Genomic DNA, 57,671 nt, shown 5'->3' on the forward strand with positions numbered 1-57,671 from the left:
TACGGCTTAGAAGGAGGGTGGGGAGATGGATGGGGAAATTCAAATTCAGAAGGCTTATGAGTCTATTCTCAGTAATGACTTTGAAGGAGCAATCGAATGGTTCGAGAAGGCCATTGCGGCTGAGCCGGATAATGCTTCTTATCATTACAAGCTATCGTTTACTTATGCCAGAAATTTCAGAATCAGTAAAGCCCTTCAGCATGCGGAGACTGCTTCAACTCTTGAACCTGAGAATGAGACTTATCTGTATCATTTGACGACGCTCAAAGCGAAAGCACTGGTAGCGGAGGCCGATAAGTACCTTCAGCAGACCGTTGAACAGTTTCAAACTGCCGTTGCCTTATTGAAGCAGGCGGCTGCGCTTGACCCGCTTAGTGTGGAAGCCCAGCTTGGGCTTGCAGCCGCATACGCCGGAATAGATGATTATTCGTCTGCTCTTGTGGCTGTAAAGGAAGCACTGCGGTTAAATCCGCAGCATGAGCTGGCCGCGGCGATGCTGGAACAGTACCGCAAGCGGCTGCGTTAATTTGGAAGAACATAGACTCTGCACAAGATAGAAAGGATTGGATAAATAATGGAACCAATTAAAGTAGCTGTAGCTGGCGCAAGCGGGAGAATGGGACGTGAAGTTGTTAAGATGGTACTTAGCGACCCGAAATTGAAGCTGGTAGCTGCCGTTGACCGGTCATCCGGACCGGTAGATGCCGGCACATTAGTCGGACAGGCGCCATGCGGAATTAAGATGTCCAATGATTTGGAAATGGCTCTGATCGAGTCCAAAGCCGATGTTCTCGTCGATTTTACAGCTCCGCAGAGTGCGGTAGCCAATACGTCATTAGCAATCCGCCATGGCGTCCGTCCGGTTATCGGAACCACAGGTTTCACCCCTCAGGAAATTAAAGATCTCGATTCGGAGTGTCAGGCTAAAAACATTGGCGGTCTGATCGCGCCTAATTTCTCGATCGGTGCCATTCTGATGATGAAATTCGCCGCTCAGGCAGCTAAATATTATCCTCACTTGGAAATTATCGAGTATCATGGTGATCAGAAACTGGATGCACCTTCAGGAACGTCAGTTAAGACCGCTGAAATGATTTCCGAGATCCGCGAGGAGATAAGACAGGGCAATCCCAATGAGGAAGAAAAACTCGAGGGAGCCAGAGGCGCCTATTATAACGGCTTCCGCATCCACAGTGTGCGCTTGCCGGGCGTTTTTGCCCAGCAGGAAGTAATTATGGGCGCTCACGGTGAATCTTTGAAGATCCGTCATGATTCCTACGAACGGTCGGCTTACATGCCTGGAGTGAATACGGCCATTCATAAAGTTATGACCTACAGCGGCATGGTATATGGTTTTGAGCATTTTATTGATTAACAACCATCTGTCTGCATGACATACATATAGACAGCCTCAAGGAGGCAGGGAAGGGAGAAGCGACAATGATGAATATTGCGCTAATCGCACACGACCGGAAAAAAGATGAAATGGTTAATTTCATAATTGCCTATGAATCGGCTTTTACTGGACACCAACTTTATGCAACGGGGACGACCGGACAGCGGATTATGGACAGTACGAGCTTGATCATTCACCGGTTTATGTCCGGTCCGCTCGGAGGAGATCAACAAATTGGTGCTCTCGTGGCACAAAATGAAATGGATCTGATCATCTTTCTCCGCGATCCTCTGATGGCTCAGCCTCATGAGCCGGATATCACCGCTCTTCTACGGCTTTGTGACGTGATGGGCATACCTCTTGCGACCAATGTGGCGACGGCTGAACTGCTGGTGCGGGCTTTGCAAAGGGGAGACTTTGCCTGGAGAGAGCTTGTCCACAAGTACAAGCCGGGGGAGGCTTAATGGAGACGGTCGATATTCTCGTATTTGGCGCCCATGCAGATGATGCTGAAATCGGGATGTCCGGTACGATTCTTAAACATACACGGGCCGGTATAACTGTCGGCTTGTGTGATCTTACACGTTCGGAGATGTCCTCGAACGGGACGGTTGAGAATAGATTCCTGGAAGCTGATGAAGCGGCCGATGTACTCGGAGTGTCTCTTCGGAGCAATCTGGGATTGCCTGACCGGGGGCTGTCCGCAACCAGTAAGGACCAGATAGATGCAGTAACCCAAGAAATTCGGCTCCGTAAGCCGCGTATCGTGTTCGCTCCTTATTGGGAAGATCGCCACCCGGATCATATCGCATGCTCGCGTATCGTACAGGAAGCGGTTTTTAATGCGAAATTGCGCAGATACCTTCCGGAGACCGAAGCGGTTCAGGTCGAAAGTCTTTATTTTTATTTTATAAACGATACAGCGGATCCGGATCTTGTGGTGGATATTTCGGACGTGTACGCAGGCAAAAGACGTGCGCTGAAAGCTTACAAATCTCAGTTCACAGCTCCTGAAATAGGCAAAGATATCGTCGCTACGCCTATCAATCAGAATTATTTGCAGCGGGTAGAAGCCAGGGATGCTCTGCTTGGCCAGAAACGAATGTACACCTATGCAGAAGGATTTATGTCTAAACTGCCTTACTCCGTCGATTACTTTCTGCCCAAGAAAGGAAATGAAATATGAAGGACAAGCTCAAAATAGGGATTACGTGCTACCCGACACTTGGGGGCTCCGGTGTTGTGGCGACAGAACTTGGCAAATTACTGGCTGAAAAAGGCCACGAAGTGCATTTCATTACGCACAGCATGCCGTTTAGACTGGGGACGTTCCACCGTAACATTTATTATCACGAGGTTGAAGTCAGTGATTATTACGTCTTCCGGTATCCCCCGTATGACTTATCTTTGGCCAGTAAGCTGGCTCAGGTGGCTCAAATGCAAGGTCTGGATCTGCTTCATGTGCATTATGCAATTCCCCATGCAGTCTGTGCGCTTCTCGCCAAGCAGATGGTGGGTTCTCAGCTTAAAGTCGTAACTACACTTCACGGTACCGACATAACAGTTCTGGCACAAGATCACTCCATAAGTGATCTGATCCGTTATGCGATCAATGAGAGTGACGCTGTGACGGCTGTTTCCAATGATCTGATTGAGGAGACCCGGGAAACACTCGATATTTCCAGAGAGATCGATCTTACATATAATTTTGTAGATAAGCGTGTTTATTATCCGCGAAGCGTAGAGACGCTCCGTAAAGAATTTGCGCGCGATGATGAGAAAATTTTGCTCCATATCTCAAATTTCCGTCCCGTTAAAAGAGTTCTGGATGTGGTCGATGTATTTGAGCGGGTTAGCAAGGATGTGCCAAGCCGGCTCTTATTTGTGGGAGAAGGCCCTGAGCTCTCCAAAGTCATCAGCCATGTGAAAGAGCTTGGACTGTCCGACCGGGTTACCTTTTGCGGCAAGCAGGATGATGTTGCGCAGCTGATTTCGTTAGGTGATGTGATGCTTCTCCCTTCTGAGAAGGAAAGCTTCGGTCTAGTGGCTTTGGAAGCGATGGCTTGCGGTGTGCCGACTGTCGGTTCCAGGGCCGGAGGGATTCCCGAGCTTGTTACACACGGAGAAACAGGATTTTTGACGGATATCGGGGATACGGAGCGTATGGCAGAGCATGTCAGAGAACTTTTGACCAATGATCGGCTCTATGAACAAATGTCCGCAGCGTGCCTGGACCGCGCCCGTACAACGTTCTGTAATGACCGGATCACGATGCAATATGAGGAAATCTATTACCGGGTTCTCGGAAGAGAGATTCCCGAATCCCACCGGATTGAGAAAGCGCAGTGTGAGATCGATTAGCGTCTCTTTCGGTTACGCAAGGGTGAACCATAATGGCAGATAACCTTCAGGAAATGATGAACGAAGGGCGAGAAGTGCTGACCGAGCTTCAAAAAGCGGGGCATCAGGCTTATTTTGTGGGCGGATTTGTAAGAGACTTAACGCTCGGACGTTCCATTAAAGATATAGATATTGCAACCTCAGCTCTTCCGGAAGAGGTGATTGCTTGTTTTCGGCGAACCGTGCCGACCGGGCTGCAGCATGGGACCGTAACGGTAATTACGGAAAAGCACACCTTTGAAGTCACGACATTCCGTAAGGAAGCGGAATATGAGGCCTTCCGGAGGCCTTCCGGAGTCGAGTATATCGAAGACCTGGAGGAAGATCTGAAGCGAAGGGACTTCACCATCAATGCGATGGCGATGAATGCGGACGGGACGCTGATTGATCCGTTCGGTGGTCGTCAAGATCTGGCGGGCAGCCTGCTCCGCTGCGTCGGAGAAGCGGCTGAACGGTTCGGTGAAGATGCTCTGCGCATGCTGCGGTGTATCCGGTTCGCCGCGGAATACGGCCTCCAGATCGAGGAGGCTACATGGTCAGCGCTGCTCGGGCAGATTCCGCTCCTGAAGCATATCGCGATGGAGCGGGTGCGTGCGGAGCTGCAGCGCATGATTGGCGGCGCGGACCCCTCACGCGCTGCACGGCTGCTGCTGGCGAGCGGCTGGTGGCGGTATGCCAAGACGCCGCTAGCGCTGCCTTACGCGGCCTGGGCGGATGAGACCGCGCAGGCCGCCGTTGCCCATCTGTCCACTCTTCAGGAGGAAGAGGACAGATGGGCGGTCCTGCTGCTGCTTATTGGCTCGCAGCAGCAGGAGATTGTCAGGGCGGAGCTGCGCGCTCTGACGTTCCCTGGCGAGGATATTACGCGCATCGCGCATATCCTCGCCGTACACGCGCTTCTGCTTCGCGGGGGTGATGCAGAAGCGGCAGGGCGGCCGGAGGATGCGGCCGCTGCAAAAGCGCGTGAGGCGCGCTTCAAGCGTGCCGTGCTGCGTCACGGTACGGAGGCCGCGCGGGGCTGGCTGCGCGCGGCGGGATTCCTGCACCTGGTTTGGGTGCAGCGGGAGGCCGCGCGCAATTCTCCAGGTTACGATACATCTGATAAGGGCGGGTTAACGGAGCCTGCCGCTGCTGCCGCTCTCTCCGGTGAAGAAATCGCTAATGCTGCGCAGGCGGCTATGCTGGGGGACCTCTTCTGCTTCATCCAAGAAGGCGCAGCGGAATATCTCTCAGGCGGTGAGCAGTGGATAGCGGATATGCCAGTATACGGAGTCAAAGATCTGGCTGTCGGCGGAAGCGAGCTTATGGAAGCCGCGGGGCGTAAAGCAGGCCCTTGGCTGGGAGAAGTATTGAATTCCCTTACGGAGCGGGTTGCGCTCGGCAAACTGAATAATAACAGGGAAGCGCTGCTGGAAGCGGCTTTTCCTGATGCATAGAATGTGAGTTGAAAAAACATGTCGGTACGCAAGCAAATTTTGGAGCTGTTTCGTCATAATCGAGGTTCTTACTTGTCGGGTGAAGATATCAGCCGTGAATTGGGGTGCAGCCGTACGGCGGTCTGGAAGCACATTGAAGGGCTCCGGCAGGAGGGGTATCGCTTCGATGCCGTCACGCGCAAGGGATACTGCCTAATCGAAGAGCCGGAGCGGATCGAGGAGAAAGCCATTGAAGAAGCGCTGAAGACTTCCTTTATGGGCAAGAACATCGTGCTTCTTGATGAAGTGGAGTCGACCATGAACGAAGCGCACAGACTGGTGGCTGAGGGAGCGAATGAAGGGACCTTGGTTATCGCAGAAGAACAGACCTCAGGCCGCGGCAGGATGGGGAAGAAGTGGCACTCTCCCAAAGGAAAGGGTATCTGGATGAGCCTGATTCTCAAACCCCGGGTTCCTGTTTATTTTGTCCCTCAGCTGACGCTTCTGACCGCGGTGGCTCTTTGCAGAGCAGTGCGGCGTGAAACCGGGATTGATATCGGCATTAAATGGCCCAATGATCTACTCGTGCGAGGCAAGAAAGTAAGCGGCATTCTGCTGGAGATGAGCGGGGAAGACGAACGTCTTAAATATGTGATTGTGGGGACCGGGATTACGGCTAATTTAACGGAAGAGGATATACCGGAAGAACTTGCCGCCGTTGCCACTTCTTTAGCCATTGAAGCAGGGACACCTGTCATGAGAGAAGCGTTGATCGCTTCTTTTTTGAATGAACTGGAAACTTTATATCAATTGTACATGGAGAATGGATTTGCCCCGATTCGCACGATGTGGGAAGCTATGAGCGTTACCCTTCACAGCCAAGTCCGCGTCAAGACTGCACAGGGTGTCATCGAAGGCAGAGCCGAATCGCTGGATGAAAGCGGAGCTCTAGTTGTACGGCAATTGGATGGAGAGAAGGTGCGGGTATACAGCGGCGACGTGGATATCCGTTAAAACCACCTATTCAAATGGAGTTGGATTTGGTATACTGTCACCGTAAGGCGGTATCTTTTAGAACTGCACTTGCGATGGTTAACACGTCACATAATTGCATAAAGTACGTTTGTGTTTTCTGATTCTGCTCTGAGCCTGAAGGACCGAGACAGAAGGATCACGATTGACGATTCTTTGACTATGCGCCCTTTCGGTTATTTTGCCGAAGGGGTTTTTGATGCGCAGAACCGGTTTAACTGGCTTGGACGGAATGGCACGGTTTTATTTTGTTCCACATACTACAGGAAAGCGTGGGATTTATATGGCGCAAGAGCGCAAACCGGTGACAACGGTCAAGCTGCAAAAAATGAAAGCAAGTAACGAACCGATTGCAATGGTTACCGCATACGACTTTTTATCCGCCCGTTTGGCGGACGAAGCAGGTGTGGATATGATTCTGGTCGGAGATTCGTTAGGAAACGTGATACAGGGACAGGAATCGACTCTGCCCGTCACACTCGATGAAATCATCTATCACACGAAAATGGTAACACGCGCGGTCAAATCGGCTTTTGTTATAGCGGATATGCCGTTTATGACTTACCATGGCAGTTTGGATCATACACTTCATAACGCAGGACGTATCATGCGCGAAGGACTGGCTAAGGGAATCAAGCTCGAAGGCGGAGCGGAACTCGCTCCAGCCGTCAAAGCTCTGACACTGGCTGGCGTCCCGGTCGTAGGGCATCTGGGTCTTACTCCCCAGTCTGTCCATGTCATCGGGGGGTACCGCGTACAAGGTAAAAATTCGGAACAGGCGGGGAAGCTGCTCAAAGACGCCAAAGCATTGCAGGAAGCGGGTGCAATTGCGGTTGTCCTTGAGTTAATTACAGAAGAACTCGCGGAATGGATCACGAAACAGTTGTCGATTCCTACGATTGGCATTGGCGCAGGCGCTTCCTGTGACGGACAAGTGCTAGTCTTCCATGATATGCTGGCCTATGATCCGGATGACCGCCGCAAAAAATTCGTTAAGGTATATGCTGAGGTAGGGCGGGCCATTCGCGATGGGTTCGGAGATTACGTAAGTGATGTGAAAAGCCGTAAATTCCCTTCGGAGTCGCACGGGTTCAAGGGCGATAATGAGGTTCTCCAATATTTGTATGGCTCTACATTGAAATAAAGGCAGACGCAAGGCCTAAAGGAGAGAATTACGTTGGAAGTTATTCAAAGCATCGCTCTGCTCAGGAGCAAGCTGGAAGAGAAGAAAGAAACTCTGGGTACGGGACTGAAAGCTCCCGTCGGTCTTGTACCGACGATGGGCTACCTTCATGAGGGACATGCGAGCTTGTTGAAGGCTGCCCGCGAGGCTTCAGAAATCGTGGTTTTAAGCATATTCGTTAATCCCTTGCAATTCGGGCCTAATGAAGATCTGGACCGTTACCCGCGGGACACGGAGCGCGATTTGAAGGTAGCGGAAGCGGCAGGTGTGGACTTTGTCTTTTTGCCGCAGGTGGAAGAAATGTACCCGGGTTCTCGCTCCAGCCGCACGAAAGTATCCGTTTCGGAGATAACTTCAGTGCTTTGCGGAGCTTCGCGGCCCTTGCATTTTGACGGCGTGACTACCGTGGTCGCCAAGCTGCTGAACATTGTGCAGCCGGACAAAGCTTTCTTCGGCCTGAAGGACGCTCAGCAGGTCGCTGTCATCAGCCAGATGGTGAGTGATTTGAATATGCCTGTAGAGATTGTAGCCTGCCCTATACTGCGTGAAGAGGACGGACTTGCCCTCAGCTCGCGCAATGTATTCTTATCTCCGGAGCAGCGTGAACAAGCACTTGTGCTCAGCCGCTCATTGAATCTTGCCGAAACTTGGATGATGGAACATCCTTCTTTTGCTGTAGAAGATCTCAGGAAACTGATCCAGGAATTTATTACAGCCCATTCCTCATTGGCTGAAATCGACTATGTCGAGGTGCTGACGTATCCGCAGCTGGACAAGATCGATACTGTCTTTTCAGGCGAAACCGTTACCCTAATTGCAGCTCTGGCCGTCAAATTCGGCTCGACTCGTTTGATTGATAACCTTATCTTATCCTTGGGGAAGTGATCTGTCATGTTCAGAACTATGATGAAAGCTAAATTGCACCGCGCTACCGTGACGGAAGCGAATTTAAATTATATCGGAAGTATTACGATTGATGAAGACCTGCTGGATGCTGTAGACATGCTCTCGAATGAGAAGGTCCAGATTGTGAACAACAATAACGGCGCCCGTCTGGAAACCTACATTATTCCGGGTCCGCGCGGCTCTGGCGTGATTTGTCTCAATGGAGCTGCCGCTCGTCTTGTACAGACGGGGGATACCGTCATTATTGTCTCTTATGCCATGATGACTGAAGAAGAAGCCCGCCGCCATAAACCCGCGGTAGCCATTATGGGTCCGAACAATAAGATTGCTGAGCTGTTAAAAGAGGAAATGCATTCAACCGTTCTGTAACGGCTGGTACCTTGCATGAAAAGCCCTTCGGCAACGCAGAATGAGTGTACGACAGCAAAGCCGAAGGTGGGATGCGCATTGTTCAAACACTTGTTCGCTACAATGAATGACGTTCTGGATGATATTCTCCGGCAGATGCCGAGTGCATCGGGCGCTTTGAGGGCTGAGCTCCAGCAAGAACTGCAGGCTCTCAAAGCGATAAGCGATGACTGCATCGAGCAGTGGTTATTGTTTGAGGAAAAGCTGGGACAGACGCTGGTATTTCCGGATGAACCGCAGCCGGAACCGGTTCAGGAGCATCCTGCTTCAGCTTGTGCACATGAACCCGTCCCGGTTGAAGGAAAATCCGCTCAGGAGTTTATCCGCGGTCAGGGCTATTACAAGCTGCTTATGTATGATCAGGCTATTCATGAGTTCGAGATGCTTGTCAACCGTGAGCCTGACTTTCTTCTTGCGCGGGCATATCTGGCCATGGGGTATTTGCGCAAAGGTAACACAGGTGAATCCGCCCGGCACTTTAGTCTGCTTGTGGACTTGACCGAGAATGCTCAGATGAAGGCTTTGTCTTACAATGCTATGGGCTGCATCCAGTTTCAGAACCGCAATTTGGAACAGGCGCTGGAATATTTTAAGAAAGCTTATCACGCCGATCCGGATTGTCTTGAGCTTTTATCCGCTTCAGATGAATAGGAGTCATAAGGATGTAAAGAATCGTTTTCCCTGCGGCTCTTCGTTTGTGGTATGATAAGAGAGAAGCTGGGAAAGGGAGAAGGCTTGAACTTATGAAATTTGCTGTTTTGGATTTTGAAACGACAGGAACCGGTCCTGCGGACGAACTGATTCAAGTAGGGCTGGTTATTATAGATGATATGGAAGTGACCGACAGGTATACTTCCCTGGTAAATCCAGGGGTTAGTATACCTTCTTCGATTACAGAACTAACAGGCATTACCGACGAAATGGTAGAGCATGCGCCGAAGCTGGATGAGATTATGGGTGAAATGTACCCGCTCTTATTCGATTGTGTGCTGGTCGCTCATCATGCTGCCTTCGATTTGGGTTTTCTTCAGCGTGCACTTCGCAAAACAGGCTATCCTGACTTCAGCGGACGTGTGCTGGACACGATCGATATGCTCCGGATTATGTACCCCTCTCTGCCGACTTATCAGCTTGGGATGGTTGCAGGAGCTTTCGGAATCGTTCATGAGCGTCCTCACCAGGCGGACAGCGATGCCGATGTAACAGCAGAAATTTGGATCCGGAGTGTAAACCGGTTATTTTCGCTGCCGCTCCTAACGGTACAAAGGCTGGCGCATCTGCTTCCGGCGGAGAATAGTGACCTGGGCTGGTTTCTTTCTGAAACCGCACGTTACAAAGAGCACCAGACGCCGCTGGACCAAGACGCCCACCAATACTTCCGGCAGTTTGCATTGAACGTGGAGGATTGGGGGGACGAGCCACCTGTCCGTGATGAGAGCGACGTTCTGGAGCTAAATCCGGATTTCGACGAAGTGTATGAAGAAGTCAAATCCGCTCTGCAGAAGAAATTTGAGCATTTCGAAAGCCGCGAAGCCCAGGAAATGATGATTCACGAAATTGAATCGGCCTTTGAAGAAGACAGGCATTTAATGATTGAGGCCGGTACCGGTACAGGTAAATCGCTGGGTTATTTAATTCCATCGCTGTACTACGGAATTAAAAATGACGAGAAAGTGGTTGTCAGCACTCATACCATTAATTTACAGGAGCAGCTCCGGGAACGGGACGTTCCGCTGCTGCACGATATTTTTCCAATCGGCTTTCGTGCTTCTGTCTTGAAAGGCCGCAGTCATTATCTGTGCTTACGCAAGTTTGAGAACCGCATTAATACGCTGGATTTTGATCCGGGTAAAGAAGACGCCATTACTGCCGCTCAGATGGTGGTATGGCTCAGCGAGACGAAGACAGGCGATGAGGAAGAGCTGCACTTCGGCAACAAGGGTGCTGCCTTCTGGCATACGGTTTCCAGTGATGCCGAATCGTGCCAGAACCGGCAGTGCCCGTGGTTCAAGAAATGCTTTTATCATCGTGCACGGCATGAAGCGAACAATTCTGACGTCGTGATAACGAATCACTCGTTGCTGTTTACGGACATGAAGGCGGAGAACCGGGTTCTACCCGCATACAAGAGGCTGGTGCTCGATGAGGCTCACCATTTTGAAGAGGTCGCCAGCAAGCATCTCGGTAAAGATCTGCATCACCTTGGGCTGACGAACTGGCTTCTGTTCTTATTCAAAGATAGCAAAAACGGACAGCTTCCCATGCTCCGCACCAAGCTGCAGCGGTATAACGATGATTACCGGGCAGCCACCTGGATGAGCGGGATTGATCATCTGTATCCGAAGCTCATCACGATTAAGGAAGAATGGGACTTCTTATGTGAGAAGTTGTATGAACTTTTGCAGACGAATGCGGAGCCGGGACAAATCGACCCCGGGCAGCTCGTCATGCGGCTCAAGAAAGATTCACTTCCTTCGAACTGGAAGGACCTGATGGCCCTGGAAGATAATTTGTATCTTCATTTGCAAGAGGTTCACAAATCGATCGATTCGATGGTCCAGGATATGAAGGAAGTTCAGGAGGAATACGATCTCCAGAGCTTTGTCACGGATCTCAGCGGCGTCGGCAAAGAACTTCAGAATATTAAAGAAACCTTACGTTTCTTTATGAAACAGTCGGACGACCAGTTCGTGTACTGGATAGAAGCGGGAACTTACAGCAAGAGCCGCTCCATCAGTCTCATCAGCGTACCCATGGATGTAAGCCCGCTGATCCGGGAACATTTTTTCGAGAATAAAGACAGTGTCATCATGACCTCCGCGACCTTATCGGTTAATAAGTCATTCCAGTATTCGCTGGATCAGTTTGGCCTGAAGCAGCCTGCCGAGCCGAATGAAGAGTCAGGCAAGGCAAAGCTGCGCACCGTTCTGCTTCCTTCGCCGTTTCAGTACCGTCAGCAGGCCCTTGTCTGTATACCGAGAGGGTTTCCTGTTATCAAGGGTCGAAGCGGCGAGGAGGAGTTCCTGCAAGCTCTGACAGATTCCTTGACGGAAGTCGCGATAGCGACCAAAGGCCGGATGCTGATTCTGTTTACGTCCAACCGTATGCTGAAGCAGGCCCATGCCGTCCTCAAGAGCAATTTGAAGCCTCATGGCATCCACGTGCTCGGACAAGGGGTGGACAGCGGCAACCGGAGCAAGCTGACCCGTTTGTTTCAGGACCACGGAGCTTGCGTATTGCTAGGTACGAATTCGTTCTGGGAGGGTGTGGATATCCCGGGAGACGCTTTAACCTGCCTGGCTATTGTCCGGCTGCCTTTCCAGCCGCCGAACCATCCGCTTGTTGAAGCGAAGAGCGAGAATTTGAAGAGACAGAATCAGAACCCGTTTATGAAGCTGTCGGTACCGCAGGCAGTCATTCGCTTTAAACAGGGATTCGGACGCCTTGTCCGCCGCTCATCCGATAAAGGAATTGTTCTTATTTACGATACCCGTGTCATCGAAACACAATACGGCAAACACTTCCTCTATTCACTACCGGGACCCAAAATCGAGCATATGCCGGTTGAGGCTATAGTACCGCGAATTCAGGAATGGATGGGAGAGAACACGGTTGAAGTCAATTAAAATATCCGAGGCAGTCGTTAAGCGGCTGCCGATTTATCTGCGGTTTCTAAATGAACTGGCTATGAAGAACGTACTCACTGTTTCTTCACAAGATTTGGGACAGAAATTGAACCTGAACCCTGCACAGATCCGTAAAGATCTGGCCTATTTCGGAGAGTTCGGCAAAAAAGGAATCGGGTATGATGTCAATTATTTAATTGAGAAAATTCGTCAGATTCTTAAGCTGGACAGGCAGCTTCCGGTTGCCCTTGTCGGAGCTGGTAATCTGGGCAGGGCGCTGTGCAATTATAATATTTATCTTCGCGACCAGATGAAAATCGTAGCTATCTTTGATGTTTCTGCCGACAAAATAGGTCAGACGATCAACAATATGAATGTCCAGCCTATGGAACATTTGGCAGAGACTATCCGCGCGATGAAGATCCGCATCGGGATTATTACCGTACCGGCAGCGGAAGCTCAGAATGTAGCCAATGAATTTGTGAAAGCGGGAATCGAAGCCATCTTGAACTTTGCTCCTTCCATTCTGAAAGTCCCTCAAGAAATTCGTGTCCATCATGCAGACTTTACAGCAGAACTTCAGAGCCTCGCATATTACTTGGCAGACGATTTAGAAGTGCAGGAAGATCATTAGCTGATTTCATACAAAAACCGCCGTACAGCCCTCTCCAAGGCTGTACGGCGGTTTTTTACGGACTAGTTGTTTATTAAAGGAAGAACTTAAACATCACGGTATAGATCAGATAGGATAAGACGACACTGATCGGAATCGTAATGACCCAAGTAATCAGCATCTTCGTAACGGTACCCCATTTCACTTCATGAAAACGCAGCACCGATCCTGTTCCGATAATGGAAGATGAAATAACATGAGTTGTTGAAAGCGGCATCCCCATTAAAGTCGAAGACTGGATCACGATAGAAGAGGTCAGATCCGAAGCAAATCCGTTAATCGGCTCGATTTTGGTCAAGTTTCTGCTGACGGTTTTGATAATTTTATAACCGCCGATAGAGGTTCCAAGTCCCATTGCGGTAGCCGCGGCGATCTTAACCCATAAAGGAACGTCCGTGCCTGTATGTACATCTGCTGCTACCAGACCGAACACGATAATTCCCATTGCTTTCTGGGCATCGTTGCCTCCGTGAGAGAAAGACAGGAGTGCAGCCGATATGATCTGGAAAAATTTAAAGACTCGGTTTAGCTTGGAACGCGATTTATTGCCTGTCCAGATGACAATATACTTGATTAGAAGCATGATCAGGAACCCGGCAATAAAGGCTGCAATGGGCGACAAAATCAGAATAAGGACGATTTTGCCGATTCCTCCCCACTTCAAAGCTTCGATACCAGCACCCGCCATAACAGCTCCAATCAATGAACCGATCAGCGTATGGGAGGAAGAGGAAGGGATTGCGTAATACCAGGTAAGCAGATTCCAGAATATCGCAGACAATAAGGCCGCTATAACCATATACTCCCCGTGAGGAAGGTTGTTCGGCTCAGCAATTCCGCTGCCGATGGTTTTGGCTACGCCGGTTGAAAGCACTGCACCGACAAAGTTAAGGATAGCCGCCATAATGATAGCTGTCCTCGGGCTTAGTGCACGGGTAGAAATGGACGTTGCCACCGCATTGGCCGTGTCGTGAAAGCCGTTAATAAAGTCGAACGCAAGTGCAAGAAATACAATTGCAATCAATGTAATGATTACTGAAGTAGTCATGAAAAAAATCCTCCTAAGCGTTTACGAGGGCCGGGCTTACGAGTAGCGTAGCACGACGCTTTCCAAAATGTTGGCGACGTCTTCACAAGCATCGGTGGTTTCTTCAAGACGTTCATAAAGTTCTTTCAGCTTGAAATCTTCATAAGGATCGCTCTTTTTCAAGAAAATTTCCCGGATTCCTTCACGCATTAGACGGTCCGCTTCATTCTCAAGCGAATTTATTTCAAGCGTATGCTGCGGGATCTGCATGTACTTTTTCTTGGAAAGCAATTTAAAGGCATCGAGCATATGCTGGCAGCTGGATACAATGACCGCGGAGAATTCCTGCATAACTTTATCGGTTTGTCCGATATTGAGGTAATCAAAACGTGCGGCAGTCGCTTCGATTCCATCGAGAACATCATCGAGCTTGGATGCAAGCTCCATAATATCTTCACGATCGATCGGAGTGATGAACACTTTATTCAGTTCTTTAAAGATTTCATGGGTGATTTGATCACCTTTGCTTTCAATTTCTTTGATCGTCTGAAAAAAGTCTGCCGGAATCTTGTCTCCCATCATCGCGTTTCTGAACATCTGGGATGCATGGAGTGTATTTTCTGCCGCTCGGATGAGCAGGTTTAAAAAATCGACCTCTCCTTTTCTACTGCTAAAAAGCGATGCCATTACGGTTCCTCCTATAAATTCAAATGTAAAGATTCCGTGAAGTTAAGTATAATGTGTGTAGAAAATTGTAGCTTAAACTCACAAACTTAAAAATATCATAATATTTCCCCAGAAATCAATGACTGAGTAGTCGAATTTTCGAACCTGAGGCCCTGCTTGATTTTAGATAGGCGAAGTTGTACATTGAAATCATATGAATAACTGCCGATTTCGGCAGTTTAAACGGAAATGAGGATACTTTGTGAAAAAAACAATAATTATTAACGGCACTTTCGTTACCGGAAGAACCGAAGAGAATGTGTTGGAAGGCTGTATGGTAATCGAAGGAAATAGCCTTACATATATAGGAAAGGAAATTCCAGAACCTCTCGAGAATTATGACGAAATTATCCGGGGCGACCGTAAATTATACATGCCGGGCTTGGTAAACACTCACGGTCATGCAGCGATGACGCTGCTGCGCGGATATGGAGACGACCTCGCCCTCCAGGTGTGGCTGGAAGAGAAGATGTGGCCGATGGAAGAGAAATTCGGACCTGCCGGGGTGCGCAGCGGAACACTTCTCGCCATCCTTGAAATGATAAAAGGCGGCACAACGACATTTGTCGACATGTATGATCATATGAATGAAGTCGCACAGGCGGTATCCGATTCCGGGATGAGAGCCCGCCTTACCCGTGGAGTCATCGGCCTGTGTCCCGAAGATGTTCAGGAGTTCAAGCTGAAGGAAGCGATCGCATTCGCCAAAGACTGGAACGGAGCAGCGGATGGCAGAATTACAACCATGATGGCACCACACGCACCTTACACATGTCCGCCGGACTATATCGAGCGTTTCGTACAGGCTGCCCACGATCTGGACCTGCCTATTCATACGCACATGTCCGAAACGAAGAGAGAAGTAGAGGCCAATGTGGAGCAGTACGGGCTCAGACCCGTGCAGCATTTGGAGAAGCTCGGTGTCTTTACGCGCCCTACGCTGGTTGCGCACGGCGTTCACCTGACGGATGAAGAAATCGCAATCCTGGCCAAATACAATGTCGGGGTGTCCCATAACCCGGGCAGTAATTTGAAGCTGGCGAGCGGTGTAGCAAGAGTTCCGGATATGCTTCGGGCCGGGATTCAGGTATCGCTGGGTACAGACGGTGCCGCAAGCAATAACAACTTGGATATGTTTGAAGAAATGCGTCTGGCGGCCCTTATTCATAAAGGGGTCTCCGGTGATCCCCTGGCCGTTCCGGCTGCCGAGGCTTTCCGCATGGGAACTTCAATGGGAGCGCGCTCGATCTGGCTTGACGATATCGGAACACTCGAAGCCGGGATGAAAGCTGATTTTATCGCACTGGATCTGGATCAGCCGCATTTGCTCCCTCGTACAGACTATGTTTCCCATATTGTATACTCCGCATCCGCTCATGATGTTGTAGACGTATATGTGGACGGACAATGCATTGTCCGCGGCCGGGAATGTTTGACACTGGATGAGGAGAAGATCAAGCGCGAGTTTGAAGACACCTTCACCCAACTGACGAAAGGCTGACCCTGATGCAGAATGGAAAGGAAGGGATGAAGTGCTGAGGAAAGGGATATGGATCGGCTTGTTTGTTCTTCTGACGACAGGCTTTCTGGTGAACCGGTTTTATGTCAGTGTCCAGACAGATTATTGGCAGTCGAACACCAAAGCCGTACAGACCGCACTGGCCAGTACGAGTCTGGGTCAAGCGGAGAGAGTAGAGGCTTTTCACGGTTCACGTTCTTACCAGATTATTTATGGAAAAGACAAACAAGGCAGCAGCATGGTCGTATGGGTTCCTATCAAGGAAGACAAGTCGGAGCCGGCCGCACAAGAGATTCATGTGGAAATGACCGATGGAGCCGTGACGGAAGAGGCGATTAGAAGCGCCCTGCTCCAAAAGAACCCGAAGCTTGATATTATGCGTGTTAACGCAGGAGAATATAAAAGCGAATACGTATGGGAAGTTTTCTATAAAGACGAAAATGACCGGCATTACTATGATTATTACAATTTCAGAACCGGCAGTTATATTGACACTTTCAAGCTCAGCCTCCAATAGGTTGAGCTTTTGTCAATTCGTTAATTTGTCAACAATTCCAGCTCTTTTTTTGCTCATTGAATCGGGGATATGATATACTTATCGTATAGCATTTGCTAAATACTAGTGATATAGAAAGGGGGGGCGTAAGCTTGCGCAAAATACGTCTCTTGCCCATCCTGTTAAGTGTCGTTGTCTCTGCCTTCTTTCTTTTTGGCGGCTGGTTCGCTTATCAGACTTATGCGATTGGCAAGCCGTTAGGTAACGTTGTCAAAGAAACACCGGGGGTGGAAAAATCCCAGGTCACATATAATGATCAAGAAGTCACGATCCGTTTATCACTCAAACCAGACGTAAGTTTAAGAGAAGTCTACAATCACATTACAAAAGAAGGCGAAACAACGATCGGAAGCCGTGAGGTCAAACTTTCGGTAAACACTGCGGAATCACCGGAACTTGAGAAATGGTGGGCCAACGCACTATTCGATGTGGCACAAGCAATGGAAACCCGTCATTATGCCGAGATACCGGCAGCGCTTGAGAAACAAGCCAACGGAAAAGGTTTGCAGGTTAAAACCGAAATGGATGACAAGAACGTCTATGTTCATCTGAAAAAAGACGATCATGATAAATATATAATTCTTCCGAGAAATCCCGAAAAAGTTGGGGTGTTTAAATGATTAAATATATCAAAGAAATTTTGATTGGCGCGGTACCTGTCTTCTTTATCTTTCTGGCCTTTATTGGAATTAATGTCGTTCCGCTCTTATTCGCAGCCGCTCTCGTTACTGCAGTATTCTTCATGATGAAAAGCAAAGGCGGATCCGGCATCGGAATCGGTGCAGGCTCGGGTACCCGAAACCGAAGCCGCCAGCCAGCCTATTTGAGCTTCGATCAGATTGGCGGTCAGGAACGCGCGAAGAAAGAACTGGTGGAAGCGCTGGATTTTCTCGTGAAGCAGGAAGAAACGAAGAAACTAGGCATCCGTCCTTTGAAGGGGATTCTGCTTACCGGGCCTCCGGGAACAGGTAAAACACTTATGGCTAAAGCCGCTGCCCATCATACAAATTCGATTTTTATCGCAGCTTCGGGCAGTGAGTTTGTTGAAATGTACGTCGGAGTCGGTGCTTCCCGCATCCGAACGCTTTTTCAGGAAGCGCGGACCAAAGCCCAGAAGGAAAACAAACAGAATGCGGTTATTTTCATTGATGAAATTGATGTAATCGGCGGCAAGCGCGATGGCGGACAGCAGCGCGAGTATGACCAGACCTTGAATCAGCTGTTGACCGAAATGGATGGACTTCATACAAATACGACACCGCGCATTCTGATAATGGCAGCAACGAACCGGAAGGAAATGCTGGATTCGGCACTTCTGCGCCCGGGCCGGTTTGACCGCCATATCGATGTAGAACTGCCTGATAAGAAAGGCCGCTTGTCGATTCTGAAGATTCATGCCGACAACAAGCCGATGGACGAAGGTGTTGATCTGGTTAAAATTGCAGAGCAAACATTCGGATTCTCGGGTGCGCAGCTCGAAAGCGTCCTCAATGAAGCAGCTATCTATGCGCTTCGCGGTCAGCAGGACAAAGTACTGCAGAAGGATCTGCTTGCCGCTATTGACAAGGTTATGATGGGAGAGCAGACGGACCGGGAGTCGACGCAGGAAGAGAAAATCAGAGTGGCTTACCATGAATTGGGCCATGCTATTATTGCCGAACTGGTACGGCCGGAATCGGTTGCTCAAGTATCTTTACGTCCGCGGGGTAAGGCGCTCGGATACGTTCGCCATAATCCTCCGCAGGATCAATATTTGTACTCCCGCGAGGCGATTGAAGATCAGATTATGATCGCGCTGGCTGGAGCAGCGGCCGAAGAAATCATTTACGGCGGACGCAGCACGGGGTCCAGCAATGATTTTGAGAAATCGATTGATATGGTTCGCACGATGATAACTTCAGGACTGACATCACTGGGTATCGTTGACCTTAAGATGATTCCGCAGCAGGTACTGATGGATGAGAATAACAAGATTCTCGATGGTCTCATGGAACGTACAAAGGAACAATTGATCAAACACCGGATTGTTTTCGAACAATCATTGGATATTCTTCTGAAGGAAGAAGTGATCTCGGGCCAGCAATTCCGGGAACTCCTCGAAGGAAGCAAAAGACATCTAGAGCCCGTGCTTGCCTGATAAATGTAATGGTCTCCCGCATAACCTGCTGTCGCTAGTCTTAAGCGATGGCAGGTTTTTCATTTCATATGATTTAATCCCGAAGATGTTCTGTAAGGGGTTTCATTTAAAAGTTTAAAGGATAAACGATACTAAAGAGAGCAGATAAAATAATGTCTAAAAAAAGAGAAAATTGTCGAATTTGTTCTTGCCTAACTACAGCTTTCACGAGTATAATATAAAACTTGCCAGCCGCATTTTATAAGCAGATTATGTCCATATGTAGAAATGCATTTGAACGTTTTGTGTATACTACTGTAATGACCTTATAAACAATGTAAGATGAACGTAGAAAGAGAATATGTAAGACACCCCTAGAATAACTGGAGAAGAGGAGATTAGGGATGCATTATAAAAAAATTGGCGTAATTGGCGGCGGAACGATGGGCCAGGGGATAGCGGAAATGCTGGCTGGAAAAGGCTTGGAAGTCGTTCTTATTGAACATACCATAGAAAAAATGGAAAACTCCTGGGCGATGATTGAGCTGAGCCTGGACAAGCAAATGGAAAAATGGGCGATTACAGCTTCGGAGAAGAAACTGATTCTTTCCCGTATACATAAAACGATTGACCTCAAAGAGTCGGCATCATGCGACATGGTCATCGAAACGATTTCGGAAGATCTGGAACTTAAGAAAAGATTATTCCGCAAACTTGACGAAATTTGTCCGAAAGAGTTGATTCTGGCTTCTAATACGTCAACCCTCAGTTTAACTGAGCTGGGATCTGCGACTAAGAATCCGGAACGGGTGATTGGACTTCATTTCATCCATCCGGTAGCAAAGATAGATTTGGCGGAAATTATCCGGGGCCTCAAAACATCGGAAGACACGTATAAGCTGACACGTAATTTTGTTGAAGACGTTATTCAGAAAACATCTATCAAAGTGTACGAGTCCCCCGGATTCGTTACTTCCCGGCTCATATGTTTGTTAATTAACGAAGCGGTTCATACTTTGGCAGAGAGGGTTGCATCAGCTGAAGATATTGATCTTGCTATGCGAAAAGGTTATGAATTCCATTACGGACCGCTGGAAATGGCGGACCGCTTCGGATTGGATTCGGTATTGGCCGCACTGGACCGCATGTTCAGGGAATTCGGCGATCTCAAATACCGCCCTTCGTTCCTATTGAAGCAGATGGTTCATGCCGGACATCTTGGAGTGAAAACAGGGGAAGGCTTTTTCCGCTATGATAAGGACGGTGACCGAATGTGAATGTACTCGTAATCAATGCAGGAAGTTCTTCTGTTAAATATCAGTTGTACAATATGAATGATGAATCGGTCCTGGCTAAAGGCCGTGTAGAACGAATTGGCCTGGATTCCGCCATACTGACCCACGAACCGGAAGGTAAAAGCGAAGTCCGGGAAGTGAGCGAAATTCTGGAGCACACGACTGCGATTAAAAAAGTGCTCGATATGCTTGTTCATAAAGAATTCGGAGTTCTTCACTCGATTAAAGAAATTGATGCTGTAGGACACCGTGTCGTACACGGGGGCGAATTCTTTTCGACCTCTGTACTTGTTACGGAAGAAGTGAAGAAGAAAATTAAACATTTGTTTGATTTAGCGCCGCTTCATAATCCGGCTCACATGCTCGGCATTAATGCCGTAGAGGCTAATATGGGCGATGTGCCGCAAGTTGTTGTGTTCGATACGGCCTTCCATCAGTCTATGCCTCCTGAAGCGTATATGTATGCCATCCCGAAGATCTGGTACAGCAAGCACAAAGTGCGCCGTTATGGGTTTCACGGGACTTCTCATCAGTATGTGAGCGAGAGGGCTTCGAGGTTCTTGAATAAGCCGCTCGACAACTTGAAGATCGTGTCGGCTCACGTCGGCAACGGTGCAAGCTGTGCGGCGATTCTCAACGGCAAATCGATTGATACGAGCATGGGACTCACTCCGCTGGAAGGCATGATGATGGGGACTAGAAGCGGGGACCTTGATCCGGCAGTGGTTACTTTTGCCATGGGAAAAGAAGATTTGACGCTTAATGAAGTCAACTCTATGCTGAACAAGCACAGCGGACTGCAGGCCATTTCGGGTCTTAGCAGCGATATGCGTGAAATCACGGAAGCGATGCAAGAAGGGGATAAGAACGCAAAACTTGCGTTCGATATGTACGCCTATCGGGTTCGCAAATATATCGGTGCCTATGCCGCTGCTTTGAACGGGATTAATATACTTGTCTTTACTGCCGGTGTCGGTGAAAACTCGGTCGTCTTGCGTAAGGCTGTATGTGAAGGGCTGACCTACCTTGGAGTTGAGCTCGATGACCACCGCAATGAAACAGGCCGCGGCATCGAAAAACGGATATCATCGGACTCCTCAGCCGTGGACGTGCTTGTTATCCCGACGAATGAGGAATGGATGATCGCCCGTGATACGTATGAACTGGTGATGATGTAGAAGGAATTCTTTTCGGGTCCCAAATATAGTACAATAGGAATGGAACCAAACGGCCATTGAGCCGTTTTTCCATGTCAGCCTTAGGAGGTAGACGACAGATGAGTGATATCAAAACAACAAGTACCATCCATGAAGTGAAGAATCACGTGGGACAATCCGTGACGATCGGCTGCTGGCTGAATAACAAGCGCAAAAGCGGCAAAATACAGTTCCTGCAGCTGCGGGACGGTACGGGTTTCATACAGGCGGTTGTAGTAAAGAGCGAAGTGCCTGAAGAAGTATGGGAAGCGGCTACGAAGCTGACCCAGGAAAGCTCCATGTATATAACAGGTTCTGTTCGTGAGGAGCCCCGCAGCAAGAGCGGATTCGAGCTTACCGTCGAGCATGTTGAAATCATTCAGATTACACAGGATTATCCGATCACACCCAAAGAGCATGGTGTGGATTTCTTGATGGATCACCGGCATCTCTGGCTTCGTGCACCGCGTCAGCGTGCAGTTCTGGTGATTCGTGCCGAGATTATCCGTGCGATCCAGCAATTTTTCGATGACCGCGGATTCCAGCTTGTGGATCCGCCAATTCTGACGCCATCCTCTTGTGAAGGCACTACGAATTTATTCCATACGAAATATTTCGATGAAGACGCATATCTGACTCAAAGCGGTCAACTGTATATGGAAGCGGCGGCTATGGCTCTGGGCAAAGTGTACTCTTTCGGTCCGACCTTCCGTGCAGAGAAGTCCAAGACACGCCGTCACTTGATTGAATTCTGGATGATTGAGCCGGAAATGGCTTTTGTGGATCACGAGGAAAGCCTGCGTGTTCAGGAACAATTCATTTCTCATGTGGTCCAAACGGTTCTTAGCAAATGCCGCGCCGAGCTGGAGACACTGGGCAGGGATATATCGAAACTCGAGCAGATCCAAGCTCCATTCCCGCGTATTACTTACGATGAAGCGGTTGAATTCCTGCAAGCAGCAGGACATGAATTCCCGTGGGGTGAAGACTTCGGTGCTCCGCACGAGACCGCGATTGCGGAGAAGTATGACAAACCCGTCTTTATTACGCATTATCCAACCGGGATAAAAGCTTTCTATATGAAGCCCGACCCTAATCGTCCGGAAGTGGTATTATGCGCAGACATGATCGCTCCGGAAGGCTACGGCGAGATTATCGGCGGCAGCCAGCGGATTGATGATCCGCAGCTGATGGAAGAGCGCTTCAAAGAGCATGAACTTTCCTCGGAAGCGTACCAGTGGTACATGGATTTACGCAAATACGGTACGGTTCCTCACTCCGGATTCGGACTAGGCCTGGAGCGTACCGTTGCCTGGATCTGCGGGCTGGAGCATGTACGTGAAACGATTCCTTTCCCGCGTCTGCTCTACAGACTGTATCCATAACCATAGCGCATTGTTAGGCCTGCTAAGAGAAGTATAGGCTTAGTCAGTATCTTTGCAGAGTATAGAATTTGACTGCCCAGCATGAATAGAGGTGGATGGATTTTTGAAACCGAATGATACCGAACGCAATCGGATGCAGCGGGCTATTCTTGCCGGAATGACCTCAGGTACGGTAGCGGTTCCCCATCTGCTCCTGAAATATTATCGCCGCCTGAAGCTGAGTGAGATTGAAGGAATGCTGCTGATTCATCTGATTGCCTTCCAAGGCAATGACAAGAAGGACTTTCCTACGCACGATGAAATTCTGGCACGCATGTCAGCTCCGGAGGATCAGGTTATCCAGGCGATTCAGAAGCTGGTTAACGATGGAGTACTCGGAATCGATGAGCATATCGACTCCCACACCGGTATTCAATCGGAGCGCTACAACCTCGGACAAATGTTCGAGAAGATAGCCGCTTTCTATGCCGAGGACCTGATTCAGGAAGCGGCTGAGCGAGCCGAGCTTCAAAGACTTGAATCTGATAAGAACGGTGAAAAAAATGTGTATATGATTTTTGAAGCCGAATTCGCCCGTCCGCTGACACCGATGGAATTGGAGACAATTACCAGTTGGCTCGATCGGGACGAGTACAAGGAAGAACTTGTCCTTGCCGCGCTCAAAGAAGCGGTGTTTGCCGGAAAAGTCCATTTCCGCTACATTGACCGCATCCTGCTGGAATGGAGCCGTAACCGGATTTTTACCGTCGAGCAGGCCAAAGAATTTACGCAGAAATTCAGAGGCTCGAGATAGAAAAGTTCCAGACGGCAACTGCCGAGTTGTGTCGCCAGTACCTATACCTATACAAAACAGACTGCCCTCCTATAATAAAAAGGGCAGTCTGTTTTGTATATCAGCAGCGAAGCTGCCATTATTTCGTGAGGAGATGCCAGCGGTAAACATACTCGAACAGAAACTCAAATGCTTCGAGGTGGCGTTTGGCCTCGAATACGTTGGCGCCCCAGGCGTAGATGCCGTGATTACGGAGGACGATACCGGGAATACGCGCAGCGATTGCACCCGGCACGAGCTCGGCGATCCGGGGGATGTCGGCATAATTGGGAAGCACGGGGATTTCAATACGGGCATTTTCTTCCCAGATATTCAATGCTTTAATTAGTTCTACACCTTGTACCGGTATAGAGCCTTTGTCGCCGTACAGCTCCGAGACGAGGTTGTTAAACATCGTATGTACGTGCAGGATTGCTCCGGCGCCTGTATGCTTGTAAATCTCACAGTGAATAAGGGTTTCGGCCGAAGGTTTCAGCTTAGTCGCTTCGACAGCGGTTCCTTTCTCATTCACGAGCAAGAAATCCTCTGGAGAGCGGACCGACTTATCTTTGCCGCTTGCGGTCACGGCAAAAGTAAATTGTTCCGGAGTAAACTCGCCTACACGGACGGACAGATTACCGCTGGTACCCGGGAACCAGCCTCGGGCGGCAAGGTTCGCTTTAATATCGCTAAGCTCTGTGTATGCCTGTTGTTTTTGCTCCAATGTAAGTTCAGTACTCATGCCTGGGTCGTCGCCTCCAAGTCGCGTATAATATCGTGAAAGGTTTCAAAAGGATGATAAGGCCTGTCGAGCTCTTGGCACAAATCAATAAGCTGGGCGCGTGCATAAACTGTTTCCACAAGTTTGGCTCCTTGGAAATCGGTGATACTATCTCCGATTAGGATACGCTCGTACTGGTCTTCCGGGTAGGAGCGGATAATGGTTGTCTTGCACATCCCGCAATCGGCCACACACACATCGTCACATACGTGGGGCCATAAGATCTCGATAGTCTCACCGTCAAAAGAGCTTGCGTTGCAGAAAATATCGTCTTGCGGAATATCAAACGGCTGGAGCAGCGGATAAACGAAGAAATCAATCCCTCCGCTCGTAACCAGGAGTTTGATGTTTTTTTGTTTGCAATAGGTTACAAATTCATCAAATCCGTCACGGATAGCCGCGTTAGAAATGGCAAAATGGACGACTTCTTCTTTAAGGGAAGAAGGGAGCAGGTGGAACATCTCGCCCACAGCTTGCCGGACGGATATCGCTCTTTCTTGCAAGAGACGATTAACGATCTCCTCCCAGCCGGGAGGATTGAAATGTTTCATAATGGCGACGATATTGTCGTTCTTGGTAATCGTGCCGTCGAAATCGCAAAAGATAATTTTTTGTTTCAAGATTTAACCCCCCAAGCTTCTATAGCTGCTTTTAATTCTGGATGGTGCTTGGCTGCCTCCTCCAGGGTCTCGTTGCGGAGCGTCGCGTCAATGGCTTGACGGAAGGCTTGTCCGCCGGCGATCGTTCCCATCGGGTGGCCGTGAATCCCTCCGCCGGCGTTCACGATAACATCGGTGCCGAAGTCTCGCAGGATTAGCGGTACAAGGCCTGGATGAATTCCCGCAGACGGTACGGGGAAGGAAGCCCTGAGAGCCGTGCTGCCGCCATGGGAGTTCTTCTTCTCAGTGCTCACCGAAGTGGAAGCCTGTAGTGTGTTAGGCGCGTGTTCTGCAGCTTCTACGGGGCTGTACAGATAATCCTTAGAGATGTCTGGGGTAAGCAGGGCATGCTTAATCGCCAGATTCTCCTCCCGCGGCATGACTACAGAACCATAAGGGGATGGGAATAGTACGAGATCGGCGCCTGCTACGCGCATTAATTTGCCAAGCAGCAGGGAAGCGGAGATGCCGTACTCGTGTGAAGGATACAGCGCCCCTGCCATGGCCGGATGTGCCATGATCGGAACCGTAATGTCCGGATCTGCGCTCAATTCACTCAGCGTATCGAAGCCGTAGGCCAGCACATTGAATAATAGAGCATTAGCTCCCGCTTCAATCGCTTTTTTAGCCTGATCGGCGAGTTTGGAGGTAGAACCCGTCAGGTTCGTCGCATAAAGCAGCTTCTGCCCTGTACGTTCACTTGCCCGGGCTGCTTCTTCCAAGCATACTTTTACACGTTTCTCGATGGGAGTAAGCGGGTTCTCGAACAGAATTTCATCGTCTTTGACTAAATCGACGCCGCCGGCCGCCTGTCCATAAAATTGTTCCCGGATCCCGTCCAGGTCTTGTCCGATGACCGATTTAAAGATACTCATCAGAAGCGGGCGGTCATAGACGCCGAGTAATTCGCGGACTCCTCGCATTCCGAACTTCGGACCGGCAAACGCGGCCAAGAATTCTGCGGAGAATGAAAGATCCGTAAGCTTAATTTTGCCGTCCATAGACAGCTTGCCGAACACGGTGACGAGCAGGGCAGGCAGGTCCCGGCTGAAGTTAAGATCCGGGTAGGCGATTTGGATATCCGCACAGCGTCCCGAATCAGGAGTCAGCTCACCGGGCACGTATACCGTTACCGATACGACATGACCCAGATGCTGCTTCATTTGAGCCTTGCGGGCTTCCGGCAGTTCTGTCCAGCTTCCAACCGTAAGTCCGACTGCAATGCCTTGTGCTTTTTTATTGAAATCCGCTTGTTCATCATAACAGCGGTATGTAGCCAAGCAATAAGATGCCATTTGGTTTCACCTGCTTATTCTTAATTTCCGGTAGCGGCAGTAATCTTGGAACCTATCTATTTGAGATGAGGGGCAATCTCGGCTCCCATTTCTCTGGCCCGCTTTGCCGCACTGGATACTGCTCCGGCAACCGCTTCTTCAAACTTGTATTTCTCCAGAGTCTGCAGGGCCGCCAACGTGGAACCGTTAGGGGATGTGATTTTACGCCGTAGCTCAGCCGGTTCTTCCCCGGTCAGCTCCATCATGCGCACTGCTCCGAGTACGGTCTGCAGGGTTAGGCGGCGAGATTCTTCCGCACTCAGCCCGCCCTTCACACCTGCTTGAATGAGCGACTCCATAAAAGAATACACGTAAGCCGGCCCGCTGCCGGAAATGCCGGTAACGATCTCAATATGATCTTCTTCGACGACGGAGACAATTCCTACCGCTTCGAACAGATTAATCGCAACAGCTTGCTGCTCCTCGGTGACAGTGGAGGAAAAGCTGATTCCCGTTGCGCCCAAACCGATCGTAGAGGAGGTGTTAGGCATGGTACGGACAATCGGAACCATTTTTTCAAGCAGCAGTTCCATTTTATGAATCGTTAAGCCTGCTATAACAGAGACGATCAGCTGCCGCTCTGTAAGAAGCGGCTTCAAATCGGCGAAGGAGGATTCAACGTCCTTGGGTTTCATGCAAAGAACAACGATATCAGCGTTACGGATGCGTTCTTGCTTCGTTCGAGCATCGCTGCTCGTTTCCACCTTGTACAGCTCTTCCAGTTCTGAAAGACGCTGCGCATTTTGACGATTTGATACGAAGATTTGCTCAGGTTTAGTAATTCCGCGCTGAATGAGTCCTCTGAAAATGGCTTCTGCCATGGAGCCGGCACCGACAAATGCGATGCGCTGGTTGAACGTGCGGTTGCTCATATGCTTCTTCTCCTATCCCGTGCGAGTTATTCGCGAATTTGGCCGTCTCCGTATATCCGATACTTAGTCGATGTGAGAGCGGGCAAGCCCATCGGTCCGCGTGCGTGAAGCTTCTGGGTGCTGATTCCGATCTCGGCGCCGAATCCGAATTCGAATCCGTCTGTAAAACGCGTAGAGGCATTGTGATAGACAGCTGCAGCGTCTACTTCGTGCAGAAACCGCTGGGCATGGCTTTCATTCTCGGTCACAATACATTCCGAATGCATGGTGCCGTGTGAACGGATGTGCGCAAGGGCATCATCCAGATGGCATACGATTTTTACGTTGAGGATGTAATCATTGTATTCGGTATCCCAAGCTTCCTCGGAAGCGATTTTGACAGCGGGGACAAGCTTGCGTGTATCCGGACAGCCATAGAGCTGAACGCCCAGCGCAGTCAGCTTATCTGCCAGCGCAGCCAGATGCATCTCTGCAAAATGACTGTGAACCAACAAGGTTTCCATCGAATTACATACGGAAGGGCGCTGGACTTTGGCATTGATCGCTATCTTCTCCGCCATGTCCGGCTTTGCGCTTTCATCAACGAAGGTATGGCATATTCCGGCGCCTGTCTCAATTACGGGAACGGAGGCATTCTGGACAACTGTCTGAATGAGGGAAGAACCTCCGCGCGGGATCAGTACATCCAGAAGTCCGTTAAGCTTCAGCATTTCATCCACGGAGGAACGGTCCGGATTTGAAATGAGCTGAACAGCCATAGGAGGCAGATCGGTACCGGCCAGTGCAGCTTGAAGTACTTCGACGATCCGCTCATTGGAACTTAAAGCGGAGGAACCGCCTCGCAGCACGACGGCGTTGCCGGTTTTGAGGCAAAGTCCGGCCGCATCCACCGTTACGTTAGGGCGGGCTTCGTAGATAATCCCGATCACGCCGAGCGGAACGCGTATCTTCTCGACACGCAGTCCGTTAGGGCGGACGAACGACTCAAGCGTATCTCCGATGGGATCCGTAAGCTCTGCAATCTGCCGCAGTCCTTCCGCCATGCCCGCGATGCGCTCTGAATTAAGAGCAAGACGATCGAGCAGGGAGGAGGAGGTGCCGGATTCCTGCCCGCGCCTCAAGTCCTCGGCGTTCGCTTCTATAATGGATTCCTGCTCGGCAAATAATGCTTCTGCCATGCGCAGCAGGGCTGTATTCTTCTGTCCGGTTGTTAAGCTTGCGAGTTTGGCCGACGCTTCTTTGGCCAAAAGGGCTTTTTCTCTAACTTCACTCATGGATGTTCACTCCTTATCGAATGTTGGTCTTGTCATACAGGGTATCCGGCTAAAGAGCGCCGGAAGCCGGATAGCTCTGGAGAGTGATCCACTCGTCCCGGTGGATCACCTCAATGCGGGCAACTTCCACACGGCGCTGGACTTCCTCCGTGCTCAGTCCCATAACCGCCTGCAGCTGCCAGGCGGCATAGTTGACAATACCGCGGCCGATACCAGTGCCTTGCGAGCAATAAACTTCGATTACATCACCGGGATGAAAGTCCCCTTCCACAGCAGTCACGCCTGCCGGCAGCAGGCTTTTGCCGCCTTCGAGAAGGGCCGACTGGGCCCCTTTGTCCACGATTACCTTGCCCTGCGGGACGGAGTGGAATCCGACCCACTGTTTCTTGATAGACAGGGTATGCATAGAAGCGGCGAAGTAGGTGCCCCTCCCGCTCTCCGAAGCAGCCAGGCGGATATCTCCAGCCTCCGTGGCCCGGCCTACGAAAACAGGGATCCCACCCCTCATGGCGATGCGGGCTGCTTCGATTTTGGAGCGCATTCCGCCGGTGCCGACCGAACTTCCGGCGCCTCCGGCGATGCGGTACAGCTCATCGCTGATCTCATCGACCCGGTCGATCCTTCTCGCATCCTTGTTCTTGCGCGGATCGTCCGTGTAGAGCCCATCCATATCGGTAATGATGATGAGCTGGCCCGCCTTAAGAAGATTAGCCACAAGCGCTGAAAGCGTATCGTTATCACCGAATTTTAATTCATCGACAGAGACGGTGTCGTTTTCATTGATGATGGGGATAACCTTGCGCCGGAGTAACTCCTCCATCGTTGCGGTAGCGTTGCCTACGCGTCTTCGGCTTGTAAAATCATAACGCGTCAGCAGGATTTGAGCCGCTCCGATTCCGTGACCGCTGAGAGCTTCCTGGTAAGCCTGCATGAGCAGAGCCTGCCCGACCGACGCGGCGGCCTGCTTCTCGTGAAGCAGCTTAGGACGTGTTTTGTAGCCCAGGGAAGAGAAACCGGCGGCAACAGCACCGGACGTTACGAGCACTACCTCGTATCCCTGCTGCTGCAGAGCGGATAATTCGGCGGCGAAGTAGGCGATCTTCTCCTTGTTCAAGCCGCCGGCTTCCGAGGTGAGGGAGCTGCTGCCTATTTTTACAACAATGCGCTGCATGAATGTCACTTCCTTAAGAAACAGTGCCCGTATAGGGAGATTGAATGAAATTAGGAAGGAGGGAGGTATGCAAAAAAAGGCCTCCGTCCTCGTAAGGACGAAAGCCTGGGCTTCCGCGGTACCACCTTAATTGATGTGCATAGGAAATAACCCCATCCGGGCAGGCGTCAGATCCTTGAATTCCTCTCTGCAGCAAAAGCCGGCGTACCGGCGGGGCCGCTATAGAAGAGAATTGACAGGCAGGCCGCTGGCGGATGCACATCCATCTCGTTCCCTTGATAACAGAAGGGGGCTGTTCAGCTCATCGCTGACCGTTCCGGGGCGGGTTCGGGAAGGCTGCTGCAAAAGCTCTTTCAGCCGGGGAGCTTTTCTCTGGGGCATAGCGGACATTCCTTACTGTTCCCATCATTACGTTCCATATCTTCTTATTAGAATAGCATGCTGGCTTTAGTTTTGTAAAGCGCAGAGGCCCCGTGTCAAGGAGCCTCAGAAATCTCTCATTATTCGAATAAATGCAAGGTTCCGATCCGCTGTACAGCCTCCACAAGGCGATCTTCAGGGGTGAGGAGTCCGAGCCTGACGTAGCCTTCTCCGTGTTTGCCGAAACCGATGCCCGGTGCTACGACGACCTTGGCCTCCCGGAGCAGAAGATCGGAAAATTCGGCGGAGCTGTATTTCTTGGGCACCGGCAGCCAGGCGAAAAAAGAGGCTTGGGATGGAGCAGCTTCCCAGCCGATCTGATCCAGTGCTCCGAACAGGGCATTGCGGCGGCTCTCATACATCGAGCAGAGCTCGTGTACGCAATCCTGAGGACCGGTAAGCGCGGCGGCGGCAGCCGCTTGGATTCCTCCGAACAGGGAGACATACATATGATCCTGCATGAGATTGATGATGCGGATCACTTCCGGGTTGCCGAGGGCAAAACCTACGCGCCAGCCTGCCATATTGTAGGTCTTGGAGAGCGTATAGAATTCTACGCCGACTTCTTTGGCTCCAGGCCGCTGAAGGAAACTGACGGGCTTGCTGCCATCAAAACCGATGGCCCCGTAAGCGAAGTCGCTTGCGACGACAATGCCATTCTTAGCGGCGAATTCGATCGTATCGTCATAGAATGAGGCGGGTGCTGCCGCGGCCGTAGGGTTGTTCGGGTAGTTGATGAACATAAGCTTCGCCCTCCGGACGTCTTCCTCTGACAGGGAGCCGTAATCCGGGAGGAAGGCGTGGTCTTCACGCAGCGGCATGAAGGCCATCTCTGCTCCCGCGAGCGCTACTCCTGACCAGTAGTCGGGGTAGCCAGGATCCGGCACGAGGCAAACATCGCCTGGATTCAGTAAGCACTGGCTGATTTCGACGAGGCCGGTCTTACCGCCGAAGAGAATGGCGACTTCCGTCTCGGGATCGAGATGGACGCCGTAATCTTCCCGGTAGCGGGCAGCGATGGCTTCTTTGAGGAAGGAATAGCCGCTGAAGGGCGGATATTTGTGATACAAAGGATTCTCCGCCGATTCCTGAAGCGATTTTACGATATGGGGCGGTGTGGGGCGATCGGGATTGCCTTGACCGAGATTGATCACATCATAGCCGAGCGATATTTGTTCATTCGCTTTACGAACCAGGCCCGCAAAAAATTGTGCGGGCAGGCCGGACATCCGCTCCGCTGGTTGAATTTGAAAGCCGGTGTTAGTAGATCCGGCATGTGCGATGGGGCTGCTCGCAGCCTCGTCCGCAGATTGTTTGTTGTGGTTCATGTTTCATAGCCTCCATCATGCTGTTTCCGTCAGTGTTTCCCAAGAATATCCCTACTTTATCATGATTCCAATTGGTTGTATACCACTCGGAATGGACAGATATAAGAGCAGAAAAGTGGTTAAGAGGTCCTGACGAAAGCGCGTATTTAGAAGGTTGCTGCCATCTGTGTCTGTGTGCCCTCGTCCAATAAATTTTTTCCGTTATCGCGGCCTGAGTTGCCTGCCAGCAAGGTACCCGAGCTTTTAGCTCCCTTGATACGTATGGCCGTCTCGTTACATCCTACCAGAATATTGCCCGAGAGGACGTTTTCGCGTGAATTGGCTTCACCTCTTGATTCGATGCAAATCCCGTCAAGCGTGCAGTTTCGGATCGAATTGCTTGAAGAAATCGTGCGTAGAGCATTCTGCAGCACCACTGCGCTGCCCGTTGATTGCCGTACATAATTTCCGGTGATTGTATTGTCTGCCGGGAAGAGCTTGCCGCTTTCTTCTTCTCCCTCAAGCGCGATTCCGATTCCATTCACATGCTCAATACTGTTCTGTGTAAGGTGATTATGAAGAACATTGCGTGTAAGTCTAATAGCGGTGCAGCCGGTTTTGGAAGCATTCTCATTTGTAATGTGGTTGGCTGTAATGCGATTGTGCGAGCCCGGTTTCTTGGCATCATCGGATTGGATCACGAAAGCGCTGCCGTCAAAGTACGAGACCCGGTTTCCCTCTATTAAAGACGCTGAGCAGCCTTCTCCCAGCCAAGCCGCGGCTATAGATACACTTCTGAATGTATTGTTGCGGATCAGATGACCTTCGCCTCCTGCACAATAGACGGCTGTGCCGTAGTGGGGTTTACCGGGCATATTGCCCAGAATAATATCAAATTCGTTATTTTCAATTATACAGCGGGTACAAGATCGCAGTAGAATCGGACTATAAACGGTATGAAAGCGGCAGTTGTAGATGCGGACACTGCTGGCCTGAAGCAGCGAAACTGCACTGTCTTCATTGAAGGCTTTGGACCCGGCAGAACCGCCTTGGATCGAGAGATGGCCGATTTTAATACTGGTGGCGGGAGGCAGCGCGTTAAATACGCAGCCCGTGGCCCCGATTAAATGCGTGAGCGTGGTGCCCGCCCCGATCAAATGTACTCCGCTTTGGAGTTGGACAGGTTTGGTGAGCAAATATGTACCAGCCGGAATAAAAACAAAGCCGCCCGTTCTGGCAGCTGCGGTGACGGCCTGCTGTATGCCGGTCCAGTCTTGATCTCCATAGCCACCTTGTCCGAGTGCGCCATATTCTTTTACATCGTGAATAATGGTATCTGCCCCGCGGGCCTTAACGGCTGCCGGAAGCGACCCGGCTACGAGAACGGCACCGGCTGCGCCTAATGAAGCAAGCAGTTTTCTGCGGCTCCAGGTAGGAGGCGGTTGAGAAGTTGAAGTCATCTTTTGATCTCCTCTCGGATATGAATCGATAGAATAAGATACTTAATTCGCCTTATTCCATGTTTTTCCTTCCGGATGGAAATTGTAAACTAATCATTGATCTTAAGAGGATGATGCTCTATCATAAAGGCAAACTATCACCGCAATCGGAAAGGGTGAGCTGAGTGGAAACCTTACATACGAATGAACAGAAGATTAAACTGGCTCTGCTGCAGATGGATATAGCAATTGGAGAACCGGCCACAAATGTACGGAAAGTAGAAGAGATGCTTAGTCAAGCCATCCAGGCCGAGAAGAAACCGGATGTTATCGTTCTGCCGGAAATGTGGAACACCGGGTATGCGCTTGATCGTATCCATGAACTTGCTGATCCGGAAGGGAAGCAGACGGCGGAGTTATTAAGTGGGTTTGCCCGTAAACATGGGGTGCAGATTGTGGGCGGATCGATAGCGGAGAGAATCGGCGATAAGGTTAAAAACACCATTTACGGTTATGACCGGAATGGGGTTAATCATCTGACCTATTCTAAAATTCATCTGTTTCGCTTAATGGACGAGCATCTGGCCTTAACGGCAGGGGAAAGCAGGGGAATGTTCGAAATCGACGGTATTCCGGCCGGCGCCATCATTTGTTATGATATACGGTTTCCGGAATTGACACGCCGCCTTGCCTTAGACGGGGCGCAAATGCTATTCGTACCGGCGGAATGGCCGCATCCGCGCTTACATCACTGGCGTACTCTGCTCATGGCGCGTGCCATTGAGAACCAGATGATTGTAGTTGCCTGCAACCGTGTCGGAGAAAGTAAAGGCACTTCATTCTTTGGTCATTCCATGGTAATTGATCCTTGGGGGAATGTACTTGCCGAAGGCGGGGAAAAAGAAGAAATTCTTTATGCGGAAGTCGATCTCGGAGAAGTAGCGCAGGTACGGCGTACGATTCCTGTTTTTGAAGACCGCAGGCCCAAGTTATATGATCAATAAACGATGATACGAAAATAACTCAAAAGCCACAGTCCTTCTTTTAGTAAAGAAGAGCTGTGGCTTTTGAGTTATTATCAAAGCTGATGAACTATCTATTTATCCGTGAATTGTTAAACCGACGACCTGCGTCCCGTTATCAAAGTAATGACGAACAGGATTAGGAATAGGAAGAAGAGAACTTTCGCAATTCCTGCAGCCGCACTTACAATTCCGAAGAACCCGAAGATTCCGGCAACAATGGCAATAAGCAGAAATATCATAGCCCATTTTAACATAAGTATTCCTCCTTCCGTTATAAATGTATTCAAGTTCTATTTATTATCGAGTCTTTCATGCTCTGCCGCTATGAAAGTGTGCTCGTTATCGTGTTAGAAGAGCTTAATAAAACTTAAGTGAACGGTATAGATTGCCGATATTTAAATAAGTTAAGGAAATGTGGTAGACTTAGAACAAGTTGCTGTTCTGATTGTCACGGCCGCTCATGTAAATGCCCGTTGGGGGAAGAGTGGTTTCTTCATCCAGGGGTCCTTTATTATGATTATAGTTATCTCCGTCGCGATCCGTATAGGCGATTACGAGGATCTTTCCTTTGTCGAGCTCTTTTTCGTAGGTATTGGCTTCGGATTCACTCAGTCCGAGAGATTCGATCTTGGCACGCAGCTCGTCCCCTTTAGAACGGAACAGATTAGCTACTGCATTCATGAAACCTTCTTCAGAAACACCGATTTCATTGGTATTGGTCATTTCCGCGACACCCTCGGTACGATCCGAATCATGTGTCAGTACATAAATTTCATCCAGATTATATCCTTCTGCCTGTAAGTTTTTCACTTCCCGCAGAGCTTGTTCTTCGTTACTTGCTAATCTCACTTTGGTTTCCATTATGTTTCTCCTCCTTATTGGAATCAGCCGCTTTTTTAATTTGGTTGGTTAAGGTTGCGGCCAATTGCTTGTGTTTTAGTATGTCTTGCTGACTGGCATGACTATTATTAACCGGGTACCCCATACCTGAAACAAAACAATTGACAAATTAAAAGATTTGTGAATTATAAAAAATTACCTGATTCAAAGTTAAGTTTTGAGGGTTACTTTACTTGAGGATATTTTATATAATAGGTAAGTATTCGATAGACTTTACCCCATTTCTATTAAGTAAAAGCTCCCTAAGTAGGAATATACGGTACCCGATACGCGCCTAATCATTCCACATAAAAGGAGAAGAATTCACTGATGAGCATCATGATTGTTGATGATAATCCGGTCAATCTTATTGTGATCGAGAAAATATTGAAGAGCGCGGGCTATTCCGATATGCACCGCGCTTCTTCTGCAATGGAACTGTTCGATATGCTCTGTATCGAGAACCCCAGCACGTCTGATTTGCAGATAGATCTGATCTTGATGGATCTGATGATGCCTGAAATCGATGGAATCGAAGCCTGCCGGAAGCTGCAGCTGATTGAGGAACTGAAAGACATTCCTATTATTATCATTACAGCGATGGGGGACTCCATTAAACTTGCTGAGGCGCTCGAAGCCGGGGCTATTGATTATGTGACTAAGCCGATTAACAAAATTGAGCTGGTTGCCAGAATCAAGTCCGCGCTCAGGCTTAAGTATGAGAAAGACTGGCATAGAGAGAATGACAACCGCATCCGATCTGAACTGCAGCTTGCTAAAAATGTGCAGAGCAGTGTGCTGAGTCTCCCTGTCGTAACGGATAAAATCAAAATTGAAGCCTATTACAACCCTTCTTATGAATTGGCGGGTGATCTTTACAACTGGTATTCAATTGATGAAGACCGGTACGGTGTTATGCTGCTCGATATTATGGGACATGGAATTTCCTCGTCCCTTGTCTGTATGTTCATTTCTTCTGTACTCCGCGACACCATTACGAAGTATGCGACGCCAGAGCTTGTCATTGCCGAGCTGAACCGTTACATGAACCGGCTGCATAACGATCAGAATCATTTGAATTATTATTTTACAGCCATCTATTTATTAATCGACACGAAGAACAAGACCATTGATTATGTCAATGCAGGTCACCCGCCGGGATTTTTAATGGAAAAGAACGGCGAAGCGGTCCCGTTAAAGCAAGGTACGTGTGCGGTCGGTTTTTTTGAAACGATGGATATTAATCCGGGCCGTCTGACTTATCAGGACAGCACACGTATTCTTTTATATACGGATGGGTTATTGGAAGAGATTGAAGAAGACCCGACCGTCATGCCTGAGAGCTTGATAGAAGAAGTTAGAGCTAATGGGGATAAAGGGCTGAATGCAGTCGTGAACGGTGTGCTGAACGAAGACACACAAAGCAGCCACGCCGACGATATCTGTCTGCTGTGGATAGACATACACTAAAGTGCCTTGTCGGGGCGAGATGCTGAGTAGAGAAAACCAGGCTCATCTCGCCTCTTCATTCTATAGAGAAGACCAAAGGGGAGAAGAGAAGCGAATATGAAAATATCAACGAAACTAATGACTGGCTTCGGTCTCCTGCTTGTTCTCATGTTCGTGCTGGCAGGCATAGGTATGTCGCGCCTCAGTGCGGTCAATGAGAGCATGGACGAGATGTTTGTGAAGCGCTATGAGAAAGTCCGTCTTGCGTACAGTGCGAGATCCGATGTAAACACAATTGCCAAGTACATGGCTAATCTTCTGCTTAATCCGGATCCGAATATGCCGGCGGCCAAGGACAATGTGGATAAGTCTTTGCTCTATTTGGAAGAATTGAATCAAGGAATAGATCAACTACTTACCAATACAAAAACAGACGCAGAAAAGCAGCTTGCATACACAACCTCCCAGAGCGGGGAGAAATTTGCTAATTATGTTAATCAGGCTTTGGAATTATACAAACAAGGAAATGTTGAAGCGGCTAATAAGCTGCGTAATGCTACCGGAGTACTCTATCAGGATCAGGTTATAGCGAATCTCGACCAGATAACGGATTATCACAATGATAGTGTAGTAAGCGGGGTTAACGAATTCCGAGGCTCCAACAGCCAGACATTGATGGTCACTGCTCTTATCACGATAGCTGCCCTCGTTATCGGTCTAGCTATCATGTATTGGATTATCCGCAGTTTGTCCAAAGGACTCAACTTGCTGACACGGATGATTCAAGGCTTTGCCAACGGCAAATTCGATCCCGGATACCGCATTGAAGTCACAACGACAGATGAATTCGGCAAGGTAGCGGATGTATTCAATGGAATGGCGGATGGATTGGAAACACTGATGGGCAATGAGAGAGCGCTCAGTAAAATCAATGAAGAGCAGGCCTGGCTGAAGTCCAATGTTGCCAATATGAGCGTACTCCTTCAGGATCAGACCAATATGCACGAACTGACCAAAAGCTTCATTACCCAAAGCGCACGGATGATCGGCGCCTCTTACGGCAGTGTTTACTTGCTTGAGAGAGAAGGCATGCGTTCCAGTCTTGTGCTTGCCGCTTCTTATGCTTTTGATGGAGATACGGATACCAATCCTGCCGAAGAGTTTGCACTCGGTCAAGGCCTGGTAGGGCAGGTTGCCTCAGACGGCCAGCGCATTCTAATAGAAGAAGATGTGGACCAGCAAGTTATGATCCGCTCTTCTTTCGGACAATTGGATGCTAAATATTTGATTGTAGAGCCCGTCGAGTCTGATGATGATGAAATTTGTGCCGTTGTAGAGTTTGCAGGTCTCAAGAAACTCAGCGAAGGACAAATAAACTTGCTGGAACAGTTGAGCGAGAATCTGGCTGTATCCGTATCCCGGATTCGTTCGCGTGAACGGGTTGAGGAACTTCTGCGGATGTCACAAGCTCTGACAGAGGAGCTTCAAAGCCAGTCCGAGGAACTTATCTCTCAGCAGGAGGAGCTTCGCACGTCTAACGAAAAGCTGGAAGAACAGACCAAAGCGCTCAAAGCTTCAGAAGAGCTGCTTCAGTCCCAGCAGGAGGAGCTCGAACAGAACAATTCCGAATTGCTGCGTAAGACCAAACAGCTCGAAATTCAGGTTCAGGAAACCGAGCTTGCGAACCGTCAGATTGAAGAAGCGAAGGAAGCCATCGAGAAGCAGGCATTTGAGCTGGCTATGGCATCCCGCTACAAATCTGAATTCCTGGCCAATATGTCGCATGAATTGCGGACTCCTTTGAACAGTATGCTTATTCTTTCCCAAATGCTTGCGGAGAATAAGGAAGGAAATCTGAAGAGCAAGCAGGTGGAATATGCCGATACGATTCATTCCTCCGGTTCAGATTTACTCAAGCTGATTAACGACGTCCTTGATTTATCCAAGGTGGAAGCCGGGAAAATCGATATCCAGACGGAGTACGTGCTTCTTCCGGAGGTTATGGAAACGATCGAAAGATCATTCGATCAAATTGCCCGCAAGAAGGGGCTTGGCTTCGAAGTGAAACTGGACAGCCAAGTTCCGAGAATGCTATACACGGATAACATGAGATTGGAACAAATTCTCCGTAATTTGTTGTCCAATGCGTTCAAGTTTACTTCTCAGGGCAGCGTGCTTCTGCATGTGTATCCTGTAGATGAAGGCGAGTCACAAATTGCCTTCTCGGTAAAAGATACCGGCATCGGTATACCGGAAGAAAAACAGCTGCTGATCTTCGAGGCTTTCCAGCAGGCCGACGGCACAACCAGCCGCCAGTTTGGCGGAACAGGCTTGGGCTTATCCATCAGCAGACAGCTCGCTTCTCTGCTCGGGGGCAATATTGAAATCTGCAGCCGCGAAGGCGAAGGCAGCACGTTTACTCTCTTTATTCCGAATCGTCAGGTTTCGGAACGTCTCGGTGGCACGCGGGAAGCCGCAGCCGCAGGTCAAGACCATCAGGAAGCTCACCGCAGTGAGGGTGAAGGCCAATGGACTTCACCGGTGCAGCCTTTATCCATCCCGATGCCGAAACCGCCGAAGCCAGCTTCTAAGTCTTCTCAGCGTGAAGTAGAGGATGATCGGGGTACGATAGAAGACAGCGACAAAGTTCTGCTGATCGTCGAGGACGATGTTCACTTTGTCCAGGTACTTGTAGATATGGCCCGCAGCCGAGGATTCAAAGTGCTCGTCGCCATGCAGGGAGATATCGGTCTGCAGATGGCAAGAGAGTATAAGCCGGACGGTATACTGCTGGATATCCAGCTGCCGATTGTAGACGGCTGGTCCATACTTGTGCAGCTTAAGAATAATGCGGATACCCGTCATATTCCGGTACATGTGATGTCCGTGGTAGATGAGGTTCATCAAGGCTTATCGATGGGGGCTATCGCTTATATGCGCAAGCCGTCCAGCAAAGACCTGCTTGAGCAAGCATTCAGTGATTTGGAAGGGTTTATTGATCAGAGTCTGCGAAAACTGCTTCTGGTGGAGGACGATCCTGTCGAGATTAATAATCTCATTGAATTGATCCGTCACGATGATGTTATCATTGACGTTGTGTCCAGTGCGGATGGAGCCATGGAGAAGCTGCAGGAGCAGCACTTTGACTGTATGGTGCTTGACGTGGGACTTGCAGATAAGACGGCGTTTGACCTGCTGGATCAAATTAAGGGCGACGAGAATCTTCGCCGTTTGCCGATTGTGATGTATACTCAGAAGGAATATGATAAGAAAGATGAAATGCGGCTCAAAAAATATGCCGAATCGATTATTATCAAGAATGTAAAATCGCCTGAACGCCTTCTGGATGAGACAGCTCTCTTCCTGCATCGGGTGGAAGACGGGCTCCCTGAGGAGAAGAAGCAGATTCTGCAGCGTCTTCACAGCAGTGAAGCTGTGTTCTCAGGAAAGAAAGTGCTTCTGGTTGATGACGACATTCGCAACGTATTCGCCCTGTCCAACCTGCTTGAAGGATACAACATGAAAGTCCTATTTGCAGAAACGGGACGGCAGGCTTTGTCCATCCTGGACAGAGAGCCGGATATCGATCTTGTGCTGATGGATATTATGATGCCGGAGATGGACGGATACGAAGCTATGCGCGAAATCCGCAATATGCCGCACTTTGATCATTTGCCGATTATTGCACTGACAGCCAAAGCTATGCGGGACGACCGCGAGAAGTGTATTGCCGCGGGAGCATCGGATTATATTACGAAACCAATAAATAATGATCAATTGATGTCTCTAATTCGCGTTTGGTTGTTTAAATAAGAGTAGGAACAAATGCGAAACCTCTGAATAGGACAGATGACAAAGTTCAGCAAGATCTTTTCGGAGGAGAGGGAGAGAAACAATGGATTCCTTTACGAACCTGGATCAACTGCCCGTACTTTCAGGACTTCAAGCTGAACATGAACGTATTGAGATTAATCTGCTGCTTGAAGGTATTTTTCGAATATATGGTTATGATTTTCGCAATTATTCTTATCCGTCTATCCGCAGAAGGATCTGGCACCGTATCTTGGCGGAGAAGCTGACTACGGTGTCCGGCCTCCAGGAGAGAGTGCTGCATGATCGCGAATGCCTCGATAGGCTGCTGTCGGATCTCGTTATCCATGTTACGGAGATGTTTCGTGATCCCGAGGTTTTCACTTCCTTCCGGCAGGATGTGGTCCCGATGCTCCGGAAGTACCCGGCTATACGCATTTGGCATGCGGGCTGTGCAACCGGTGAGGAAGTATACTCTATGGCGATTCTTCTGCATGAAGAAGGGTTGTATGACCGCACGCGAATATATGCGACGGATATTAATGAAGAGGTGCTCAAGAAAGCGGAGAAAGGGATCTATCCGCTCCGTAATATGAAGGACTATACGAGGAACTATTTGCAGGCTGGAGGCAAGGAAGCCTTCTCGAAGTACTACGCGGCCTCGAAGGATTCAGTAACGTTTCATCCTTTTTTACGGGACAACATTGTATTTGCCCAGCATAATCTGGTCACGGATCGGTCATTCAACGAATTTCATGTGATCTTATGTAGAAATGTGCTCATCTACTTTAACACTCAACTGCAAAACCAAGTGCATAGTCTGATTTACGGAAGCTTGAGTCTATCTGGTTTTCTGGTTCTGGGCGATAAAGAAACGATCACTTTCACCAAGCATGCGTCCGCGTACGAAGCCGTCAGTACAGCCAACAAGATTTACCGTAAGGTGCAGTGACGCTGCATAGGATGAGGAGACGACTTGGAGGAAGGGGTTTCTTAAATTGAATTTGGACGAACCGATTAAAATTCTGATGGTGGATGATCAGCCAGAGAATCTGCTTGCTCTAGAAGCGGTTCTTGCGGAAGAGAATTACCATCTGGTCAAAGCAGGCTCCGGTGAGGAAGCTCTCCGGTGTCTGCTGCATGATGATTTCGCGGTAATCGTACTCGATGTCCAAATGCCGGGAATGGACGGCTTCGAAACCGCCAAATGGATCAAATCGCGGGAGAAATCCAAGGATATTCCGATCATTTTCATCACGGCGGCCTCCCATGAAAAGGAGCACGTGTTTACGGCTTATTCGGTAGGCGCGATCGATTACATCGTTAAACCTTTTGTTCCACATACACTCAAAGCAAAGATTGAGGGCTTCGTTAACTTGTTCCTGGTCCAGAAGAAGCTGCAGCATCAGTCTCAGCTGCTTAACATGCGTACCCAGGAACTGCTGAATGCCAAAGAAGCGGCCGAGTCAGCTAACCGGGCGAAATCCGAATTCCTGGCTTTAATGAGCCATGAGATCCGTACCCCGATGAATGGCGTTATGGCCATGACGGATCTTCTGCTGGAAACCGAACTTAATGAAGAGCAGCGGGAATATGCGGACACGATCAGCCGGAGCGGAGCTGCGCTTCTTCACATCATCAATCAGATTCTGGACTTCACCAAGCTGGAATCTTCCAAAATGGAAATGAGCGTAGAGCCGTTTGACCTTGCGGTGTGCATGGAAGAGACGATGGATCTGTTCTATGGAGAATGCCGGAAGAAAGATTTAAATTTGAAAAGGATTATTGAACCGGGAGTGCCGGAACATCTCATAGGAGATGAGATGAAGCTCCGTCAAGTTCTCATAAACTTAATCGGGAATGCGGTTAAATTTACAGAGGATGGCGATATCACCGTTCACGTATCCAGGATTGACAATAATTCACTGGAGGGTTCCAAGCTCTTGCTTCAATTCAGTGTCAGGGATACAGGTATAGGGATACCGGTGGAGAAAAGAAACCGGTTATTCCAGCCTTTTACACAGGTGGATTCGTCCATGACCAGAAAATACGGAGGTACTGGCCTGGGTTTGGTAATCTGCCAAAATCTGGTTGAGTTAATGTCAGGTTCTATAGAGGTTTATTCGGAAGAAGGCCAAGGGACCGAATTCATTTTCACCATTCAGGTGGAGGAATTACTCGCTTCTTAACCTATCGTTTCGCATCAAGCTTTGTAACCGTAGCAATACGGCTGCAAAGCTTTTTTTATTGAGAAATAGGGGCGGAAGATAAAGGCTCCGGTTCCAGTATCCTTGATGCAGCGGGGCAGGTTGCAATTTCAAACTTTCGGGGATTCTACAAACACATGGGCTCCTGAATTTTTTGTGCATGATATACGAAATTTTACAATGAATTTAGGCACAAGATGATTACAATTCGGCGGCACGGGGTATTTAATGTTTAGACAAGTTTTCATGAATCGTATGATTAACAATTAGTGAAATAATTGCTATAGAGAAATGAGAAATGACAACTATGAAAGGGACAGGTGAAATGAAGATGAGAAAAGAAAGTGTAGCCCTATTATTAGCAGGAGGCGAAGGACGCCGGTTGGGAGCTCTTACCCATAATACGGCCAAGCCCGCTGTACATTTTGCAGGAAAATACCGGATGATCGATTATGCGCTGAGTAATTGCCGTAATTCTGGAATTGATACGATCGGAGTCGTTACCCAATACAAACCGGAGTCTCTTCATCAGCACATCGGAAATGGAACAGCATGGTTGAATGAACCTGACAAAGGCAGCATTGAATTGCTTTGTTCCGATCAGGAACATGTTGTAGGGAACGAATATACAGGTACTGCGAATGCCGTATATCAGAACCGTCATTTTATTGAGAAACACGATCCTGAATTTGTCGTCGTTTTATCGGGTGATCATATTTATCAAATGGATTACAGCGAGATGATCCGTCAGCATAAAGAACGCGGTTCTGAAGCTACAATCGCGGTTAAACCGGTAGGCTGGGATGAAGCAAGCCGTTTTGGCATTATGAATGCGGATGAACAAGGCCGCGTGGTGGAATTTGAGGAAAAACCGGCTCGCCCCAAAAGTAATTTGGCTTCCATGGGGATTTACGTGTTTAACTGGGATTTCTTGAAGAAAGTGCTTGAGCGGGATGATGCAGCTGAAATCTCTTCCCATGATTTTGGTAAAGACGTCATTCCTATGATGGTGGAAGAAGGTGCCTTCGTTCATACCTTCTCCTATGAAGGATATTGGAAAGATGTTGGTACAATTGATAGTTTGTGGCAGGCTCAAATGGATCTGCTGCATGAGTCCCCGCTTCAAAGTGAAATTGACTGGCCGATGTATACGGCACAGATTGCGAATGTTCAGCCGCATATCGACCGTACAGCCCGGGTAGACAGTTCCCTGATCAGTGAGAATTGTGCGGTATATGGCAGTGTTAACCACTCTGTCGTTTCTCACGGTGTTTACATCGGTAAAGGCAGCGTATTGACGGATTGCGTCATTATGCCGAATGTCAGAATCGGCAATAACGTTAAGCTGCATAAAGCTATTATCGGCGAAGGCAGTGTTCTATGCGATGGAGTAACGGTCGGTAAGTTTGATGCAGAGACCATTAGTGTAGTCGGAGATCATGAAGTTATGTACAAGGTCAACGAAAAGCTTCCTAAAATTTACATGCCTCGTCTTGAGCGCATCGGATAAGGAGGAAAGAAAAATGCAATCTATTATTGTAGTCGACAATGAGAAGGAAATCCGCGATGTGATCCGGCAGCTTCAGGCTGCAGGCTGCGAGCCTCACTGTATTCATGTTCTTTCAGATGAAAAAGTGGATACCGAGCAGATGCTCATGCCGCGTTATACAAGCCGGATCGGATTCTCTGCGGAGCAAATGGGTTATACCATGGCGACTATTTTCCGCGGCAAGGGAGCGGCAATCCGCTCCAAACTTATCTCATTGGGGCTGGCCGGTACGGCAATCGGTTATTATGCCGATGAAATTGCACGGCACCGTATCGTTGTAGTGGCTTCACCGAATACGGATACGTATGCTTTTAATCCGTTGTATGCAGACGAGCCTGCGGCAGCGGCTTCATGGATGTCTCCTTAATCCGCTAAAGGCTAATGAGTGAGATAGATAAGAATCAGTTTGATGATCAACAATTAACGACCAGTCAATCCGAAACCACAACGTCTTAGGAGGGAACCCGGATGAACAGGAAATCACTAACAATTGGTCTGTTAGGAGGCATACTGCTCTTTAGTGGAGCACAAGGGCTAGAGCAGCCAGCTTCCGCGGATACCAGTGTTCCAAAGACTACCGAGCACAATATTGCGCCAGCGCCGATTAATTCGGCTGTCCGGACAGTGAATTCAGCCGGCTCAGGGAGTGAGAATGGGCAGTTAGTTGTTGGATCAAATGATGATTCTGTCTTTGCTCATACAGCCATGAAACCTGATTTAAAGCAGATTAATGGTATATCTTTAACCGATGATTTGAATACAGTTCTTAAGCTTAAGGGACAACCGGAGCGGCAAAGTACAGATGAATTTTTGGGTGACACTCAAATTTTGCATTATTCCGATTGCACGATCGGGGTTAGTGATTATGGAATCGAGTATGTTGAAGTTGGCTCGGACCAGAACCAGGTTATTATAGATGGTGTTGTATATAAGAATGATCGTCAAGTACTCGAAAATGCATTGGGTGAGCCCTATTTTGTAGCAGAAGATGGCCTTGTATATACGCAGGATAATCAGGTGCTCAAGCTTTTCATTAATCCCGAAACGGATCAATTGGAATCCATTCATTTTTTTCCGAAATCCGGTGAATAAACTTACGTTATAAGCAGGATAAGAATTTAAAAACCTTTTTAATAAATGGAACAAGCCCAATAATAGTGGAGCTTGTTTTTTTGTGTTTCATCAACGGATTAAGAAACGATCCAGCAGGTTTAAGTACGCATTGAATTCGTAAATAGCTATCTTAACGATTATGTCGAGCGTAAATAACGCTCTTTACGCTTCATTCTGCCACGATCGTACATCTATACCTGTACAGCTGAGGGTTACGGCGGGTAGGAAGATCTACTCGGTTACTTAAGTAACCTTGCTTTATGTAAGTAAGGAAAGGCACTTACATGCACAAAGAAAAACCAGCCTTGGAAGGCTGGTTTGTGAGTAAAGCGACCTTATTAGAATTTAGGGAATACATATTGCACTAGGAAGTAAAGGAAGCCAAAGAAGATAATCATATAAGCTGCATATTTGATAAAGGTAGAAGCGACCGCACTGGAGTCTGACCTTTTCTCAATATGCCGCTTTTCAATTTCGACATTCTTGTCTTGATCCATGGGAATCCCTCCTTCCTAGGGGAATTAATAAGGCAAGTCAACTCTTAGTCATTCATATAAGATTCCAGCATCCAAATATGCTTCTCAAGAGCCATGCAAATTTCGGTGATCATATCTGCCGTACCGTGATCGCCGCTCTCCTCAGCTGCTTCAATGAGTTCTTTGGATTCTTCGGTAATGGTCTTGAAATCTTGAACAAGTTCCTCGACCATTTGTCCGGCGTTACGTTCAGGTGAAACTTCTTTAATCGAAGAGTTAGCTTGGAATTCTTTCGTTGTAGATAGCGGTTTGCCTTTCAATTGAAGAATACGCTCTGCAATTTGATCTAAGTAGAGGTCTGCTTCTTTATACAGTTCTTCGAATTTAACGTGGAGTACAAAGAAGGAAGGTCCTTTCAAGTACCAATGGAACTGATGAAGCTTGACGTACATGACCGCCCAGTTTGCGACCTGTTTATTCAAAAGAGTTACGGTTTGCTGTTCTTTGGTTGCTGTTTTAGCCATGAAATATTTCCTCCTTAAATATCGATCTTTGGGATCAATCTTGTAATGTTGTTCTACAACTTGATTACCCGGTGACACCTACGCCGAAACAAGTTCAAATAACTGTTTCAATGCTCTGCTGCAATGGTTACTAATGATAGAACACGGATGAAACCTATTAGTTTAGGTGCAGGCATAAGAAGGAGGAATGTTCATGATTTGGCAAATAAGCGTAGCTCTCATTGCAATCGCGTTTGTGGTACTCGTTGTTTTCTTAGTGAAAACTCTTCGTTCGGTAACGGAGCTGGTCGCTCAAACGAATCAGACCATTCAGCAGGTGCAGCAGCAGCTGACTGTAGTAAGCCAAGAAGCCAATGAGTTAATACGTCATACCAATGAAGTAAGTGTGGATGTGCGCAATAAACTGCAAGCTTTGGATAAAACGTTTTATACCATTAAGAATGTCGGCGATGTGGTGAATGAAATTTCTACATCTGTCCGCCAGACATCAGCAACCGTAACAAGCTCTATGAGAAACAAGGTAGAGAAGGAGCTGAACTCTCCTAAAAGTATCGTGAATCGTATTGCTCCACTTGTTCCTGTTGCTTTGGATATGTGGAAGAGAATCAAGCAAGTTCGCTCTACAGAGAATAAAAACGTAGCCGTCAAATAAGACGGCTCTTACAAATTAGAAAGTGGAACAAAAAAATTGTTTCATATGATTCGAAATAGGGTAATGTAGAAGTATGCTTTAATCTTATATAGGCGGGTCATTTACTAAGGAGGCCAATTCAATGGTGCAAGAGAACAAATTTAGAATGGAAAAACAACTCACGGATGATGATAATATCATCTCCTTGATCGGGGAGTTAGACCTCTCCAAAGCTTCCGAATTCAATTCAGCGATTGATCCGTTCGTTCAAGAAACCAATCGCAAGCTCATTCTTAACCTGAAAGAATTGACATATATCGATAGCACCGGCATTGGAGTGATTCTGACGATTATCAAAACACGTCATGCTCTCAAAGCTCCTTTTGGAGTGGAGAATATTCCTCCTAAAGTACAGAAGCTTTTTGATTTGACCGGGTTAACCCCGTTCTTGTCCGCTGTAGCTAATACTGTTAATTAAGAAAGGAAAGAAAAGGGTATATGGAATCGACTAATCGAACTGTACGTTTGACACTGCCTGCCGAAGCTGATTATATCGACCTCGTTCGTTTAACGTTGTACGGGATCAGCTCCAAAATGGGTTTCTCTTATGAAGATATCGAAGATATGAAAGTAGCAGTTTCGGAAGCATGTAACAATGTAGTTGTTCATGCCTATGAGCCTGGTCAAGGCGGGAATATGGAAGTTCATTTCGAAGATATCGATAATGGACTGAGAATTCTTGTGCAGGACCAAGGACTAAGCTTTGACCATGATAGAAAAGTGCGCTCAGCCGATTCACTTCACAACAAATCGCTGGATGAAGTGAGCAGCGGAGGTCTAGGGTTATATTTGATGCAGGCCTTAATGGACCATGTGGAAGTGAAAGGGGAACAAGGCACAGTTGTCATTTTAACGAAGATGGTCAGCAAAAGTGAGGAAATGGTATGAAATTACAATCCGAGAGGAAAGAGATGGAGCATATCCATGATCTGATTCGACAGTATCAGGAGACTGAATGCAATGATATCGCTACCTCTTTGCTTATCCAATATGAGTCCACTGTAAAAATGGCAGCATCGAAAATGTCCCGCAACCGGCCGGATCTTCATGAAGATCTGGTTCAGATCGGTAACATTTCTCTGCTCAAGCTGTTTAAACAGTTTGATCCTACACTGGGTGTGCAGTTTGATGCTTATATGATGAAAAGCATTATTGGTCATATGAAGAATTACCTTCGTGACAAGTCTTGGTATATTCAAGTTCCGCGGCGGATTAAAGAAAAGGGGTTTCAAATTCAGCAGGCAATCGATCATTTAACCATGCGTTTGGAACGATCGCCTAATGTTAATGAAATTGCAGAAGAATTAAGTTTGACCGCTGAGGAAACGATTGAAATCTTGGCAGGACGGGAATGCTATCATTATGTATCTTTGGACATGCCTTTATCCACTGAAGAGAACGGATCAACTATTGGAGACGTGCTAGGTACACAGATTGATGAGTATTTGAACGTCGATAATAAGCTCGATTTGGAAGAAGCTATGAGTCATTTGAAGCCCGAGGAACAGAAAGTACTTATGCTTGCGTATGTGGATGGTTATTCGCAGCGCACAATAGCGCAAGATCTCGGTGTCTCCCAAATGAGCGTGTCACGTATTCAGCGAAGAGCATTAGATAAACTTCGCAAGTATTTTGAGAAGAACAAGCCTAATGCGGATTGATGATTAGGCTTGATTGCACAAAAGAACACGTTGCGAGACGTGTTCTTTTTTTATGGACAATGATTCAAATTATGGTCAAAAGGGGGATAATTTGTGACTGAGCAGGAAGATAAAGATCTTCAATCCGGCAAACGGTGGGTCTGGCATAACCTGCAGGACAAAGCAGGGGATTTGAAAGCCGCTCTGGATAAGCTTCCCGATGAAGTGAAACCTTCTGTGAGGGAGGCAGCCCAAGAGCCGTTTGAGGCCCGTATTTACCGTCACGAGCAGAGTGAATTGCTTGAAGGAGCTTTCTACTATGATTTCGATGCCAAGTGTAAAGAAGGTACACCGCTGTTTCACTTCCTGGTGAATGTAAATCATTTGGTTACCATTAATTTTGATCTATCCTTGCTGGAGCCTTTTGAGGCTGAGACGATCGAAGAACAAGTTTTAGGTGCGGATAATGCATTAGAAGGGCTTTTTGTACTGCTCGGTTATATTGCCGAGAGGCTCCTCCACGAGTTAACTGATTATGAGAAGAGAATGCGTCAAGTCGGGGAAGAGATGCGCAATAAGAATAATGCCAAACTCCTTGATCGTATTCTCGATCGTCGCCATGAGCTGCTGGATATAAGCAAGTGGTTCAGGCCCCTCAAGGATACCATTATGACGACGAAAGAGCTTTTCGTGGAGGACATGGAGGAAGGGATTGAGCACCGCAGGACGGCGGTTAAGATCGAACGGATCACAACAAGGCTGGATCTCTATAAAGAAGAAGTAGAAGCTCTTCTGGCTTTGGACACCAGTATCGCGAATTATCGCGGCAATGAGATTACGAAGACGCTGACGGTCTTTACGACTGTATTTGCGCCGCCGACTTTATTGGCTGGGATTTGGGGGATGAACTTCAAGAAAATGCCGGAGCTCGAGTGGGAGACGGGGTATTTCATAGCACTTGGTCTGATTGCTATTCTTCCGGTGATTGTATTAGGCTGGTTGTATTATAAAGGTTGGACAGGAGATATTATCAAAGGCAAACGCAGGGATTCAAACCTGAAATAGGGCTTGTAATTTCCTCCTTTTCTAAAAAAAATTAGTGTCGTTCATGGAAGGAACCGGTTTCAACGGCTCGTCTATATGGGTATTATAAAGGTATAACCATTTAACACAAATCCCATTACAATAGAGGCGGTGAACCGTATGACAGTCAAATATACGATCGAATGCGAAGGCAGCGAGATTCTGGTTCGTGAGGTAGACAGTTCGAATTATCAGTTATGTATAAGAGCTTCATCCAATCCGCTGAGTAAGGGCAATATATTAGAGACGTATTCGGAATACAATCGTGCCATACGTGCAGCGGATCACTTTTGCCAATCTTACGCTCAAGCCAAGGAGCACGGTTTTTATTTGCAGGAGACCTTCCTGGTCAAACCGGATAAAGAACCGATTCCTGTAGCAGCGATTTTGAATGAAGAAATGAAGCGGGAACAAGTCGATGCTCTTTTTGTTTAAGAATAAGTGGAATAAATAAGGCCAGCAGATTAATTGCTGGCCTTTTGTAATGGAGCTTCATACAGATGCAGTGTCTCCTTACAAAAAGAAACAGCTCTATTTGTAACCCGCTAAAGCCGGTTGCAAATAGGGCTGTTTTATAGGATGGGTATGGAGTTCGATCTTACTTATACATATCCACATACGAAACGATTTTGGCTATAAATTCACCGATAATCGGCATGGAGACGAATTGGGAGACGAGCCAGCCGAGGAGAGCAATGACAACAGTAGTCCCGATCGTTAACCCTAGTCCTCTGGCAAGGCCGGCTGTGAAGTTCGTTATAATACGTTTGCGCGGATTGAGATAATTCTCAATCAGATCCTTGTACTCGGAGCGTTCCAAGGTAGTAGCAAGCCGTTCCAGCGCTAATTCTTTCTTAGTCGGCTCCTGTGAAGGAATGGGGACCTCTCCAGGTACCGGATGCTTACGGGTGGGCGGGGACATGTTCATCAAGGTTCACCTCTGTCGATAAGTTGGAATGGGGCAGTATAATGGCCCTAACTAAAACAGCCAGCTCTCCGCAGAGAAGCTGGCTGCCGATGTTGGAGGAACGGATAAGATGCTCGTTCTCACAAGTCGCTTAATTCATCGGTTTGTTCGAATTATGATCTGTTCCGTTAACCAGTTGATTTGTGCGTTGATCGTTCATATCTTTGACATCATCAAGTTTATTTTGAGCGGAAGTTTCAGCGCTGCTCAACATATCTTTGGATGCGCTGGCTGCATTACTGACCATTTCCTTAGAGCGGTCAACCAGTGTACTTGTTTGTTCGTTAACGCGTGTAGCTACATCCGCAACTTTTGTTTTGGCTTCAGAAGCCATTTCCTGACCCTTCGCCATCCACTCGGAGCATTTGATGGACAAATCGTCTCTGAACTCACGTCCTGATTTCGGGGCAAGCAGCAAAGCCGTCAGCGCACCGACACCTGCACCTACAAGAGTACCTAGCAATAAACCGGTTCCTTTGGATTCGTTAGACATTTTGATCCATCTCCTTTTAAGTTAAAATGTTATAACACTGGTACATTTATACTAAATGTGGAAGTGTTCTTGGATTAAGCGTTGCTGCGATTGAAAGCACGGCTGATCATACCGATCAGGAAAACAAAGAGGGCTGCGCCGATTATAGCCGGGATCACTGCGAAGCCACCGATTTGGGGACCCCATTTGCCCAGCAATAAATATCCGAGCCAAGCTCCCACAAAACCAGCGATCATGGAGCCGATAATGCCTCCGGGCATGTTGCTTCTCACAATTGCATCACCAATTATCCCGATGACCACGGCCATTATAATGGTGATAATCAGTCCAATCATGGTTCCACTCTCCTCTTGTCTCAATTAACTTGCCGTACCAATTTGTACCCGCCAGCAGGCGAGGTGAAACAAAAGGAGGGAAAGAGAGGACGGAATTCACTACAGATGAGTGCCTTGCTCAAGCATCACTTTCTGCATGGTTTGGATAAACGCCTCCGAGGCTTTAGACAAGTACCGTCCCTTGCGATGAGCAATGACCAGCGTACGGGACGGATGATTGTGCAAAGGCAAATGTACCGGGGACAATTCACTTCGGTTGCGTTTGGAAATGAGATACGGGACGAATGCGATCCCCATTCCCGCGGCGACGAGGGATTGAACGGTTTCCATGTTGCTGCTTTCGAAGACGATGCGGGGAGTGAATCCTGCTTCCTGACATAATTTCACGTTGATTTTGCGGAACCCCTGGCCCTTTTTTAATGCGATGAAAGATTCATTCTCCAGGTCCGCGATATCAACCGGTTTCCCGCTGTTTAAATGGCGGATCGCCAGCGGATGGTTCGGCGGGAAAGCGATGACGATTTCTTCATCCAGGAGCGGGGTGTAGACAAGTGTATCTTCCTGCATGGGGAGAGCGAGCAGCGAAATGTCCGTTTGCCCGCTTAAGGTTAGCTTCTCTAGATTCGATGATGTTTCTTCGACAAGGATCACTTCGATATCGGGATAAGCCGCTTGGAAAGCCGGCAGCACATATGGCATGATGGTCGAACCGGTAATCGGCATACTGCCGACCACAAGCCGCCCTTTCTTCATCAGGGAGATGTCTTCCATTTCTTGTTTTAATTGCTCCAGGCTGTCTAGAATGGTCTGGGCTTTCTCTACAAAAATCGAACCCGCATGTGTGAGTTCAACGGAATTTGTACTGCGCTGGAAAAGCAAAACACCAATTTCACGCTCTAGCTTGGATAGCTGCTGACTCAGGGAAGGCTGGGCGATATGAAGTTTTTCAGCTGCACGCGAAAAATTACGTTCAATGGCGATTTGAACGGCATATTGTAGTTGACGAAGTTCCATGCGGGAAACCCCCCGGTAGTTTATTGGTTTTACCTATCAAGGCTATAGTTATTATATCTTGGAACAATGAAGAAGGAAATGGTAGCATGAAGTTATTCAAAGTTAGATAAACGGAATCTTTATCTGGGGTGACGACATGAGCAAAAGAACATTATTCGAGAAAATTTGGGATAACCACGTTATTAATCAAGAAGAAGGAAAGCCAAGCATTCTTTATATTGACCTGCATCTGGTTCATGAGGTTACTTCACCGCAAGCATTCGAAGGACTCCGCTTGAGCGGCCGCCCGGTACGTCGTCCGGAACTCACTTTCGCGACGATGGACCACAATGTGCCTACACAGGATCGTTTCAACATCAAAGATCCGATTTCCAAACAGCAGATTGATACGCTGTCAAAGAACTGCAGTGATTTCGGCGTTACGCTGTTCGATCTCAATCACGTGGATCAAGGCGTTGTACACGTTATGGGTCCGGAACTTGGTCTTACACATCCGGGTAAAACAATTGTCTGCGGCGACAGCCATACGTCGACACACGGTGCTTTCGGCGCGCTTGCTTTCGGAATCGGTACAAGTGAAGTGGAGCATGTGCTTGCTACACAAACCCTTCAGCAGTCCAAAGCGAAGACGCTTGAAGTCCGCGTAAACGGCGCCCTGCCGGTCGGCATTACGGCTAAAGACCTTATTCTCGGCATTATCGCCAAGTACGGGACGGACTTTGCAACTGGCTATGTTATTGAATACACAGGTGAAGCTATCCGCAACCTGACGATGGAAGAGCGGATGACTGTTTGTAATATGTCCATTGAAGGCGGAGCGAGAGCAGGACTTATTGCTCCTGACGAGACTACTTTCAATTATCTGCGCGGACGCCAGTACGTTCCGCAAGATGCTGCTTTTGACGAGGCGGTTGAGGCTTGGAAGCTTCTTCAGACGGATGAGGGCGCAGAATACGACCTCATTCTGGATTTCGATGCAGCTACTCTCGTGCCGCAGGTGACATGGGGAACTAGCCCGGGCATGGGAACTGGCGTAACCAGTAATGTACCGAATCCAGCGGACATGGAAACAGAGAACGAACGCAAAGCGGCCGAGAAGGCGCTTGAGTATATGGGTCTTCAGCCGGGCACTCCAATGACGGAACTGAGCATTGACCGCGTATTTATCGGTTCCTGCACGAATGGACGGATAGAAGATCTCCGCCGTGCGGCAGCTGTTGCCAGCGGTTATAAAGTTAATCCGGGCGTGAATGCCATCGTTGTTCCGGGTTCCGGACGCGTCAAGCTTCAGGCCGAGAAAGAAGGACTCGACAAAATCTTCGTCGAAGCCGGATTCGAATGGCGTGATGCGGGCTGCAGTATGTGTCTGGCAATGAATCCGGACGTGCTTAGCCCTGGTGAGCGCTGTGCATCTACTTCCAACCGTAACTTCGAAGGCCGTCAGGGACGCGGAGGCAGAACGCACCTCGTTTCTCCGGAAATGGCGGCAGCCGCCGCTATTGAAGGACATTTTGTAGACGTCCGCGATTGGAAGTATAAAGTGGCACAGGAAGCGTAATTAACCCATCAGGAAGCGAGGAGAACATCCATGGAAGCATTCAAACAACATACCGGATTAGTCGGTCCGGTTGACCGTGTCAACGTAGATACAGACGCAATTATCCCTAAACAATTTCTAAAGCGCATTGAGCGTACGGGCTTCGGCCAATTCCTATTCTTCGAATGGAGATTTACGGAAGAGGGGGCCGAAATTCCTACATTTGATCTGAATAAGCCTCGCTACCAGGGGGCATCGGTACTGATTTCCCGTGCTAACTTTGGCTGCGGATCATCCCGTGAACATGCTCCTTGGGCCATTCTGGACTATGGCTTCAAAGTGATTATCGCACCTTCTTATGCGGATATCTTCTATAACAACTGCTTTAAGAACGGCATTCTGCCGATTAAGCTCAGCGAAGAGCAGGTTGAAGATTTGTTCCAGCGCACAGCGCAGCACGAAGGCTACAAGCTGAACGTAGACCTGGAGAACAAAACCATCTCCGACGATTACGGTCTCCAGCTGTCCTTTGATCTAGACGAGCACCGCCGTCAGTTCCTGCTGCAAGGTCTTGATGATATCGGACTTACGCTGCAGCATGAAGATAAGATCTCTGCTTACGAAGCTAAGCACCTTGGTCGTCTTGTTGTAAAAGCTTAACCGGTTTGATTCCGGTTTGGATTTGATTGTTCAAGAAGAACCGCCTCTTTCCGAGAGGCGGTTCTTTTTTAATATGGACTATACTCGGCGGAGGTAAAGTATTAGGTGCATGCAGCTCTTCTAAACTAGCAATAATTTTGCTCACTATGAATTAAGGCAGCTTCATGAACAGACGCCATGCCAATAGGCAAATTACCGCCCAAAGTCTGGAAAAACGTGAAAATCGGCTGAAATGTGCAACTTTTGGCAATATCTCTGCGTCTAACTCTATGTTCGGCGACGTCGAATCTATGCTCTCGTTGTCTGTCTGTAGCATAATTTGGTAGAATAGAGAGGAGGCGGGCAGCTCGGGTATAGAGACGAACGCTGAAAAATACGTGTAAGAGGTGTATGATGAAACTTTGGTCCACTGTCGCCACGCTGCTCATGATTGCTTTGCTATTGCCCTCACTGGCTCTCGGTGCGGCGGTGACGCCCACAGCCAAAATCGTGCTGGATGGCAAGCCGCTGACAACCGAAGTGGACCCGCTCAATGTTGGTGCAGGTACCGTGATGGTTCCCGTTCGGGAGATTTTCGAGAAACTGGGTGCTTCGGTTACTTGGGATCAGTCGAAACAAAAGGCAACGATCGTGCGTAATTCTACAAAGATTGATTTAACAATCGGTGACTCCTATCCGATCGTTAATGGCGTCAAAGAAAAAGCGCTCGAAGTCGCCCCGATGAATGTTTACCCGGGGAACACAGTTGTTCCGCTGAGATTCGTCGGCGAGAAGATCGGCTACAACGTCGAATGGAACCAGAAGACGAGCACAGTGCTGCTTACAGCAAAGAGCGGTCAAGGACCAGGAGCGGGTAACAACGTCAACCCGGACCCTGTCAAGCCGAATCCGGCAAGCGTACTTGTACAATCCATTCAGTTGACCAAAGATCAGCTGTTGATTGGAACGGACAAGAATGCACCTAAGCCCAATGTCTTCAAACTAACCGGCCCCGACAGGATCGTCATCGATCTGCCTGGAACCGAGCTGAATGAAGCGTTGGCAAGCAAGCTGGTTGCTAATGTCGGTGAAATTCCTTCCCTGCATCCGATGGTAGAGAAGGTAAGGTTCTCGAATTTCAACAATGATCCGAGTACCGTCCGTATCACGCTTGATATGAAAGCGAACGCTGAATTGGCAATCGCTGCTGCGGCAGGTCAGGCCAATAAGCTAGTCGGAGTTTTAAAAGCTCCGGAACCGGGTAAAACCAAATACAAAGTGGTTATTGATGCAGGTCATGGCGGAACCGATCCAGGCGCAATCTCCATTACGAACAAGAAGGAAAAGGATTTTGCTCTGGCCGTAGCGAATAAGGTTGTGAAGCTTCTGGAGAAAGAACCAAACATCCAAACGTATACGACCCGCTCGACGGACACGTTCATTACCCTGGACGGCCGTTCGGAATTTGCCAATAAGCTGGATGCCGATTTGTTCCTTTCGATTCACGCCAATAAAGCAATCCCGTCTGCAAGCGGAACCGAGACTTATTATTACAAGCGTCCGGAAAGTAAAGCTTTTGCAACGATTGTCCAGAAGCACTTGCTGAATGCAACGGGTTTCAAGGATCGTAAGGTCAAGGAAGGTAATTTCCACGTCATTCGTGAAACAACCATGCCGGCCGCTTTGGCTGAAGTCGGTTTCTTATCCAATGCAGGAGACGAAGCGGCTATGTACACGCCAGCTTTTCAAGATAAGGTCGCTGCATCTTTTGTTAAGTCAATCAAAGAGTATTTAAAGATCCAGTAAGAAGCAAGGAGTGGGTGGAAGGATGAAGAAAAAACTTTGGATGCAGGGATTGGTAATCGGATCGTTGGTATTAGTTGCAGCAACAGGTTGCGGGCAGAAGGAACAGCCTCTCAATCCGGGTGCCAGCTCAGCAACGACTGAACCGGTTCAGACCGTGAGCCCGACACCTGTACCGACGACTTCCGTGAAGCCGTCACCATCACCGTCTCCGTCTCCGGAAGTTAATGAGAAGAGCGTTAAAGCGTACTATTCCGATCCGGATCTCACCAAGATCGTTGAGAAAACGGTTAAAATTTCTTATAAGAATGAAGGGGACAAGTATAAGTCGACCCTGGAAGCTTTAAAGAAAAGCGTGGATGAACAAGCCGTCTCTTTGTTTGAAGACGTGCAATTCCAGAATGTGAAGTTCGACAAAGAAGAACTTAAGATTGATTTGAAATTGGGACAGAACGCCCAGTTCGGTGCAGGCGGAGAAATGTTCTTCGTAGAAGCATTGGAGAAAACGTTGTTCCAATTCCCTGAAGTGAAAGCCATTTACCTCACCAAAGACGGCAGTCAAGTAGAGTCCTTAATGGGACATGTCGATCTGCCTTACCCGATTAAACGCAAATAAAGAGAGAACGTGCAATCGAGAGGAGAATACAGGCAAGTATGAAAAAAAATAAGACTGCAATGCTGCTGGCTGGCGCTTTAATCGCCTCCAGCATTTCTTTAAGTCCGGCTTATGCGGATCAAACGTCAGGTGAAACGAGCAGTTCCGCGCAGGAATCGATTGCGGCTGCATTGAAAATGAACTTTCCCGATGTAGTCAATACTCATTGGGCACTGCGTCATATTACAAAGCTCACTCTAGAGGGCATTGTTGAAGGCGATGAGAATGGCAATTACCGTCCTGAGGCTTCTATTTCCCAGCAGGATGTCATCATTATGGCTGTGCGAACATTAGGTTTGGATTCTTCCATGGACAGTAAAGCAGCCTACAACCTGCCTTTGAAAGTGGATGCTTATGCACAAGCTTATGTAGCAGCCGCTATTGAGCACAAACTAATCTCGGTCGAGGAAGAGACGGACAAAGCTTCCGCTTCCAAAAACTGGGGTAGTAAAACGGCTTCCCGTGAATGGGTAGCCAAACTGACTATCCGCGCTATCGGACAGCAGGAAACGGCGGATAATCTGGCGACCGAATCCCCCGCTTACTCGGACCTTAAGAGTATTTCCGACTGGGCCAAGCCTTACATCAGTGCTGCAACTGTACTTGGTATTGTGGATGGATTTGAAGATAACACGTTCCGTCCCAAAGGCGAAGTTACACGTGCGCAGATGGCGACTTTCCTGAGCAGAGCCGAACAGCACAGCAAGAACTTATCTCCGCGTGTAGTGCGGGGCTATGTGAACCATATTTCCTCCGACAAGATTTCCTTGTTTGATGAAAAAGGCAGAACGTCGACTTACAAAATTAAACCGGAAACGGTTTTCTATGGCAATAAAAATGACCAGGCGATCGAAC

The 57,671-nt window shown here is 48.4% G+C and carries 58 protein-coding genes (1 of these 58 cut by a window edge); 40 read left to right on the plus strand and 18 right to left on the minus strand.

Annotated features, from left to right (window positions below; genetic code table 11):
* Window positions 1-25 precede the first annotated feature (25 nt).
* From AR333_RS11065 to AR333_RS11125, 13 genes are all read left to right on the plus strand, one after another.
* The gene (locus AR333_RS11065) at window positions 26-526 is read left to right on the plus strand and encodes a tetratricopeptide repeat protein (protein ID WP_068775428.1); all 501 of its coding nucleotides are present in this window, start codon (window positions 26-28) and stop codon (window positions 524-526) included.
* 45 nt (window positions 527-571) lie between these two features.
* On the plus strand, window positions 572-1,375 hold the full coding sequence (dapB, locus tag AR333_RS11070) for a 4-hydroxy-tetrahydrodipicolinate reductase (protein ID WP_172798867.1): 804 nt from the start codon (window positions 572-574) through the stop codon (window positions 1,373-1,375).
* Between the two features lie 65 nt (window positions 1,376-1,440).
* Window positions 1,441-1,860, plus strand: a complete 420-nt coding sequence (gene mgsA, locus AR333_RS11075; protein ID WP_068775430.1) for a methylglyoxal synthase — start codon at window positions 1,441-1,443, stop codon at window positions 1,858-1,860.
* Complete coding sequence (bshB1, locus tag AR333_RS11080) at window positions 1,860-2,582, plus strand: bacillithiol biosynthesis deacetylase BshB1 (RefSeq protein WP_068775431.1); 723 nt, start codon at window positions 1,860-1,862, stop codon at window positions 2,580-2,582. The genes mgsA and bshB1 overlap by 1 nt, the downstream gene beginning before the upstream one ends.
* Window positions 2,579-3,757, plus strand: coding sequence for an N-acetyl-alpha-D-glucosaminyl L-malate synthase BshA (gene bshA / locus AR333_RS11085; RefSeq protein ID WP_068775432.1), 1,179 nt, complete (start codon window positions 2,579-2,581; stop codon window positions 3,755-3,757). The genes bshB1 and bshA overlap by 4 nt, the downstream gene beginning before the upstream one ends.
* Before the next feature lie 32 nt (window positions 3,758-3,789).
* On the plus strand, window positions 3,790-5,232 hold the full coding sequence (locus AR333_RS11090; RefSeq protein WP_068775433.1) for a CCA tRNA nucleotidyltransferase: 1,443 nt from the start codon (window positions 3,790-3,792) through the stop codon (window positions 5,230-5,232).
* A gap of 18 nt (window positions 5,233-5,250) precedes the next feature.
* Window positions 5,251-6,225, plus strand: a complete 975-nt coding sequence (locus AR333_RS11095) for a biotin--[acetyl-CoA-carboxylase] ligase (protein WP_068775434.1) — start codon at window positions 5,251-5,253, stop codon at window positions 6,223-6,225.
* Between the two features lie 301 nt (window positions 6,226-6,526).
* Window positions 6,527-7,387 carry a 3-methyl-2-oxobutanoate hydroxymethyltransferase gene (gene panB / locus AR333_RS11100; protein WP_068776069.1) on the plus strand — a complete coding sequence of 287 codons (861 nt, stop codon included), beginning with the start codon at window positions 6,527-6,529 and terminating at the stop codon, window positions 7,385-7,387.
* A 33-nt stretch (window positions 7,388-7,420) separates the two neighbouring features.
* Window positions 7,421-8,311 carry a pantoate--beta-alanine ligase gene (gene panC, locus AR333_RS11105; RefSeq protein ID WP_068775435.1) on the plus strand — a complete coding sequence of 297 codons (891 nt, stop codon included), beginning with the start codon at window positions 7,421-7,423 and terminating at the stop codon, window positions 8,309-8,311.
* Window positions 8,312-8,317: 6 nt separating this feature from the next.
* Complete coding sequence (gene panD / locus AR333_RS11110; RefSeq protein WP_068775436.1) at window positions 8,318-8,701, plus strand: aspartate 1-decarboxylase; 384 nt, start codon at window positions 8,318-8,320, stop codon at window positions 8,699-8,701.
* A gap of 78 nt (window positions 8,702-8,779) precedes the next feature.
* Window positions 8,780-9,391, plus strand: coding sequence for a tetratricopeptide repeat protein (locus AR333_RS11115; RefSeq protein WP_068775437.1), 612 nt, complete (start codon window positions 8,780-8,782; stop codon window positions 9,389-9,391).
* Between the two features lie 44 nt (window positions 9,392-9,435).
* Window positions 9,436-12,366 (plus strand): ATP-dependent DNA helicase DinG, encoded by a 2,931-nt coding sequence (gene dinG, locus AR333_RS11120; RefSeq protein ID WP_301336118.1) that lies wholly within the window; start codon window positions 9,436-9,438, stop codon window positions 12,364-12,366.
* Window positions 12,353-13,000: a redox-sensing transcriptional repressor Rex gene (locus tag AR333_RS11125; protein ID WP_068775439.1), complete on the plus strand. Its 648-nt coding sequence runs from the start codon at window positions 12,353-12,355 to the stop codon at window positions 12,998-13,000. The genes dinG and AR333_RS11125 overlap by 14 nt, the downstream gene beginning before the upstream one ends.
* Window positions 13,001-13,073: 73 nt before the next feature.
* Here AR333_RS11125 and AR333_RS11130 read toward each other — a convergent pair whose 3' ends face one another.
* Window positions 13,074-14,087 (minus strand): inorganic phosphate transporter, encoded by a 1,014-nt coding sequence (locus AR333_RS11130; protein ID WP_068775440.1) that lies wholly within the window; start codon window positions 14,085-14,087, stop codon window positions 13,074-13,076.
* Between the two features lie 36 nt (window positions 14,088-14,123).
* A complete protein-coding gene (locus AR333_RS11135) occupies window positions 14,124-14,753 on the minus strand; it encodes a DUF47 domain-containing protein (protein ID WP_068775441.1) in 630 nt (209 codons plus the stop codon).
* Window positions 14,754-14,994: 241 nt separating this feature from the next.
* On the opposite strand from AR333_RS11135, the gene AR333_RS11140 reads away from it, so the two are divergent.
* The 8 genes from AR333_RS11140 (at window position 14,995) to AR333_RS11175 (ending at window position 23,652) form a co-directional block, all read left to right on the plus strand.
* A complete protein-coding gene (locus AR333_RS11140; protein WP_068775442.1) occupies window positions 14,995-16,293 on the plus strand; it encodes an amidohydrolase in 1,299 nt (432 codons plus the stop codon).
* Window positions 16,294-16,324: 31 nt separating this feature from the next.
* Entirely contained in the window at window positions 16,325-16,828 is a 504-nt protein-coding gene (locus tag AR333_RS11145) for a DUF5590 domain-containing protein (RefSeq protein ID WP_068775443.1), read from the plus strand.
* Between the two features lie 131 nt (window positions 16,829-16,959).
* Window positions 16,960-17,487: a hypothetical protein gene (locus tag AR333_RS11150; RefSeq protein ID WP_068775444.1), complete on the plus strand. Its 528-nt coding sequence runs from the start codon at window positions 16,960-16,962 to the stop codon at window positions 17,485-17,487.
* Window positions 17,484-19,004, plus strand: a complete 1,521-nt coding sequence (locus AR333_RS11155; protein WP_068775445.1) for an AAA family ATPase — start codon at window positions 17,484-17,486, stop codon at window positions 19,002-19,004. The genes AR333_RS11150 and AR333_RS11155 overlap by 4 nt, the downstream gene beginning before the upstream one ends.
* 383 nt (window positions 19,005-19,387) lie before the next feature.
* A complete protein-coding gene (locus AR333_RS11160) occupies window positions 19,388-20,260 on the plus strand; it encodes a 3-hydroxyacyl-CoA dehydrogenase family protein (RefSeq protein ID WP_068775446.1) in 873 nt (290 codons plus the stop codon).
* Window positions 20,257-21,456 (plus strand): acetate/propionate family kinase, encoded by a 1,200-nt coding sequence (locus AR333_RS11165; protein ID WP_068775447.1) that lies wholly within the window; start codon window positions 20,257-20,259, stop codon window positions 21,454-21,456. The genes AR333_RS11160 and AR333_RS11165 overlap by 4 nt, the downstream gene beginning before the upstream one ends.
* Before the next feature lie 98 nt (window positions 21,457-21,554).
* Window positions 21,555-22,859 carry an asparagine--tRNA ligase gene (gene asnS, locus AR333_RS11170; protein WP_172798840.1) on the plus strand — a complete coding sequence of 435 codons (1,305 nt, stop codon included), beginning with the start codon at window positions 21,555-21,557 and terminating at the stop codon, window positions 22,857-22,859.
* A 103-nt stretch (window positions 22,860-22,962) separates the two neighbouring features.
* Window positions 22,963-23,652, plus strand: a complete 690-nt coding sequence (locus AR333_RS11175) for a DnaD domain-containing protein (RefSeq protein WP_068775448.1) — start codon at window positions 22,963-22,965, stop codon at window positions 23,650-23,652.
* 118 nt (window positions 23,653-23,770) lie between these two features.
* Here the strand turns inward: AR333_RS11175 and AR333_RS11180 are convergent, their stop codons facing one another.
* The 8 genes from AR333_RS11180 to AR333_RS11215 all read right to left on the minus strand — a co-directional run bounded on the left by AR333_RS11180 (window position 23,771) and on the right by AR333_RS11215 (window position 32,948).
* Window positions 23,771-24,412: a methylthioribulose 1-phosphate dehydratase gene (locus AR333_RS11180; RefSeq protein ID WP_068775449.1), complete on the minus strand. Its 642-nt coding sequence runs from the start codon at window positions 24,410-24,412 to the stop codon at window positions 23,771-23,773.
* Window positions 24,409-25,074, minus strand: a complete 666-nt coding sequence (locus tag AR333_RS11185; protein ID WP_068775450.1) for a 2-hydroxy-3-keto-5-methylthiopentenyl-1-phosphate phosphatase — start codon at window positions 25,072-25,074, stop codon at window positions 24,409-24,411. The genes AR333_RS11180 and AR333_RS11185 overlap by 4 nt, the downstream gene beginning before the upstream one ends.
* Complete coding sequence (locus AR333_RS11190) at window positions 25,068-26,405, minus strand: 2,3-diketo-5-methylthiopentyl-1-phosphate enolase (RefSeq protein WP_068775451.1); 1,338 nt, start codon at window positions 26,403-26,405, stop codon at window positions 25,068-25,070. The genes AR333_RS11185 and AR333_RS11190 overlap by 7 nt, the downstream gene beginning before the upstream one ends.
* Before the next feature lie 56 nt (window positions 26,406-26,461).
* Window positions 26,462-27,316, minus strand: a complete 855-nt coding sequence (gene proC, locus AR333_RS11195; protein ID WP_068775452.1) for a pyrroline-5-carboxylate reductase — start codon at window positions 27,314-27,316, stop codon at window positions 26,462-26,464.
* Between the two features lie 26 nt (window positions 27,317-27,342).
* A complete protein-coding gene (locus AR333_RS11200; RefSeq protein ID WP_068775453.1) occupies window positions 27,343-28,590 on the minus strand; it encodes a glutamate-5-semialdehyde dehydrogenase in 1,248 nt (415 codons plus the stop codon).
* Between the two features lie 49 nt (window positions 28,591-28,639).
* Window positions 28,640-29,761: a glutamate 5-kinase gene (gene proB, locus AR333_RS11205; protein WP_068775454.1), complete on the minus strand. Its 1,122-nt coding sequence runs from the start codon at window positions 29,759-29,761 to the stop codon at window positions 28,640-28,642.
* A gap of 500 nt (window positions 29,762-30,261) precedes the next feature.
* Window positions 30,262-31,509, minus strand: a complete 1,248-nt coding sequence (locus AR333_RS11210) for a pyridoxal phosphate-dependent aminotransferase (RefSeq protein WP_068775455.1) — start codon at window positions 31,507-31,509, stop codon at window positions 30,262-30,264.
* 146 nt (window positions 31,510-31,655) lie between these two features.
* Complete coding sequence (locus tag AR333_RS11215) at window positions 31,656-32,948, minus strand: nitrous oxide reductase family maturation protein NosD (protein WP_068775456.1); 1,293 nt, start codon at window positions 32,946-32,948, stop codon at window positions 31,656-31,658.
* 164 nt (window positions 32,949-33,112) lie between these two features.
* On the opposite strand from AR333_RS11215, the gene AR333_RS11220 reads away from it, so the two are divergent.
* Complete coding sequence (locus AR333_RS11220) at window positions 33,113-33,931, plus strand: carbon-nitrogen family hydrolase (RefSeq protein ID WP_301336119.1); 819 nt, start codon at window positions 33,113-33,115, stop codon at window positions 33,929-33,931.
* Between the two features lie 110 nt (window positions 33,932-34,041).
* On the opposite strand, the gene AR333_RS24270 is transcribed toward AR333_RS11220, so the two are convergent.
* Window positions 34,042-34,206, minus strand: coding sequence for a DUF1328 domain-containing protein (locus AR333_RS24270; RefSeq protein ID WP_084783607.1), 165 nt, complete (start codon window positions 34,204-34,206; stop codon window positions 34,042-34,044).
* Between the two features lie 169 nt (window positions 34,207-34,375).
* Window positions 34,376-34,813 (minus strand): general stress protein, encoded by a 438-nt coding sequence (locus tag AR333_RS11225; protein WP_068775457.1) that lies wholly within the window; start codon window positions 34,811-34,813, stop codon window positions 34,376-34,378.
* Window positions 34,814-35,161: 348 nt separating this feature from the next.
* Between AR333_RS11225 and AR333_RS11230 the strand changes: the two genes are divergently transcribed.
* The 7 genes from AR333_RS11230 (at window position 35,162) to AR333_RS11260 (ending at window position 44,938) form a co-directional block, all read left to right on the plus strand.
* The gene (locus tag AR333_RS11230; protein ID WP_068775458.1) at window positions 35,162-36,301 is read left to right on the plus strand and encodes a fused response regulator/phosphatase; all 1,140 of its coding nucleotides are present in this window, start codon (window positions 35,162-35,164) and stop codon (window positions 36,299-36,301) included.
* A 96-nt stretch (window positions 36,302-36,397) separates the two neighbouring features.
* On the plus strand, window positions 36,398-40,093 hold the full coding sequence (locus tag AR333_RS11235; protein ID WP_068775459.1) for a response regulator: 3,696 nt from the start codon (window positions 36,398-36,400) through the stop codon (window positions 40,091-40,093).
* An 82-nt stretch (window positions 40,094-40,175) separates the two neighbouring features.
* Window positions 40,176-41,042: a protein-glutamate O-methyltransferase CheR gene (locus tag AR333_RS11240; RefSeq protein ID WP_068775460.1), complete on the plus strand. Its 867-nt coding sequence runs from the start codon at window positions 40,176-40,178 to the stop codon at window positions 41,040-41,042.
* A 46-nt stretch (window positions 41,043-41,088) separates the two neighbouring features.
* Window positions 41,089-42,279 (plus strand): ATP-binding protein, encoded by a 1,191-nt coding sequence (locus AR333_RS11245; protein ID WP_084783610.1) that lies wholly within the window; start codon window positions 41,089-41,091, stop codon window positions 42,277-42,279.
* A 349-nt stretch (window positions 42,280-42,628) separates the two neighbouring features.
* On the plus strand, window positions 42,629-43,807 hold the full coding sequence (locus tag AR333_RS11250; protein WP_068776073.1) for a glucose-1-phosphate adenylyltransferase: 1,179 nt from the start codon (window positions 42,629-42,631) through the stop codon (window positions 43,805-43,807).
* Window positions 43,808-43,820: 13 nt separating this feature from the next.
* Entirely contained in the window at window positions 43,821-44,213 is a 393-nt protein-coding gene (locus tag AR333_RS11255) for a general stress protein (RefSeq protein ID WP_068775461.1), read from the plus strand.
* Window positions 44,214-44,314: 101 nt separating this feature from the next.
* On the plus strand, window positions 44,315-44,938 hold the full coding sequence (locus AR333_RS11260) for a hypothetical protein (protein WP_068775462.1): 624 nt from the start codon (window positions 44,315-44,317) through the stop codon (window positions 44,936-44,938).
* Window positions 44,939-45,297: 359 nt separating this feature from the next.
* Here AR333_RS11260 and AR333_RS24965 read toward each other — a convergent pair whose 3' ends face one another.
* Complete coding sequence (locus AR333_RS24965) at window positions 45,298-45,456, minus strand: hypothetical protein (protein ID WP_166542145.1); 159 nt, start codon at window positions 45,454-45,456, stop codon at window positions 45,298-45,300.
* Window positions 45,457-45,500: 44 nt separating this feature from the next.
* The gene (locus AR333_RS11265; protein WP_068775463.1) at window positions 45,501-45,959 is read right to left on the minus strand and encodes a Dps family protein; all 459 of its coding nucleotides are present in this window, start codon (window positions 45,957-45,959) and stop codon (window positions 45,501-45,503) included.
* Between the two features lie 193 nt (window positions 45,960-46,152).
* Between AR333_RS11265 and AR333_RS11270 the strand changes: the two genes are divergently transcribed.
* The 6 genes from AR333_RS11270 (at window position 46,153) to AR333_RS11295 (ending at window position 49,808) form a co-directional block, all read left to right on the plus strand.
* Window positions 46,153-46,611 (plus strand): DUF948 domain-containing protein, encoded by a 459-nt coding sequence (locus AR333_RS11270; RefSeq protein ID WP_068775464.1) that lies wholly within the window; start codon window positions 46,153-46,155, stop codon window positions 46,609-46,611.
* 121 nt (window positions 46,612-46,732) lie between these two features.
* Window positions 46,733-47,068, plus strand: a complete 336-nt coding sequence (locus tag AR333_RS11275) for an STAS domain-containing protein (RefSeq protein WP_068775465.1) — start codon at window positions 46,733-46,735, stop codon at window positions 47,066-47,068.
* Window positions 47,069-47,088: 20 nt separating this feature from the next.
* Window positions 47,089-47,538 (plus strand): anti-sigma B factor RsbW, encoded by a 450-nt coding sequence (rsbW, locus tag AR333_RS11280; protein ID WP_068775466.1) that lies wholly within the window; start codon window positions 47,089-47,091, stop codon window positions 47,536-47,538.
* On the plus strand, window positions 47,535-48,311 hold the full coding sequence (locus AR333_RS11285) for a sigma-70 family RNA polymerase sigma factor (protein ID WP_068775467.1): 777 nt from the start codon (window positions 47,535-47,537) through the stop codon (window positions 48,309-48,311). The genes rsbW and AR333_RS11285 overlap by 4 nt, the downstream gene beginning before the upstream one ends.
* Window positions 48,312-48,404: 93 nt before the next feature.
* A complete protein-coding gene (locus AR333_RS11290; protein ID WP_068775468.1) occupies window positions 48,405-49,355 on the plus strand; it encodes a magnesium transporter CorA family protein in 951 nt (316 codons plus the stop codon).
* A 138-nt stretch (window positions 49,356-49,493) separates the two neighbouring features.
* A complete protein-coding gene (locus tag AR333_RS11295; RefSeq protein ID WP_068775469.1) occupies window positions 49,494-49,808 on the plus strand; it encodes a hypothetical protein in 315 nt (104 codons plus the stop codon).
* Between the two features lie 163 nt (window positions 49,809-49,971).
* Here AR333_RS11295 and AR333_RS11300 read toward each other — a convergent pair whose 3' ends face one another.
* From AR333_RS11300 to AR333_RS11315, 4 genes are all read right to left on the minus strand, one after another.
* Complete coding sequence (locus tag AR333_RS11300) at window positions 49,972-50,301, minus strand: DUF5665 domain-containing protein (RefSeq protein ID WP_068775470.1); 330 nt, start codon at window positions 50,299-50,301, stop codon at window positions 49,972-49,974.
* A gap of 130 nt (window positions 50,302-50,431) precedes the next feature.
* Window positions 50,432-50,833 carry a YtxH domain-containing protein gene (locus AR333_RS11305; RefSeq protein ID WP_068775471.1) on the minus strand — a complete coding sequence of 134 codons (402 nt, stop codon included), beginning with the start codon at window positions 50,831-50,833 and terminating at the stop codon, window positions 50,432-50,434.
* Window positions 50,834-50,907: 74 nt separating this feature from the next.
* The gene (locus AR333_RS11310) at window positions 50,908-51,168 is read right to left on the minus strand and encodes a GlsB/YeaQ/YmgE family stress response membrane protein (RefSeq protein WP_068775472.1); all 261 of its coding nucleotides are present in this window, start codon (window positions 51,166-51,168) and stop codon (window positions 50,908-50,910) included.
* 99 nt (window positions 51,169-51,267) lie between these two features.
* Window positions 51,268-52,182: a LysR family transcriptional regulator gene (locus AR333_RS11315; RefSeq protein ID WP_068775473.1), complete on the minus strand. Its 915-nt coding sequence runs from the start codon at window positions 52,180-52,182 to the stop codon at window positions 51,268-51,270.
* Between the two features lie 136 nt (window positions 52,183-52,318).
* Here AR333_RS11315 and leuC point away from each other — a divergent pair, with 136 nt between their 5' ends.
* From leuC to AR333_RS11340, 5 genes are all read left to right on the plus strand, one after another.
* Window positions 52,319-53,740, plus strand: a complete 1,422-nt coding sequence (gene leuC / locus AR333_RS11320; RefSeq protein WP_068775474.1) for a 3-isopropylmalate dehydratase large subunit — start codon at window positions 52,319-52,321, stop codon at window positions 53,738-53,740.
* A gap of 30 nt (window positions 53,741-53,770) precedes the next feature.
* Window positions 53,771-54,379 (plus strand): 3-isopropylmalate dehydratase small subunit, encoded by a 609-nt coding sequence (gene leuD, locus AR333_RS11325; protein ID WP_068775475.1) that lies wholly within the window; start codon window positions 53,771-53,773, stop codon window positions 54,377-54,379.
* A gap of 390 nt (window positions 54,380-54,769) precedes the next feature.
* Window positions 54,770-56,164, plus strand: coding sequence for an N-acetylmuramoyl-L-alanine amidase family protein (locus AR333_RS11330; protein ID WP_253735809.1), 1,395 nt, complete (start codon window positions 54,770-54,772; stop codon window positions 56,162-56,164).
* A gap of 22 nt (window positions 56,165-56,186) precedes the next feature.
* A complete protein-coding gene (locus AR333_RS11335; RefSeq protein WP_068775477.1) occupies window positions 56,187-56,777 on the plus strand; it encodes a GerMN domain-containing protein in 591 nt (196 codons plus the stop codon).
* Between the two features lie 38 nt (window positions 56,778-56,815).
* Window positions 56,816-57,671: the start of an S-layer homology domain-containing protein gene (locus AR333_RS11340; RefSeq protein WP_068775478.1), read on the plus strand. 1,844 nt of this gene lie beyond the right edge of the window; only the first 856 of its 2,700 coding nucleotides appear in the window; it begins with the start codon at window positions 56,816-56,818; the stop codon falls past the right edge of the window.

The organism is Paenibacillus sp. FJAT-26967 (genome assembly GCF_001541095.1).
GTDB lineage: Bacteria > Bacillota > Bacilli > Paenibacillales > NBRC-103111 > Paenibacillus_F.

Bases quoted from the DNA above. Each gene is read 5' to 3' on its own strand.
- proB (WP_068775454.1), bottom strand. From the start codon at position 29,761: ATGCAGCGCATTGTTGTAAAAATAGGCAGCAGCTCCCTCACCTCGGAA.
- panD (WP_068775436.1), top strand. From the start codon at position 8,318: ATGTTCAGAACTATGATGAAAGCTAAATTGCACCGCGCTACCGTGACG.
- AR333_RS24965 (WP_166542145.1), bottom strand. From the start codon at position 45,456: ATGGATCAAGACAAGAATGTCGAAATTGAAAAGCGGCATATTGAGAAA.
- mgsA (WP_068775430.1), top strand. From the start codon at position 1,441: ATGATGAATATTGCGCTAATCGCACACGACCGGAAAAAAGATGAAATG.
- AR333_RS11155 (WP_068775445.1), top strand. From the start codon at position 17,484: ATGATTAAATATATCAAAGAAATTTTGATTGGCGCGGTACCTGTCTTC.
- AR333_RS11260 (WP_068775462.1), top strand. From the start codon at position 44,315: ATGAACAGGAAATCACTAACAATTGGTCTGTTAGGAGGCATACTGCTC.
- AR333_RS11285 (WP_068775467.1), top strand. From the start codon at position 47,535: ATGAAATTACAATCCGAGAGGAAAGAGATGGAGCATATCCATGATCTG.
- AR333_RS11315 (WP_068775473.1), bottom strand. From the start codon at position 52,182: ATGGAACTTCGTCAACTACAATATGCCGTTCAAATCGCCATTGAACGT.
- AR333_RS11200 (WP_068775453.1), bottom strand. From the start codon at position 28,590: ATGAGTGAAGTTAGAGAAAAAGCCCTTTTGGCCAAAGAAGCGTCGGCC.
- AR333_RS11090 (WP_068775433.1), top strand. From the start codon at position 3,790: ATGGCAGATAACCTTCAGGAAATGATGAACGAAGGGCGAGAAGTGCTG.
- AR333_RS11235 (WP_068775459.1), top strand. From the start codon at position 36,398: ATGAAAATATCAACGAAACTAATGACTGGCTTCGGTCTCCTGCTTGTT.
- AR333_RS11300 (WP_068775470.1), bottom strand. From the start codon at position 50,301: ATGAACATGTCCCCGCCCACCCGTAAGCATCCGGTACCTGGAGAGGTC.
- rsbW (WP_068775466.1), top strand. From the start codon at position 47,089: ATGGAATCGACTAATCGAACTGTACGTTTGACACTGCCTGCCGAAGCT.
- AR333_RS11210 (WP_068775455.1), bottom strand. From the start codon at position 31,509: ATGAACCACAACAAACAATCTGCGGACGAGGCTGCGAGCAGCCCCATC.
- AR333_RS11180 (WP_068775449.1), bottom strand. From the start codon at position 24,412: ATGAGTACTGAACTTACATTGGAGCAAAAACAACAGGCATACACAGAG.
- AR333_RS11160 (WP_068775446.1), top strand. From the start codon at position 19,388: ATGCATTATAAAAAAATTGGCGTAATTGGCGGCGGAACGATGGGCCAG.
- leuD (WP_068775475.1), top strand. From the start codon at position 53,771: ATGGAAGCATTCAAACAACATACCGGATTAGTCGGTCCGGTTGACCGT.
- AR333_RS11135 (WP_068775441.1), bottom strand. From the start codon at position 14,753: ATGGCATCGCTTTTTAGCAGTAGAAAAGGAGAGGTCGATTTTTTAAAC.
- AR333_RS11190 (WP_068775451.1), bottom strand. From the start codon at position 26,405: ATGGCATCTTATTGCTTGGCTACATACCGCTGTTATGATGAACAAGCG.
- bshB1 (WP_068775431.1), top strand. From the start codon at position 1,860: ATGGAGACGGTCGATATTCTCGTATTTGGCGCCCATGCAGATGATGCT.
- AR333_RS11095 (WP_068775434.1), top strand. From the start codon at position 5,251: ATGTCGGTACGCAAGCAAATTTTGGAGCTGTTTCGTCATAATCGAGGT.
- leuC (WP_068775474.1), top strand. From the start codon at position 52,319: ATGAGCAAAAGAACATTATTCGAGAAAATTTGGGATAACCACGTTATT.
- AR333_RS11225 (WP_068775457.1), bottom strand. From the start codon at position 34,813: ATGGAAACCAAAGTGAGATTAGCAAGTAACGAAGAACAAGCTCTGCGG.
- AR333_RS11250 (WP_068776073.1), top strand. From the start codon at position 42,629: ATGAGAAAAGAAAGTGTAGCCCTATTATTAGCAGGAGGCGAAGGACGC.
- AR333_RS11265 (WP_068775463.1), bottom strand. From the start codon at position 45,959: ATGGCTAAAACAGCAACCAAAGAACAGCAAACCGTAACTCTTTTGAAT.
- AR333_RS11240 (WP_068775460.1), top strand. From the start codon at position 40,176: ATGGATTCCTTTACGAACCTGGATCAACTGCCCGTACTTTCAGGACTT.
- AR333_RS11335 (WP_068775477.1), top strand. From the start codon at position 56,187: ATGAAGAAAAAACTTTGGATGCAGGGATTGGTAATCGGATCGTTGGTA.
- AR333_RS11275 (WP_068775465.1), top strand. From the start codon at position 46,733: ATGGTGCAAGAGAACAAATTTAGAATGGAAAAACAACTCACGGATGAT.
- AR333_RS11215 (WP_068775456.1), bottom strand. From the start codon at position 32,948: ATGACTTCAACTTCTCAACCGCCTCCTACCTGGAGCCGCAGAAAACTG.
- AR333_RS11310 (WP_068775472.1), bottom strand. From the start codon at position 51,168: ATGATTGGACTGATTATCACCATTATAATGGCCGTGGTCATCGGGATA.
- AR333_RS11130 (WP_068775440.1), bottom strand. From the start codon at position 14,087: ATGACTACTTCAGTAATCATTACATTGATTGCAATTGTATTTCTTGCA.
- AR333_RS11255 (WP_068775461.1), top strand. From the start codon at position 43,821: ATGCAATCTATTATTGTAGTCGACAATGAGAAGGAAATCCGCGATGTG.
- AR333_RS11270 (WP_068775464.1), top strand. From the start codon at position 46,153: ATGATTTGGCAAATAAGCGTAGCTCTCATTGCAATCGCGTTTGTGGTA.
- asnS (WP_172798840.1), top strand. From the start codon at position 21,555: ATGAGTGATATCAAAACAACAAGTACCATCCATGAAGTGAAGAATCAC.
- panB (WP_068776069.1), top strand. From the start codon at position 6,527: ATGGCGCAAGAGCGCAAACCGGTGACAACGGTCAAGCTGCAAAAAATG.
- AR333_RS11295 (WP_068775469.1), top strand. From the start codon at position 49,494: ATGACAGTCAAATATACGATCGAATGCGAAGGCAGCGAGATTCTGGTT.
- proC (WP_068775452.1), bottom strand. From the start codon at position 27,316: ATGAGCAACCGCACGTTCAACCAGCGCATCGCATTTGTCGGTGCCGGC.
- bshA (WP_068775432.1), top strand. From the start codon at position 2,579: ATGAAGGACAAGCTCAAAATAGGGATTACGTGCTACCCGACACTTGGG.
- AR333_RS11065 (WP_068775428.1), top strand. From the start codon at position 26: ATGGATGGGGAAATTCAAATTCAGAAGGCTTATGAGTCTATTCTCAGT.
- AR333_RS11230 (WP_068775458.1), top strand. From the start codon at position 35,162: ATGAGCATCATGATTGTTGATGATAATCCGGTCAATCTTATTGTGATC.
- AR333_RS11305 (WP_068775471.1), bottom strand. From the start codon at position 50,833: ATGTCTAACGAATCCAAAGGAACCGGTTTATTGCTAGGTACTCTTGTA.
- AR333_RS24270 (WP_084783607.1), bottom strand. From the start codon at position 34,206: ATGTTAAAATGGGCTATGATATTTCTGCTTATTGCCATTGTTGCCGGA.
- AR333_RS11330 (WP_253735809.1), top strand. From the start codon at position 54,770: ATGATGAAACTTTGGTCCACTGTCGCCACGCTGCTCATGATTGCTTTG.